Below are 56,974 nucleotides of genomic sequence, written 5' to 3' on the forward strand. Positions count from 1 at the left end.
GCCCGGCGCGCGGGCGCCTTCCGGCCGGCGGCCTTGGCAGCGGGCTTGCGCCGCCAGCCGCGCAGCTTCGGCAAGACCATCCGGCCGAGGCGGTAGAAGATGTAGAGCGGCAGCGCCAGCAGCGCGTAGGGCGCCAGCGTGACGGCGAAGGACAGCAGAGTGACGATGGCGGAGCCGATGGTGGAGAGCACCAGCTCCAGCGTGAGCATCAGTAGGACCATGACAGCCCCATGTCCTCGACCGCGGCGCGGGCGCCGCTCAGATCGCGTTGGATGCCGCCGACGGCGCCGGCCCACAGCAGGTGCGAGACCACGAGGAACAGCACGGCGGTCCCGCCGACCGCCCACCACCAGCGCCGCCCGGACGGCGCGAGGTAGCCGGGCACGGCGCCCTCCGGCGGGTCGCAGGCGCGCGGGCTGGGATGGCTGGCCGCGGCGCGCTCGCCGACGACGATGCGGTGCAGGGCGGGGCGGCGGGCGGTCGCCTGGGCGTCGTCGGGAAAGCCCAGCGCCAGCGCCGCGAGATAGACGGCGGCCAGCCCGCGGTCGGCCTTGGCGCCCTGGCGGATCAGGTCGTCGGCCTGCACGAACAGGGTCTGCAGGGTGGCGTTCGCGCCGAACAGGCGGCTGGAGACGACGGCGTCGGCGGGCCGCGTCTGAGCCAGCGCGCGGTCGGCCAGCATGGCCATGGCGAAGACCGCCTTGACCACCGAGCCGTGCGCGCCCGGCCCCTGCGAGACGGCGGCGCCGCTCATCCCATGGAGCGTGGCGGTCAGGCGGTCGGCCACCGTCCCCGCTGGAGCCTGTGCGTCGGCGCAGCCGGCGAGCAGATCCTCCTGGAAGGCGCGGAACAGAGCCAGCGTGCCGGCGGGCTTGGCCCCCACGGGGGGCGCCTTCGCTGGGTTGGATTGCACCGGGGCGAGTTGGGCGGTCACGGCGTTCCCTCCGTCAGCGGGGCCACGGTGAAAGTCTCCCGTCCCAGCCGCACGTCCAGGGCGTCGGCGCCGTCCAGCGTCTGCCGGTGGGCGCCGGGCGCGCCGTACCGCGCGTAGACGAGGGTTTGGGTCGGGGTGGCAGGAGATGGGGCGAAAGGGGGCAGGCTGTGCAGGAGCACGCTCTGGCCCGGCACCATCTCCCAGGAGGCGATGGCGATGCGGTTGCCGGCCTCGGCGCTCAGCGCCTCGCGGTCGCGGAACCAGCCCATGGCGTCGAGCCCGGCGAGCCGTCCGGCCAGCGCCGGGTCGGCCACCCGCACCACGTCGACGGCGACCGGGCGTCGCCCGTTGGCGTCGGGCTCGGCGACGATGCGCAGCACGGGCATGTTCGCGCGCCCCGTACCGGGGGCCGGGGCGCCCGCGGCGCAGCCGGCGAGCGTCAGAGCGAGGATGATCGCGAAGCGCTTCATGTCAGCCACCGCCGCCGGGCGCCGACTGGCCGACGCAGACGTAGCCCGCCGGGGTGTGGCGGTACCAGTTGCCGGTCGCCTCGGCGCAGGGGGCGAGGACACGGTCGTTGCGCTGCGGCTGCGCCACCACCGGGGCCGGGACGGTGTCCGCCTCGCGGGCACCGGCCGGACGGTTGGTCACGACGAAGCCGTCCTCGTCCTCCTCCACGATCATCACGTAGCGGGTGCGCTTGGCGGGGTAGCGGATGCCGACGTCGTAGTCGCCATCGGCCACCTTCTCCAGGATCGCGCCGGGGCGGTCGCTGCCGAGCGGCGCGCAGCCCGTCCCGGCGAGCAGGACCGGCAGCAGCGCCGTCGCGGCGATCAGGATTCGCATCATCGGGGTGTTCCTGCTCATGCCGGGCCTGCTCATGCCGGAATCGCGCGGCGCTGGGCGTTGGTGGCGACCGCCGCGGGGCCGGCGGCCTCCATCAGGTCGGGTGGGGTCGGCTCGATGCCGGCCTCGGCCAGCGTCCGGTAGACCGACCGCCAGACCAGCTCCGGCACGACGAAGCTGGCGTCGTAGTCCTCGACCCAGAAGAACAGGTTGTACTTGCACAGCCATTGTCCGTTGACGCCGCGGATGCCGTCGTAGCGGACGAAGGGCGGGCCGCCGGTGGCGCTGGGCATCACCTTGTCGGCGTTCTGCAGGGCGGTGGTCAGCAGGCCGCCCATCCGGCCGGGGTCGTGGCGGGCGTCGGCGTAATATTCCAGTTTCATCGACACCCGGTCGACCGCGCTGAAATTGATGACGGTCGCCTCCGACACCTTGGCGTTGGGCATGGCGACGATGAAGCCGGCGACGTTGCGTATCCGCACCGTGCGCCACGTCATGTCGACCACGACGCCGCGCACCAGATCGGTGATCTGGATGCTGTCGCCGATCTGGAACGGCCGCTCGATGTTCAGGACGATGCCGGAGAAGACGTTGGCGATGTTGGCCTGGATGGCGAGGCCGATGACCATGCCGACGAGGCCGGAGGCGGCGAGCAGACTGGTGATCGGCTGCTTCAGCACGAAGGCGATGATGCCGCAGCCGGCGAAGCCGAAGACGATCAGCGTGGAGAAGCGGCGGACGATGCCGGGGATCTTGCGCTGGGTGCGGATTTCCAGCGGGGTCCAGACGAAGCGCTCCAGCGTGCGGTCGACCAGGATGGCCGGCACGATCCACCACAGCACGTTGACGCCGTTCACCACCATGGCGATCCCGCTCGGCGGCAGCGTCGCCACCGCCTGGTCCAGCACGATGTTGCCGGCGGACATCAGCAGCAGCGGCCAGGACAGGATGCGCATGAACAGCGTCTGGATCTTCCAGAACTGGCCGCGGTCGCGGCGGTCCATGACGGCGGCGAAGACCGCCAGCACGGCGCTGAAGATGGCGATGTAGACGAAGAAGTCGCGGTGGATGAAGTCGCGCGCCGCCGGGGAATCCGGTGCCGCGACCACGCCGAAATCGACGCGCGAGAAGTCCGGTTGCGGGCGGCCGAAACCGACGTAGTTGGGATCGCCCTCGCTGCCGACCGAGGCGACGTCCTGCGAGATCCAGGCGCGGGCCAGCCGCCAGCCGGGCGACGGCGCCAGCACCCGCTTGGCGCGGAGCTGGTCGAGCAGGGTGGAGCTTTCGCTCTCGCCCTCCAGCGCGCGGCGGAAGCGGTCGGCGAGGCCGGGATCGGTGGCGGACGCGGTTTCCGCCGCGGCCATCGCCTTCAGCTTCTCCACGAAGTCGTTGGTGTCGACCAGCGACATGCCGAGCACGTCGGTGACGAACATCACCGTGTTGCGGTTCTGCGTCCGGTGGCGGAAGCTGACGCCGACCGTCTGGCTGCCGTAGGGCGGCCGCTGGTCGAAGACGTTCAGGGCGAAGCGCCCCTCGATCCGGTAGGCGACGTAGGTGGTGACCTCGCCGCGCTCCTCGCGGTAGGGCTTGCCCAGCTCGACCGGCTTGACCGCGTTGGTGAAGACGACGTCGGCCGGGTTGAAGGCGCCGCGGTAGCGGAACCAGATCGTCAGGTTCAGCGTCGCCTCGTTGGCGTCCGGATTGAGGTCGCGGATCTCGTGAAGCTGGACGCCGGTGTAGATGACGTCCGTCTTGTACATGAAGCGGTCGTTGACGTAGAGCGCCCGGCCCTTGGTGACCTCCTCCAGGAAGTTGGAGACCCCGGCCTCGCGGATCGGCTGGAGCTGGGTCAGCGCCGCCACCGGGTTCAGGCCGTTGTAGGAGGCCATCATCACCGGCAGGGTCGCTTGGCCCCGCGCGTCGAAGGTCCAGGTGCCGACCGTGCCCTGGAAGGCGGTCTCCGCGCGGTCGTGGTCGGCGATGGCGCGGCGCAGCGCTTCGCCGTCCGGCTTGCCGGTGGCGGTGTTCGTCTTGGCGATGGCGCCGGCGATCAGGTCCACGCCGTCGGCGCCCAGCGCCGCCGCCCAGTCGGGCACCGCGTTGAAGCGCTTCACATACTGCCCATAGAAGCGCTGCGCCCGCTCGTTCGCCGTGTCGAACAGCACGGGCGAGGACACCAGCAGGCCGTGGGCGTAGGCCTCCGGCGTCAGCGCCTTGGGGTTGGCCTGCGTCTGGGCGACGATCTCGGTGCGGAAGGCCGAGGTGGCCATCTCCGAGCTGCCGGCGATCAGGTTGCGCACACCGGCGTCGCGCAGCGCCACCACCACCCGCGCGCTGTCCACCGCCGACCCGATGACGACGACGGCGCCGGTCGGCATCTTCTCCTTCACCGCCTGGGCCAGCGCCGGTAGGGCAGAGGAGCCGCCACGGCCCGGCGCGAAGGTCCACTGTCCGACCAGCTTCGTGCCGAAGCGCTGGAGGATCGCGTCGAACTGTCCGGCCTGCCCAGCCGCCTGCTCGCTGTCCTCGCGGACGATGGCGACGGTCGGCTCGCCCACCACATTGCGCACGTAGTTGGCCAGGAAGCGCGTCTCGTGGGTGCGGTCCAGCGTGATGCTGAACAGCCAGGGGCTGGGCGCGGCGTCCGCCGGGCGAACCAGCGGGCGCGGGGCGATGAGCGGGATCTGCCGCTGGGCGTAGATCGCGGTCGCGCTGTCGGTGGCGTCCGGCGTGTGGCCGATCACCGCGAGGACCGAGGGGTCGTTGGAGACGCGCCGGGCGATCTCCAACGACTTGCCCTTGTCGCCCTCGTCGTCGAAGGGCTTGACCACCACCGGGCGTCCGGCGATGCCGCCCGCCGCGTTGATGGTGTCGGCGCGCAGCGCCGCCCCCTTGCGCAGGGCCAGCCCCAGCGCCGCGTCCGGCCCGCTGAGCGGCCCGACGACGGCGACGGTCAGCGGCTCGCGCGCGCTGTCGCCGAGGAAGCCGGCGCGGACGACCAGGGAGACCAGCACGGTGACGAGCATCGCCGCCGCCAGGATCAGCGCGAAGCGCGCCTTTTTGGTCAGGTGCGACCAGCGCAGCGGCGGCCGGGAGCGGGGCTGGAGCGAGCTCAGCATGGGGTGGGCCTCGGGCGGTCCGTGTCGGGGTGGAGCAGGGCGAGGGGGATATAACCCTCTCCCCTCTGGGAAGAGGGTGGCCCGGAGGGCCGGTGAGGGGGTTGCGCTTTTGCCGAACGGTTCGACACGCGCAACCCCCTCACCCTGACCCTCTCCCCAGGGGGGAGAGGGAAAGCGGCAATCGGTCTGGTCATCCTCATTGCTCCTGCATCGCGTGCTGGAGGCCGTTGAGGACCGGCGAGAACACATAGTCGAGGATGGTGCGCCGCCCGGTCAGGATGCTGCAGGTCACGCGCACGCCGGGAAACAGCTCGTAGGTCTTGCCGCCGTAGTCGAAACGGGTCACCGGCAGCTCGACGCGGACCTTGTAGTAGGACTGCTTGTTGGCGTCGAGCAGCGTGTCCGGGCTGATCGTCCGCACCCGCCCCTCGATGTGGCCGAAGCGCGAGGCGTCGCCGCCGGCCAGCGTCACCACCACCGGCTGGTCGGGGCGGACGTAGCCGATGTCCTGCACCGGTAGGCGGGCGTCCACCACCAGCTTGCCGTCGCGCGGCACCAGCTCCACCACCGTCTCGCCGGCCTTGACCACGGCGCCCTTGGTCGAGACGGCCAGCGTCTTGACGATGCCGTCCATCGGCGCCCGCAGGCTGCTGCGGTCCAGGCTGTCCTGGTAGCGGGTCAGGCGCTGCGACAGTTCGTCGTGGTTGCGGCGGGCCTCGTCGAGGGCGTTGCGGCTCTCTTCCTCGTATTTGCGGCCGATCCACACCAGCTTGCTGCGCGCCTCGGCCAGCGCCGCCTCGGCCTGGGCGAGCGTGGCGCGGTCCTCGGCGATGGCGCTGCTGACGCGGGCGTCGTCGCGCAGCAGCTCCAAGTGCTTCATGCGGTTGGTGATCTCGCGCTTCAGCAGGGTCTCGCTGATGGAGAGCTGCTCGCGGATCAGGCCCTGTGCCACCTGCGAGCCGCCGATGCGCGCCCGTACGGCGGCCGCCTGCTGCTCGCGCTGGGCGATGTCCTGGCGTTGGATGTCGAGGTCGGAGGCCAGCCGGTCGCGGCGGGCCCGGAACAGGTCGCGGGTCTGCGCCACCAGATCGGGCCGCTCGCGCAGCAGCCGCTCGGGGAAGTCGATGGCCTCGCGGCGTCCGACCTCCGCCTCCAGCCGCGCGGTGTCGGCGGACAGCGAGCCGAGGCGCAGCTTCAGCTCTTCCAGGTCGGCGCGGATCTTGGTCTGGTCCAGCTCGACCAGCGCTTGGCCGGCGGTGACCGAATCGCCTTCCTGCACCAGGATGTCGCGGACGATGCCGCCTTCGAAATGCTGGACCGACTGGTTGTAGGACAGCGGCACCACGTCGCCGGGCGCGCTGCTGGAGACGTTCAGCTCGGCGATGGCCGCCCAGCCGAGTGCCGCAAGGAAAGCGGCGATGCTGACGACGAACAGGCCGTCGCCGAAGCGGCTTTCGGTGTCGGCGGGCTGCGCCCCCGTCAGGGAGGCCGGCAGGGATGCGGGGATGCCGGTCGGGATGACCGGCGGCACGGCCGGGGCGGGGGCTGCGGCGGGCTTGCGGGTCAGCAGGGGAAGCGGCTTCATGGCGTCACCAGCCCGGCCGCTTCACGGGCGGCCACGGTGCCGTTCGGTTGGTCGAGATCGAGCACCAGCGAGGCGCCCTGGAGAATGCGCGGGTCGTGGGAGGCGATGATCACCGTATGGCCGCTGCGCGCCAGCTCGATCAGCGTGCGGTAGACGGTGGCGGTGCCTTCCGAGTCCAGCCCGTCGGTCGGCTCGTCGAGCAGGATCAGCCGCCCGCCGACCGCCAGGGCGCGGGCCAGCGCCAGCCGGCGGCGGTGGCCGGTCGGCAGCTCGTGGCCGAAGTTGCGCAGCGGCGTGTCGAGCCCCTGGGCGCAGTCGGCCACCGTGCGGTCGGCCCCGGCGCGGTGCAGGACGGCGTGCAGCTCCGTCTCCGACAGGCGCGGGTTGGCGAGCAGCAGGTTCTCGCGGATCGTCCGGTTGAGGAACACCGGCTCCTGCGGCAGCAGCCCGATCTGCTGGCGCCACCAGGAGGGGGCGAATTTGCGGATGTCCACCCCGTCGGCCAGCACCGCGCCCTCCTGCGGGTCGGCCAGCCCGGCGATCAGGCGGATCAGCGTCGATTTGCCCGAGCCGTTGCGGCCCTTCAGCACCAGGATGTTGCCGGCGGGCACCGACAGGCTGAGGCGGCGCAGCAGCGGCGTGACGCCGCCCGGCGGGGTGAAGGTCAGGTCGCGCAGCTCCAGCGTGCCGGCGTAGCGGGGCAGGCTGGTGCCGCCGGTCGGCTCGACCGCGGTGCGGGCGAACTGCTCCAGCCGGACCTGCGCCTGCCGGGCCATCGCCAGGGACTCGCCGATCTGGGCCAGCCGGGTGAAGGGGGCGAGCGCGCGGCCGACCAGCAGGTTGATGCCGATCAGCGATCCGACGTCCAGCTCGCCGCGCACCACCAGGACGGCGCCGGTCGCGATGACCGCCACGCCCTGGAGGGCCTGGAGGCTCTGCGCCGCCGACTGGGCGCGGCCCTGGCGCATCGACATGCGCTCGCGGACCACGCGCAGGGCCTTGGCGGCGCGCTGCCAGTCGCCGAGGAGCGGCTTGGCGCCGCCGAACAGGGCGACCGCGTCGCGCCCGACGATGGCGGTGGTGACCAGCCCCTGGGCGTCGGCGCCGGCCTGGGCGAGATCCCGCCCGACCGCCCGCATGTCCGCCTGGGCGAGCAGCCCGGCGGCGATGGCCAGCAGCGTGAAGACGAGGCAGATCGCCGCCAGCGGCCAGGAGATCAGCGCCACCACGAGGATGAAGCCCAGCGCGAAGGGCAGGTCGAACAGCGTGGCGAGGTTGGCGGAGCCGAGCGCGGAGTCGATCTGCTCCGGCGCCCGCAGCGCCTCGCGCCGCGCGGCGTCGCCCTCCGCCGAGCCGGCGCCGCTGCGCGCGGTCATCAGGATGCCGAAGGCCCCGGTGGTCAGCCGCTCGTGCTCGGCGCGGCCGATGCGCCCGGCGATGCCCAGCCGGACATGGCGGAACAGGTGCTCGAAGGCGATGGACAGCACGACGCCGACGGTCAGCGCCGCCAGCGTCGAATCGACTCCGTGCGTCACGTAGCGGTTCAGCACCAGCATCGTGTAGAAGGACGAGGCCAGCCCGAGCAGGTTCGCCGCCAGCGACGCCGCGAAGACGCGGGCGGTCAGCCGCAGGTTGGCGCGCAGCCGCAGCGCCAGCAGACCGATGGCGCCGCCGCTCATCGCTGGTCTCCTGTGCCGCGCCGGCCCAGGTCTCGGAAAGCGCCGCGGCCCGGCGCGGTCAGCTTCGGCATCGGCTTGGTCTGGATGTCGGTGGCGTTCAGCCGGCCCATGGCGGCGAGCAGGCGGTAGCCGGCCAGCACCAGCTCCGTCTCCGCCGCCGCGGCGTCGCTGCGCGCGTTGATCAGCGTCGTCTCGCCCGACAGGATGTCGATCAGCGACCGGGTGCCCAGCTCGCGCTCCGACCGCGCCACGTCGAGGAAGCCGGCGGCGAGGCTCGCCTGATCGTTCAGCAACTGGACTTGGGCGCGGGCGCTTTCCAGGCGGTTCCAGCTGTTGCGGACCGTCTCCAGCACCGTGCGCTCCTGGTCGGCCCAGGTGGCGTCGGCGGCCCGCAGGTCGGCCTCGGCCAGCCGGATGCTGTTGAGCGCGGTCAGGCCGGTGTTCAGCGAGAAGGTGACCTGGAGCTTGAACAGCAGTTCGTTCTGCCGCCCGGACTGGCCGGCGACGTCGCGCTTGATGTTGCGCTCCACGAAGCCGTCGATCCGCGGGTAGAGGGAGCGGCCACGCACCGCGGTCACCGCCTCCTGCGCCGCCGCGGCGGTCAGGGCCAGCTCCTGAAGGCGCGGGTTGTGGCGCCGCGCCTCCTCCACCGCCGCGTCCATCGAGACGGGCAGGCTGGCGCGGGTCATCGCCAGGACCTGGGCGTTGCTGACCTGGAAGGGGACATGGCCGAAGAAGGCCTGGAAGCGGCTCTGCGCGTTCTGCGTCGCCTCCTCCGCTGCGACGCGGCGCGCCTGGGCGCCGGCGAGCTGGCTCTTGGCCTGGAGAACGTCGGTGGAGAAGCCGAAGCCCTCCTGAAGGCGAACCTCTTCCAGCCCGGTCTGGCGGCGGATGTTGTCCTCGGACTGGCGCGCGAAGGCGAGCAACTGGTGGGCGCGGACCAGGCTGGCGTAGGCGGTGAGGCCCTCCACCAGCAGCTCCTGCCGGGTGCGCTCCACCGCGATGTCGGCGCGGACCAGCGTCACCTGGGCGCGCCGGATGTCGGCGTTGGTCGCGTCGAAGTCCCAGATCAGCTGCGTCGCCCGCGCCGAAAACTGCGAGGCGTTCATGTCGGTGTTGGGCAGGCCGGCCGGCTTGGTCGTGCTCTCGCGCCCGCCGTTGGCCGACAGGCTCAGCGTCGGGAACCAGCCGCCATGGCTGACCCGCAGGGCGTTGCGGGCCCCGTCTGCGGCGGCCTCCGCCCCGCGCAGGCGGTCGTGGGTCTCCGTCGCCTTGCCGATCAGCGCCACCACCTCGTCGCGCGGTGACGCAATCAGAGGTTGTGGCGCTCCGGTTAGGAGCGGAAGCGCAACCGTGGCGATAAGACAAAACTTGTGCATGAGGGTCCTGGAGATCGCCGCATGTTTAGGCCGTTCGGCCTACAGCGATGATGATCTTAGTCGAGAACTCTCATATTCATTTAGGACAAAACAGTATCCAAATACCTAAAAATGCGTCGAATTCTGTCAGTCGCTCATGAATTTTCTGCGACCGGCACAATCGTCGAGGCGTGGGTTGTGGTGTGGTGTGTATCCGTGGTGTGGACCGTCATTGCCCAATCGCCGGAGTGTGTGTCCAGACTGCTTTGTACAACCGGAATGTTGTCCGGCAAGCCTAGGCCGGAGGAGAGCAGCGCTGCGTAGTCGAAGCGCCCGTGACCGGCCTGCGGCAACGCGGCCAGCGGCTGGCTGTGCAGCTGTGTCGCGGCGGTGGCCTGTGCGTCGAAGGCGATGCCGGCCACCAGACGGCTGCTGCCGTCGGCCATGGTCATGCTGGTGGTGCCGAGGATCTGGTTGCCGGCCAGCGTCGTGTCCGTTGGGGTCGCCGTGGTGGCGATGGAGAGGATTCCGGCCTCGGCCAGCGTGCGCAGCTCGCCCGGCTGGCTCACCCCGTCGCCGTCGGCGTCCTGCCAGACCTGGAGTGTGGCGAAGCTGTCGTCCGCGGCGTCCAACCGCCCGTCGTGGTTGGTGTCGAGCGAGGCGAGCGCTTCCAGGCTGCTGTTGAAGCCGCCACCGTTCGAGCCGGCTCCGAAATGCTCCGAGACCAGTTCGCGCCCGTCGTCGATCTGCCCGTTTTGGTTGTCGTCGCGCACCAGCAGGGCGTTGCCCTTGCCGACCCAGCCGGTCCGGTCGGCGACGCCGTCGCCGCTGACGTCGAACAGAACGCCGTCGGTCAGCGCCCGCAGGGCCAGCCCGTCGCCGGCCATGTCCAGCACGATGGGGTCGCTGGCGACGGTGGTCAGCTTGATGTTGTCGACGCGCAGGATCGGGTTGACGCTGTTGTCGCTGGTGTCGGAGGTGCCGAAGCCCAGCGACAGGGTGCTGTTGGCCGCGATCACCACGCTGAACTTGCCGCTGGCGCTCGCGTCCTTGGCGAGCAGGGTCACCACGCCGTTGATGCTGACGAAGGCGAAATCGTGATAGCCGGGGTCGGAGAAGAGGAAGGTCCAGTCGAAGGTCAGGATCGTGTCCTTCGTCACCGTGACGGTGCTGGCCAGCTTCATCGCGTTGCCGAAAGAGGGAATGGTCCCGGTCGCCGTGGCGATGGAGCCGTGGGCGATGCCGAGGAAGTCCTCCAGCTGCGTCGGCGTCCGGCCGCCTGCGGAGGTCAGGGTGCCCTCATGCCCGTCACCGGTGGCACCCACCGTGGCGCCGCCGGTGTAGTTCCAGCCGGTCAGCCCCTTGTCGAAGGTGCCGTTGGGGATCAGCACGCCGGGATGCAGGGTGACGGTGTCGGTGGCGGCGGAGAAGGCGCTGCCGGCGCCGAGGGTGACGGCGACCTTGGACCCAGCGCTGCCGGTGGTCTGGTCCCAGGCGCGGATGGTCAGGGCGCCGTTGACGGTGGCCGGCACCGCGGCGTTGGGCTGGAAGTAGAGCCGGTCGGTGGCACGCAGCAGAAGGGCGGAATCGCTGTCGTTGACCGCGCCGACGAGGCTCCAGCTGGCGCCGTTGTCGGTGGAGAACCACCAGCGGCCATAGCTCTCGTTGGCGCCGGTCAGGGCGATGCCGGTGAGGGCGCCGGCGTCGGCGTCGGTGACGTTCGCCGGGCCGCTGCCGTTCAGCCCGACCAGCTTGGACACCGCGAAGCCGACCGTGCCCGCGGTGGGAGCGGCCAGGGCCTCCGCCGCCACGGTCACGTCGAGGTTGGTGTCGATCAGGATAGGGGAGGCGTTCGGCGGCGCCACGGTGACGCCGATGGTGGCGGTGGCGGTCAGCGGTCCGCCGGCCCCGCCGTTGCCGAGATCGTTCACGACGATCCGGATGGCATCGGCCCCGGTGAAGGAACTGGCCGTGTAGAGGAGCCCGTTGGCGGCGCCGAGCAGCCCGTTGATGGTGGCGAGCGTCGCGCGGATGGTGACGCTGTCCGTTCCGTTGCCGGTGATGACGGCGTCCCATCCGGCGCTGGCCAGAGTCAGCGTGCCGTGGCCGGCGGTCAGAGTGACCAGCATCGGCAGCGCGCCGGCGTCGACGTCGGACACCGACAGGCCGGTGACCGCCACCGCCACGCCCTTCACCGTCGCCAACGCCGCCGTGCCGGCGGTGATCTGCGGCGCGTCGTTGACCGGGGTGACGGTTCCGGTCAGGGCGATGGTGTCGGCGCTGTAGACGGTGCTGCCGCCGACGCCGGCCGTCAGGTCCACGCGGCTCCCGGTGACGACGGGCGCGCCGCCGTCCTCGACCAGCCGCACGGTCAGGGCCGGGGTGGTGCCGTTCCAGTCGGCGGCGGGAAGGAAGCGCAGCAGCGCGTTGGCGGCGACGACCAGCGCCGCCCCCTCCGCCACCGCGCCCACGGTGATCCAGGCGGAACCGGACCAGTACTGCCAGACGCCCTGCCCGGCGGACGCCGCGTTGCCGACGATGGCGACGCCGGCGAAGCCGTTGGCGGAGGAGCCGCCCGCCACGGCGTCCGCCGGGTCGGAGAACAGAGGACCGAACAGGGCGGTGACGCTGGTGCCCGTCGGAATGACGGTGTCCTCGGCGATGGTCGGCAGGGTCGCCGTCGTGCCCGTCGCCACCGGGGCGTCGTTGACCGGGATGACGGTTCCGGCCAGGGCGATGGTGTCGGCGCTGTAGGCGGTGCTGCCGCCGACGCTCGTCGCGTCGACCCGCGCGCCGCTGGCGATCGGGCCTTGCGACGTGTCGACCAGCCGGACGGTCAAAGCCGGGGTGGTGCCGTTCCAATTGGCGCCGGGAACGAAGCGCAACGCCGTGTTGGCGGCCAGCAGCAGGCCGTTGCCGCCGCTGACCGCACCGATTTCGGCCCAGGCCGTCCCGCTCCAGTACTGCCACGCCCCTTGCGCCGCGACGGCGGCGTTCCCGACCACCACCACGCCGGCCAGCGTGTCGGCCGCCGACCCGCCGCTCACCGCGTCGGCGGCGTCGGAGAAGAGATGGCCGAACAGGCTGGAGACGGTGGTGCCCGTGGGATTGGCGGTATCCTCGGCGATGGGCGGCAGCGTGGCCGCCGTGCCCGTCGCCACGGGGGCGTCGTTGACGGAGGTGACCGAGGTGGTCAGGGCGACGGTGCCGACGCTGTAGCGGCTGTCGCCGCCCACGCTCGCCAGGGCGACCCGTCCGCCGCTGGTCACCGCCCCCTGAGAGTCGTCGATCAGCCGGACGGTCAGGGCCGGCGTCGCGCCGTTCCAGTTGGCGGCGGGCAGGAAGCGCAGCTTGGCGTCCGCGGCCAGCAGCAGGGCGTTGCCGTCCGAGGCCGCCCCCACGGCAGTCCAGGCCGTGCCGGTCCAGTATTGCCAGACGCCCTGCGCGGTGGTCGCCGCGTTGCCGACGATGGCGATCCCGGCGAAGCCGTCCGCGGCGGAGCCGCCCGTCACCGCGTCCGTCGCGTCGGAGAACAGGTGCCCGAACAGCGACACCACGCTGGCGCCCGTCGGGTTGGCGGTGTCTTCCGCGATGGTCGGCAGGATGGTGGTCGCTCCAGTGACGACCGGCGCGTCGTTGACCGGAGTGACGGTTCCAGTCAGGGCGATGGTTCCGGCGCTGTAGACCGTGCTGCCGCCGACGCCACCGGTCAGGTCAACGCGGTTGCCGGTGATCAGCGGCGCGCCGCCATCCTCGACCAGCCGGACGGTCAGGGCCGGGGTGGTGCCGTTCCAGTTGGCGGCGGGAACGAAGCGCAGCGCCGTGTCGGCGGCCAACAGCAGCCCGTTGGCGTCGCTTGCCGCGCCGATGCCGGTCCAGCCCGTGCCGGTCCAATACTGCCACGTCCCCTGCGCCGTGGCGGCGTTCCCGACCACCACCACGCCGGCCAGAGCGTTGGCCGCCGACCCGTCGCCCACCGCTTCGGCGGCGTCGGAGAACAGGGGACCGAACAGGCTGGAGACGGTGGCCCCCGCCGGGTTGGCGGTGTCCTCCGCGATGGTCGGCAGGGTGGCCGTCGTGCCCGTCGCCATGGGGGCGTCGTTGACCGCTTTCACGGCGGTGTTCAGGGCGATGGTGCCGAGGCTGTAGCGGCTGTCGCCGCCCGCGCTCGTCGCGTCCGCCCGCCCGCCGCTGATGACCGGTCCTTGCGAGTCGTCGATCAGCCGCACCGTCAGGCTTGGCGGCACGCCGTTCCAGTCGGCGGCGGGCAGAAAGCGCAGCTTGGCGTCGGCGGACAGCAGCAGGGCGTTGCCGTCCGAGGCTGCCCCCACGGCAGTCCAGGCCGTGCCGGTCCAGTATTGCCAGACGCCTTGCGTGGTCGCCGCGTTGCCGACGATGGCGATCCCGGCGAAGCCGTTCGCTGCGGACCCGCCCGCCACGGCGTCCGCCGGGTCGGAGAACAGGTGGCCGAACAGGCTGGCGACCGTGGCGCCGGACGGATCGGCGGCGTCTTCCGCGATGGCCGGCAGGAGCGTCGTCGTTCCGGTGACGACCGGCGCGTCGTTGACCGGGGTGACGGTGCCGGTCAGCGCGATGATCCCGGCGCTGTAGACGGTGCTGCCGCCGACGCCGGTCGTCAGGTCCGCGCGACCGCCGGTGGCGACGGGCGCGCCGCCAACCTCGATCAGCCGGACGGTCAGGGCCGGGGTGGTGCCGTTCCACTCGGCGGCGGGCAGGAAACGCAGCTTGGCGTCGGCGGCGAGGATCAGCGCCGCTCCCTCCGCGACCGCGCCCACGGCGGTCCAGGCGGCGCCGGTCCAATATTGCCAGACGCCCTGCGCGGCGGTCGCCGCGTTGCCGACCACCGCCACACCGGCGAAGCCGTTGCCGACGGAGCCGAACACCGCGTCGGTGGGGTCGGAGAACAGCCCGCCGAACAGCGAGACCACGCTGGCGCCCGCCGGGTCGGCGCTGTCTTCCGCGATGGCGGCCAGGACCGCCTGTGCGCCGGTCGTCACCGGGGCGCCGTTCACCGGGGTTACCTCCAGCGTCAGGGGAGCGACGTCCCCCGACAGCGGGGTGGTGCCGCCGACGCCGGCCAGCGTGAACAGCCGGTGCTCGGCGCCGCTGAAGCCCTCGGCCCATTCGCCGTTCACCGCCCGCAGCCCGAGCGACGGCGCGACGCCGTTCCAGTTGGCGGCCGGCAGGAAGCGCAGCAGGGCGCTGTGCGGAAGCACGAGCGCCGCGCCGTCGCCGACCGCGCCCACCGCCAGCCACGCGCCGCCGTCCAGGCTGTACTGCCAGACGCCGAACGGGGAGTCCGGGTTCGCCACCACGGCGACGCCGACCACGCTGCTGCCGGCCTCGCCGGGCCGGAACATCGCCTCGATCAGGTGGAAGACGGCGAAGCCGGCCGGGGCCGCGGTGCCCTCCGCGATCGCCAGGGCCTTCGCGAAGGCCGCCGCGTCGAAGCCGGCCGAGAGGGTGGGGGCCGCCACCGGCGGCACGGTCGCGGGCAGGGTGGCGGCCGCCGCCTCGATGGCGCGGGCGACCTGCTGCTGGATCTGCGCGGCGACGGCGAAGGGGTCGCTGGTCAGCGCCTTGGTGACCGCTGGGGAGGCGGGCGGAGCGCTGGTGGTGGGCGCGGGGGCGGTGGCGCTCGGCGCCGCGGTGTCGGCGCTCTTGGCGGTTCCGGCCGCGTCGAAGCTGATCGGCTTCAGCGCGGGTTCGCTTCCCATGCTGGATTTGGCCGCGGCAGGAGACGCCTCGCCCTCCGCGGACGCCGCGTCGGAGGAGGCTTCGGCGTCGGCGGCCTTCTCGCCGGCTTCGCCCTTCGCGTCCTCTTTGGCGCCATCTTCCTTGGCACCGTCCTTCTCGCCGCCCTCCTCCTTGCCGTCCCCCTTGCCCTCGGCCGGGGCTTCGGCGACCTGCTCGGCGGGCTTGCCCTCGGCGCTGTCGGCATTCTGGTCGGCCTTCTCGCCACCGTCCTGGGCCGGTTCCCCCGCGGGCGGCGGGTTGGCGAGATCGGCCAGCGCCTTGTTCTCGGCGGAAACGGGAACTTCGCTGCCCTGGGCGTTCTGCTGCACCGTCTCCGCGGTTTGGCGGGCGGCGGCGATCGCCGATCCGGGGGCACGCCCGTCCGCCAGCGCCTGCCCGAGCGCGGCGTTGAAGGCGGCGCCGGACCCGCCGAGCGCCTGCACCGCCTGCTGGACGTTCTGCCCGCTGGCGAGCGCCGCGATCAACCCGTCGCTCTTCACGCCCTTCGTCGTTTCCGCCGACAGCGCCATCGCGGTGGACACGGTCTGCTGCGCCGAACCCAGCGCGCCGGACATCTCCTGCCCGCTGGACAGGGCCCGCCCCAGCGCCTCGCCGAAGCCGCCGGACGCCGCGCCGTCGAGTCCGGCGGCGGTGGCGAAGGTCTTGACGGTGGCCGCCACATTCTGGCCGGACGACAGCGAGGCGACCAGCGCGTCCGCCGGCTTCGCCGGTACGGCGGCGGCCTCCTGCCGGGCCGCCATGTCCGTCTGCGCCCGGGTCGAGGCGCCGAGCGCCGCGTCGGGTTGTGCGCCCTGCGCCAGCGCGTCGTTCAGGACGCTGGTGAAGGCGGGGTTGCCAGCCAGCGCGCCGCTTGCGCCATCCGTCTTTCCGGCGGCCAGGGCGCCGAGCAGGCGCGCGCCATCGGTCTGTTCGACGGCGACGGACTTGGTCTGGACCGCGCCGGCGGCGCTCAACGCGTGAGCCTCGGCAATGGCGCCGGCGGCGTCGGCGCCGCTGGACAGGGCGTGCTCCAGCGCTTGGGCGAAGTGACCGCCCGATCCGGGGCCGAGCGCCGTCACCGCGTCCTGCACCCCCACGCCGGAGGCGAGCGCCGCGGCGAGCTTGTCGGACGGAGAGACGGGAACGGCGTCCGGCATCGCCGGGGCGGTGGGGGGAGCGGTCAGAGCCTGCGACAGGGCGGCGATCGGATCGGCGGCGCCCGCCGGGCGGGCCGCCGGGTCCATCACCCCGCTGAACAGCGCCGCCGACAGGTCGGACGCCGTCTTGGAATCGCCGGCACTGTCCGGCCCCAATCCCTGCCCGATTCCCTGCCCCTGGGCCAGGGCGACGGCCAAGCGCTGCTCCCCAGTCAGTGTCGCGGTTTCCTGGGCGGCTTCCGCCATGCGCGCGGCGGTGCCGGCGGCGATCCGGCTCGCTTGTGCAATGGCGTCATCGGGCGTGGCGCTGGCGCCGACCCCCGCCGCGACGTTGCGCATCCATCCGTCCGCCACGCTGCCCGCGGCGCCTTCCGGCAAGCCTTGGCCGGTCAGCGCCGCCGCCAGCTTCTCCTGCACGGCCTTCAGCGCGCCGGGATCGCCGCCCAGCAGCACCGCCGCCGCTTCGGACGCCAGGGCATCGGGGATGGTCAGGAGCGGGGCGGTGGCGTCCAGGGTGTCCGGCATAGTGGCCCTCTCGCCATCGCGGCGGTCGCGTATCGGGAAAGCCAATAACAAAGGGATTTATTAAAGAAATTCTGAACGCTGCCGGTCTTTTGGCCGATCGGAAGTTAATTTATCTTGGATCGGCGGTCATACAACAACGAAATCCCCGCAGGGCGGGGATGGTTACTGCATGAATTTTGGCTCATGCGGAAGCAAATTGTCGATTATTGATACAATTGAAGCTTTGGTTGTAAAAGCGATGTGGGCTTCTTTCTTAAAAGTGGTGTCCGGGAGCGGCGCCGCACCTGCCAACCCGTCTTGGGATGAAGGCGTGGCGCCGTCCGCGCGGATGGTGTCAAGAGGCGGTGCGGATGGTCCCGACACGTCCCCCGGCCAGGAAATCCTCCGCGGCCCGGCCGCCGACGCGGAGGCCGCTGTCCTTCTCGAACAGGGAGAAGTCCTTCAGCAGGCAGTCGATGCCGACCGCCTCGCCGACGCGCAGCTCGCTGTAGCCGGGGACGGAGACCATCACCTCGTCGGTCAGGCCGCCGTCGTCGTGGGCGGTGTGGACGCCGGACAGCTTCACCGAGATCAGCGATTCCGCCCCCACATGCTCGACCAGGGTGACGGTGCCGGGCAGGCTCTTGCCCTGGCCCGGCGGCACGATGGCGAGCGCGCCGGGGCGCAGGCCCAGCCAGACCTTCATGCGGCTGCTGCCGCCGGGCCGCTCGGCCCCAGGGCGTTCGGCCTTGTCGGGCAGCGGCAGGACGCTGGCGCCGATGCGCACGGTCATGCCCTCGACCTCGGCGTCGATCAGGTTCATCGGCGGCGTGCCGATGAAGCGGGCGACGTAGGTGTTGGCCGGCTTCTCGTAGATCTCGCGCGGGGTGCCGTACTGCTGGAGGTGCCCGTCGCGCATCAGCGCGATGCGGGTGCCCATGGTCATCGCCTCGATCTGGTCGTGGGTGACGTAGACGAAGTTGCCGCCGACCCGCTGGTGGAGCTGGGTGATCTCCGCCCGCATGGCGGTGCGCAGCTTGGCGTCGAGGTTTGACAGCGGCTCGTCCATCAGGAAGGCCGACGGTTCGCGCACCATGGCGCGGCCGAGCGCCACGCGCTGGCGCTGGCCGCCCGACAGGGTGCGCGGGTGGCGGTCCAGCACCTTGGTCAGGGCCAGCGTGTCGGCGGTGCGCTCCACCAGTTCGCGCACCTCCGGCGAGTTCTCGATGCGGCGCTTGAAGTAGTCGCCGATGAAGGGGACGTGGAACCACCAGCGGAACTGCCGCATGATCAGCGGGAAGGCGATGTTCCGGCGCACCGTCATGTGCGGGTAGAGCGCGTAGGACTGGAAGACGAAGGCCATGTCGCGGTCGCTGGGCGGCAGCTCGTCCACCCGCTTGCCGCCGAGATGGATCTCGCCGCTGGTCACCGTCTCGAGCCCCGCGATCATGCGCAGGATGGTGGACTTGCCGCAGCCCGACGGGCCGAGCAGCACCAGGAATTCGTCGTCGCCGGCCTCCAGGCTCACGTTGTCGATCACGGTCAGGGAACCGAAGGACTTCGTGACGTTCTGCAGTTTGATAGCCATGGGCTTTTCCCTTTTATCTCTCGGGCGTGTCGGTGCAAGGGGGGCGGGATCGGCCCACGGTCAGCCCTTGACGCCGCCGGTCGTCATGCCGGCGACCACGTAGCGTTGGACGAACAGGTAGAAGACGACCGCCGGCAGCGTGTAGATGAAGCCGACCGCCATCACCGTGTGCACCGGCGTGCTCAGCTCGCCCACGAAGCTGGCCAGGCCGACCGAGGCGGTGCGCAGGGCGTCGTCGCTGATGAAGGTCTGGGCGAAGACATACTCGTTCCAACCGTGGAAGAAGGCGATCACCGCCGCCGCCGCCAGCGTCGGCGCGATCAGCGGAACCACCACCGCCAGCACGATGCCGAGGCGGGAGCAGCCGTCGACCCTTGCGGCCTCCTCGATCTCCGACGGCACGCCGTCGATGGCGCCCTTCAAGATCCAGGTCACCACCGGCACCGTGAAGGCCGTGTTGGCCAGGATCAGGCCGAGCAGCGTGTTGAGCAGCGACAGCTTGGTGAAGATGTCGTAGAGCGGCACCACCAGCATCGCTTCCGGCAGCATCTGCGTCATGAACAGCGCGAAGCCGAGCAGCAGCTTGCCGTTGAAGGTCAGGCGCGACAGCGCGTAGGCCGGCAGCACCGACAGCAGGATGCTCAGCACCGTCGTGCCGACCGCGACGATCAGGCTGTTGACCAGCCACTGGCGCAGCGAGGTCTCGGTGAAGGCGTCGGCGTAGGTGCCGATCTGCGACAGCGTCGGCAGCAGGTTCGGCGTGTCGTCGAACAGCCGCTCCGATGGGGTGAGCGAGGTCACCAGCATCCAGTAGAGCGGGAAGGCCGCCACCCCGAGGAGGACCAGGACGGCGAGCGTGCGGGCCGTGGAATTGTGTTTCATGGACGTCATGGGGATCACCGTTTCCCGGCGGCCTTTTCCGCCCGCGTCGACAGCCAGAAATAGACCAGCGTCACCAGGATCGCGACGACCAGCCCGATGATACCGACCGCCGCCGCCCGGCCGAGGTCGAGATAGACGAAGGCGCGGCGGTAGAGGTCGATGACCAGCGTGTTGGTTTCGCCCAGCGGGCCGCCCTGGGTCATCAGCCAGATCACGTCGAAGCGGCGCAGCGACCACACCGTGATGAGCAGGGTCAGCAGGGCCACCGACGGGCGGATGGTCGGCCAGGTGACGGCGCGGAAGATGCTCAGCCGGTCGGCCCCGTCGATCACCGCTGCCTCGCGCAGCTCCGACGGCACGCCCTGGAGGGCGGCCAGGATGACCACGGAGGAGAAGGGGAAGATCTGCCAGATCGTGGTGATGAGGATGGCCGGCAGGGCGTAGGACGGCTCGTCCAGCCAGTTCACCCCGCCGTCGGCGAAGCCCAGGAACTGGGCGAGGTGGCTGAACAGGCCGTACTGCGCGTTGAACATCCACACGAAGATCAGCGCCGCGGCGACCGGCGGGGCGGCCCACGGAATGGTGACCAGCGCGCGGGCGATGCCGCGCCCCCGGAAGGTGCCGTCGAGCAGCAGCGCCGCCAGCAGGCCGAGCCCGATGGAGGCGACCACACAGACCAGCGTGTAGACCGCGGTGACGCGCAGGACCTGATGGAACTCCGGGTCGAAGACGAGTTCGCGGTAATTGTCCAGCCCGACGTAGGTCTGCTGGCCCGGCGAGAGCAGCGAGGTGGAGGTGACGCTGAGCAGGAATTCCTGCACCAGCGGGTAGCCCTGGAAGACCAGGAGGTAGAGCGCCACCGGGGCGACGAAGAGTGCGGGAACCCAGCGGCCATGGTCGATCGGCGCGCGCCGCGCGGCGGCCCTGGGCTGGCTCACGGTCCTGCTCATCATGATGCGGTATCCGGAGTTGGGACCACGGCGATCGCATTCGTTATCCCCTCTCCCCTCCGCTCACGCGCAAACGAAGTTTGCGCTGACGCGACAGGCGGGCCGTCGGTCCGCCGGAAGCGGGGAGCGGGTTAGGGTGGGGGGGTTGGGGGTGTGGCGGATGTACGGGCGGGCGTTACTTCTGGGCGAGCACGCGGACGGTGATCAGGCGCTGCGCCTCGTCCATGGCGGTCTGCGGGGCGACGCCGCCCTGGAGCACCTTGAGGAGTTGCTGGACGATGATCTGCTGGATCTCCGGCGCCTTGGTCTCAAGCCCCTGCGGCAGGGCCGGCACGCTGTTCGGGGTCTGCGCGTCGTAGACCTTCAGCCAGGGCATGGCCTGAAGCTCTTCCGGCGTGCGCTCCACCGTCGTCGCGACGTTGGCGGCCCCGAGCAGGGTCTGGAGTTCCTGCTGCTGCTGGGGCTGGAGCGCCCATTGCAGGAACTTGCCGGCGGCGTCCTTCACCTTGGTGTTGGCGTTGATGGTCACCGGAGCCAGGATCATCCCCTGCTCCTTGTGCGGGAAGGGCGACGGGGCGGCGGCGATGGGGTGCGCCTTGCCCTGCGAGGTCAGGATGGTGGCGACGCCGCCGTTGTCGATCTCCATGGCGACCTTGCCTTCCCAGAACATCCGCCGGTAGGTGGCGGCGTCGGTGCCCTTGGGGATCATGCCGGCGTCGTAGACGGTCTTGTAGGCGGCGACACCCGCCACGACCTCCGGGCTGTTGAAGGTCGGCGTGCCGTCCGGCTTGGACCAGCGCCCGCCGAAGCCGTAGACGAAGTTGGTCAGGTCGTACCAGACGCCACCGCGCTCGGCCATCGTGGCGCGGAAGGCGAAGCCGTAGTTGCCGTCCTTCGTCGCCTCCTTGCCGAGCTTCACGAACTCCTCGAAGGTCTTGGGCGGCGTGCCGTTGGGCAACAGCGCGGCGTTGTAGACCATCGCGTAGTTGGCGGTGTCGAAGGCGAAGCCGTAGCGCTTGCCGTCGATCTTCATGTACTGGTCGGCGGCGGTGAATTTGTGGGCGCCGTCCTTCACGATGTCGTCGATCGGCAGGACCGACTTGGCGGCGACCGCCGCGTAGAACTCCGGCAGGTCGAAGCGGATCACGTCGGGGCCGCCGTTGCCGCCCATCTGCGTGAAGATGGTGGTGGCGAAGGAGGAGAAGGGGATGGTGACCGGCTTCACCTCGATGTCGGGCTGCGACTGGTTGAACTTCTCCACCCAGGCCTTCAGCCGGTCGCCGCGGCCGACCTCGGCGAAGTGGGACGCAGCGAAGGTCACCACCGTCTTGCCCGACGATTGGGCCAGGGCGACCGAGGCGGTGCCCAGCGCCAAAGCGGCGGCCAGCCCGCCGGCCAGAATGGGGGTGATGCCCGTGATTGCGCTCAGAAACGGCTTCATGCTGCGTCCTCCTCCTGAATTTGTTCGTTTGCTGTCATTTTTTTTTGGTTGGTTTAGCCCGCAATCCCGGAACCATACCAGAGTATGCGGGCCGGTGATCGGGGTTCAGTGCCGGCCCAACGCTCCGTCGATCCGGCGCCACAGCCCCAGCGGGTTGCTGTCGCGCAGGGCTTGCGGCAGCAGGTCGGCCGGGATGTCCTGGTAGCAGACGGGCCGCAGGAACCGCTCGATGGCCGCCGTGCCGACCGAGGTGGTGCGGCCGTCCGACGTGGCCGGGAAGGGGCCGCCATGCACCATGGCGTGGCAGACCTCGACGCCGGTCGGCCAGCCGTTGGCCAGGATGCGGCCCGCCTTGCGCTCCAGCGTCGGCAGCAGGTCCGCTGCCGCTCCGGTGTCCGCCGCGTCCATGTGCAGGGTCGCGGTGAGCTGGCCGTCCAGCCGTTCCGCCACGGCGCGCAAAGACTCCAGATCCGGGCAGCGGATGAGCAGGGAGGCGGCGCCGAACACCTCTTCCCGCATGGCCGGGTCGTCGAGAAAGGCCTCGGCGGTCGTCGCAAACAGCGCCGCCCGGCACCGGTTGGGGCCGTCGCCGTCCAGCCCGCGGGCCAGCGTCGCCACGCGGGCGTTGCCGGCCAGGGCCGCCACCCCGGCGTCGAAGGCGGCGTGGATGCCCGGCGTCAGCATGGTCGGCGCCGCGCTGCCGCCCAGCGCCTCCACGGCGGATGCCACGAAGCGGTCGAGGTCCGGACCGTCCACCGCCAGCAGGATGCCGGGGTTGGTGCAGAACTGCCCGGCGCCCAGGGTCAGCGAGGCGACGAAGCCCCGGCCCAGCGCCTCCGCCCGCGCGGCGAGCGCCGCGGGCAACAGGAAGACCGGATTGATGCTGCTCATCTCCGCGTAGACGGGGATCGGCTCCGGGCGCTTGGCCGCCACCTCCATCAGCGCCACGCCGCCGCGGCGCGACCCGGTGAAGCCCACCGCCTTGATGCGCGGGTCGGCGACCAGCGCCGTGCCCACCGACGAGCCGGCGCCGAAGATCAGCGAGAAGACGCCCTCCGGCAACCCGCATTCCGCGACGGCGGCCTGGACCGCGCGCCCGACCAGCTCCGACGTGCCGGGATGGGCGGAGTGGGCCTTGACCACCACCGGACAGCCGGCGGCGAAGGCCGAGGCGGTGTCGCCCCCGGCCACCGAGAAGGCCAGCGGGAAGTTGCTGGCGCCGAACACCGCCACGGGGCCGAGCGGGATGCGGCGCTGGCGCAGGTCGGGACGGGGCAGGGGCGCCCGTTCCGGCAGGGCCGGGTCGATGCGGACGCCGAGCCAGCTTCCTTCCCGCACCACGTCGGCGAAGAGACGGAGCTGGCCGGCGGTGCGCCCGCGCTCTCCCTCCAGCCGGGCGCGCGGCAGGCCGCTTTCGGCCATGGCGCGGACGATGAGAGAGTCACCGAGGTCGAGGATGTTGCGGGCGACCGCCTCCAGGAAGACGGCGCGGTCCTCCGGCGCGGCTTCACGGAAGCGGTCGAAGGCGTCCCAGGCGAGCTGGCAGGCGCGCTCCACCTCCGCGGCACCACCGCCGCCGAAGGCGGGGTCCAGCGCCGTCCCGGTGGACGGGTCGATGGCGCGGATCTCGCCGTTGCGGCCATGGTGGCTCTCGGCGCCGATCAGCATCATGCCGGTGAGGGTCACGGGCGGGTCCTTTCTTGTTCTCGCTGCTCTTGGTCTCGCTGCGGCATCAGCCGAGCAGGCCGCGGCCCGCGAGGTTCCGCATCAGGGCGGCGGCGCCGAAGTCCCAGGGCGCGCAGTCGGCGCAATGGCGGACCCGGTTGGTCAGGCTGCCGAGCGCCGGGGCGGTGATGGTCACCACGTCGTCCAGCTTGTGGGTGAAGCCCTCGCCCGGACGGTCGCGGTCCTCGACCGGCGCGAACATGGTGCCGAGCAGCAGGACGAAGCCGTCCGGATACTGGTGGTTCTCGCCGATGGTGGCCTCCACCAGCTCCACCGGGTCGCGGCTGATCTGCGACATGGAGCTGGAGCCCTCCAGCCGGAAACCGTCGCTGCCCTCGACCACCAGCCCAAGCTCGGCGCTGCGCACGCCGTCGAGCGTGAAGCGGTCGTCGAACAGGCGGATGAAGGGGCCGATGGAGCCGCTGGCGTTGTTGTCCTTGGCCTTGCCGAGCAGCAGGGCGGAGCGCCCCTCGACGTCGCGCAGGTTCATGTCGTTGCCGAGCGTGGCGCCGACGATCGCGCCGCGGCTGGAGGCGAGGACGGCGATTTCCGGTTCCGGGTTGTTCCACACGGAATAGGGCGGGATGCCGACATGGGCGCCGGTGCCGACCGCCGACATCGGCTGGCCCTTGGTGAAGATCTCGGCGTCGGGGCCGATGCCGACCTCCAGATACTGGGACCACACCCCGCGGGCGATCAGCGCCTTCTTGACCTCCATGGCCTCCGGCGAGCCGGGCTTCAGGCTGGACAGGTCGCGCCCGATCAGCGCGTCGATGTCGGCGCGGATGGCCAGCGCCTTTTCCGGGGCGCCGCGCGCCTGCTCCTCGATGACGCGCTCCAGCAGGCTGACCACGAAGGTCACGCCGGACGCCTTCACCGCCTGGAGGTCGATGGGCGCCAGCAGCCAGGGCCGTTCCGGGTCGCGCCGGTCCTCGTCGGAGTTGGCAAGGAGTGCGGCGGCGGTGCCGATCCACTCACCGGGCAGGTCGCGGGCGATGGCCGCGGCGGCGCCGGTCTCCACCAGATCGCGCATGGTGGGCGCGTCGCGGCTGGTGATGTCGAACACGTCCTGGCCGCGCACGGCGATGACCGAGGGGCCGACCCCGGGACGCCAGGCGCGCCCGACCAGAAGCGCGCCCTCGTCCGCGGGCAGGGCGGCGGCGGGGTCGAGGGGAAGGGGTCGCTTGCTCATGGTTTCCTCTCCTCGTCTTACTTGCGCCGGAAGACCGGGCTGCGCTTCTCCTTGAAGGCGGCGCGCCCTTCGGCGGCGTCCGCCGTGGCGAAGCAGATGGTTTGCAGGTCGCGCTCGTACTCGATGGCCTTTTCCACCGGCATGGTGTGGGCGGCCTTCAGGTTCAGCTTCGCCGTTTCCGCGGCGATGGGGGCGCGGCTGGCGACGATGGCGGCGATCTCCTGCGCGCGGGCCAGCAGCCGGCCGGCGGGCACCACCTCGCTGACGAGGCCCCAGGCCAGCGCCTTGTCCGCCGGGATCGGGTCGCCGGTCAGGATCATCATCGCGGCGTTGGAGGTGCCGATGGAGTGCGAGAGGAAGGCCGCGACGCCGCCGCCGCCGATCCAGCCGAGCTTGATCTCCGGCGCGCCGAACTGGGCGTTCTCCGACGCGATGCGGATGTCGCAGCTCATCGCCGTCTCCAGCCCGCCGCCGAAGGCGTAGCCGTTGACCGCGGCGATGCTCGGCTTGCGCAAGGCCCGGATGGCGTCGCAATAGTCCTCGCGGTTGCGGAAGTTCCAGGCGGTGTCGTAGCGGTCCAGCTCGCGGATGTCGGAGCCGCAGCAGAAGGCGCGCGGACCGGCGCCGGTCAGCACGACGCAGCGGATGCCGTCGTCGGCGTTGCAGCGCGCCACGGCGGCGACCAGCTCCGCCGCCATCTCCGGGGTCACCGCGTTCAGCTTCTGCGGGCGGTCGAGCGTGATGGTGGCGACGAAGCCGTCCACCGTGACGGTGACCGCGCCAAGCGCCGGATCGGGGGTGTTCAGCGAGTCCATGGGATGGGCCTTATCGTTCGGCGCCAGCAGCCGGACGGCTGGCGGCGTAGCGGTGTTGCAGGCGGTCGAGCAAGGCGGCGTGCGGCGTGCCCTCGGCCAGCGCGTCGCGGATCATCGCGGCGGCTTCGGCCTGGAAGGCGATGTAGCCGGCGTGGCGCGGGCGGACGTAGGCGGCCTCCAGCGTCGCGGCGGTGTTGCGGTAGAAGCCGCCCCAGCGGGCGTTCACCGCCGCGTCCGCCCAGGCGTCGCGGCGGCTCGGCTGGCCATCGTGGGCCGGGATGAAGGTCCGCTGCGCCTCGGCGCCGAGCAGCCAGCGCAGATGGCCGAGCAGGGCCGGCGTCACCTCGCAGCGCACGGAGACGCCGATGCCGGTGCCGCCCAGCGTCGAGCCGGGACGCCCGTCCGCCGTGGCGCGCGGCGCGTCGGCGAACGTGACCGGCTTGTCTTCCATCCTGGCCGGGGCCGCGTAGTTGACGTAGCCGTAGACCAGCGGGCAGAGCGCCACCGCGTCGGTGCGGGCCATGTGGCCGAGCAGCCCGATGGGGTTCAGCCCGCGCACCGCCGCCGGCATCCGCCCGGCCAGGGTCGCCATGAGGTCGAGCACTTGCGTCCCCACCTCCGCCGAGACCAGCCGGTCGGGGTCGGCCACGGCGGGCGGGTCCCCGAAGGCCGCCGCCATGGACAGGAAGGTCAGGCAGGCGTGCGGCCCGGCCAGTGACAGGGCAACCGGCGCCCGTCCGGACAGGCTGGCCACCTCCGCCCAGGTGACCGGAACCGGCCCGTCCATCCGATCGGCGCGGCAGGCCATGACCTGCGTCGCCGCGTCGAGCGGCAGCGCCCAGTGACGGTCCGCGAAGCGGTAGCTGGCGAGGCTCGGCCCGATGCTGTCCCGCTGCCAGCCGGCGATGTCCTCCGCCGTGAACAGGTCCTCCAGCGGGATCAGGCCGCGCTCCGCGACCGCCTCCCCGACATGGGGGTGGTCCAGCACGATCAGGTCGTAGCGGGCGCAGAGGTCGGCGATGGGATGGGCCTCGAAGCCCTCCAAAGGCTGCTTGTCCCAGGCGATGGATAGCCCGTCGCGCGCCTCGTCCAGCCCGGCGGCCGCCGCGGCCAAGGCGTTGTAGCCGCGCGGGTGGTCCCAGGTCAGCGCGCGGTAGCGCATGCCCGAACCTCCTCTTCCTCCGCCTCCGGCTCGGTGGCGGCGACGACCCCCGCGGCCAGCAGGCGGTCGACGGCCTCGGCGGTGAAGCCGGCGGCCTCCAGAACCTCGCGGGTGTGCTCGCCGGTCAGGGGCGCGCCGCGCTCGACCTCCGACGGGGTCTTGGAGAACCGGATCGGGAAGCCCGGCGTCTTGACGCGGCCCTCGGTCGGGTGGTCGTACTCGACGAAGGTGCCGTTGTGCTTGATCTGCGGGTCGTTCACGAGGTCGGCGTAGCCGTAGACCGGCCCGGCCCAGACCCCGGCGGCGTTGAACAGCTCCAGCCACTCCGCGGAGGTCCGGGCGGTCAGCCGGGCGCGGGTCTTGGCGAAGATCTCGTCTCGGCGCGACCAACTGTCGGTCTCGTCCTCCATGTCGAGGAAGGACGGCTCGCCGATCAGCTCGCCCAGCAGCTTCAGCGGCGGGAAAGCCACGATGATGAAGCCGTCGCTGGTCGCGAAGGCGCCGTAGGGGGCGCGGATGTAGACGTGGGCGTGCGGCTCCGCAGAGCGGGTCTGCGGCTTGCCGCCGACCGTGAAGACCGACAGCTCCTGCATCTGGATCGTCGTGATGGCGTCCAGCATGTTGACCTGGACGAGCTGGCCCTCGCCGGTGCGCTCGCGGTGGAGCAGGGCGGCCAGCACGCCTTCGAAGGCGGTGTAGCCGGTGATCGCGTCCACCAGATACTGGCCGGCGGGGGTCGGGGCCTCGCCCTCGCGGCCCGCCGACAGCATGGCGCCGGACATGCCCTGCAACAGCAGGTCCTGGCCCGGACGCTGGACGTAGGGGCCGGTCTCGCCATAGCCGGAAATCGACAGGTAGATCAGGCGCGGGTTGATCGCCGACAGCGATTCATAATCCACGCCCAGCCGCTTGGCGACGCCCGGCCGGTAGTTCTGGAGGAAGACGTCGGCGGTCTTGACCAGTTCCATCAGCAGGGCCTTGCCCTCGGCGTTCTTCAGGTCGACGGCGAGCGAGCGCTTGTTCCGGTTCAGCGACAGGAAGGAGACGTTCACCTTGTTGCCGGTGATGCCGCCCGCCGCGGTGTGGCGCTGCCACTCGCCGGTCACCGGCTCCACCTTCACCACGTCGGCGCCGAGGTCGCCTAGGCGCTGCGCCGCCAGCGGGCCGGCCATGGCGATGGAGCAGTCGAGCACACGGTAACCGCTGAGGATGTTGCGTTTCTTGTCCATGATGTCCGGGTCTTGTTGCCGTGGGTCCGCCGGCCATGGCGGAAGGATGGGGCGGAAGGAAGGGTTCGCTCAGCCGTTGGTCGCCGGGGCTTCGGTGAAGAAAGCGCGGTTCCAGACGGGGCTGATGAGGATTTCGTTGACGCAGACGTGGGGCGGCATCTCGGCCACGAAGCGGATGGTGCGGCCCAGGTCTTCAGGTTGGAGCAGGCGCGCCATCTCCTCCGCCGGGGGCGGGGAGGGGCGCTGGCCCAGCAGGTCGGTCGCCACTTCGCCCGGCATGACCACGCAGGAGCGCAGGCCGTTGCGCCATTCCTCCATGTTCAGGCTGTGGCTCAGCGTCACCAGCGCCTGCTTCGTCGCGTTGTAGCCGGGTCCGCCGAGGACGAGCGCGTGCCGCCCGACCCAGGAGGACACGATGATGACGGTGCCGGACCGGCGCTCCCGCATGGCGGGCAGCACCGCCTGGATGGTGTGCATGGTGCCGTTGAGGTTGACGTCGACCAGCCGCCGCCAGCCCTCCGCCCCGAGGTCGCGGAAGCTGCGGTTGGGCAGGTTCATCCCGGCGCTGGCGACCAGCGTGTCGATTCGCCCGTGGCGGTCGAGGATCGCCGCCGCCACGCGCCGCACCGCCGCCGCGTCGGTCACGTCGAGGACCGCGGTTTCGGCCCTGCCGCCGGCGGCGCGGATGGACGCCGCCACGCGGTCGAGCGCGTCGTCGCGCCGTCCGGACAGGACGACGGTGGCGCCGCCCTGCGCCAGCGCCCGTGCGCCGGCCTCGCCGATTCCGCTGCCGCCGCCGGTGATCCAGGCGACGCTGTCCGCAAGAACGCTCATGTCTTGCCTGCTTCGTTGCTTGTCTTTGTTGCTTGCCCGCCGTCCGGCCCTCGGGCCGCCGCGGTGTTCCTCCCCGCGGCCCCCGGATCGTCCGCCTTCGCGTTCGTTCAGAGTGACCGCTAACGTGACCGGTAACATGATTGGTTGGGGCAATCAAGCATCTTTGGCGAGCGATAATGTTAGCGTTCGCGTGACCGCTAACATGAAATGCGCTATGGATTGTGGAAACGGCGCCGCGCCCGGCTTGCAACGGCGGGCGCGGCCATGCACAAGAAGGCGGCCGGTTCGTGCCCGAAGGCGGGCCGGCGGAGGCAGGAAAGAGGTCATCCCAGGTGTCGGACGAAGGACAGCTTTCGCTCAGGAAGGCGGAGTCACGGCGGCGCTCCGCGACCCGCGCGGTGACGATGGCCGATGTGGCGCAGGCCGCCGGGGTCTCCACGCAGACGGTCTCGCGCGCGCTCCGCGATCCGCGCAGCGTCGGCCCGGACACGCTCGCCCGCATCGAGGAGGCGGTTCGCGAAACCCGCTACGTGCAGAACCTGGCGGCGAGCCACCTCGCCTCCAACCGCAGCATGACGGTGGCGGCGATCATCCCGACCATCTCCGCCTCGATCTTCGCGGAAACCATCCAGGGGCTGACCGACGTCCTGCTGCCGGAGGGCTATCAGGTCTTCCTCGGCCACACCGACTACATGGCGGGGCGCGAGGAGTCGCTGGTCCGCAGCTTCAGCGGGCGGCGCCCCGACGGATTCTTCATCATCGGCACCCGCCACACCCAGGAGACCACCGCCCTCCTGAAGCGCACCGGGGTTCCGGTGGTGGAGAGCTGGAGCTGGACGAACCGCCCCGTCGACATGCTAGTCGGCTTCTCCAACCACGCCGCCCTGATGAGCGTGGTCGACCATCTGGTGGGGCGCGGCTATCGCCGGTTGGCCTTCACGGGCGTCATGAAGCCGGGCGACCACCGCGCCAAGGAGCGTCTGAAGGGTTTCCAGGACGCCCATGAGCGTCATTTTCCGGGCGTGACGCCGCGCGTCGTCACGGTCACCAGCGGGCCGATGGTGATGGCGACCGGCGTGGAGTTGCTGAAGCTGGTTCGGGAGCAGCATCCCGACACCGACGCCGTGGTGTTCGTCAGCGACGTGCTGGCCTCCGGTGCCCTGCTGGCCTGCAGCGGCATGGGGATTTCGGTGCCGAAGGATCTGGCGATCACCGGGTTCGGCAACTACGACATCGCCGGGCAGTTGACGCCGGGCCTGACCACCATCGCCATCGCCAGCCGCAGGATCGGCATGGAATCCGCCAACCTCCTGCTGCGGCGGATGCAGGGCGGCGAGGTGGAGAACCGCACCCAGGACGTGGGCTTCGAATTGCTGGTGCGGGGCAGCGCCTGAGCCTTTCGGCTTGGCGAGGAATCCCTCCCGCCTCCCACGCCCGCATGCGGGCGCTGACGTCGCCAGTGGAATTACCCTAAAGAATTCACGGACATAAAGACGCAAACGATCGCCGAAACGGTGACGTTGCCCCCTTGCGCAATCCGCCGCCTGATGCTTAGAATGAAAATCATTCGCATTCAGCTGATCAGCGCAGATGTTCGACTTTCTTGAAACGGACAGGGTGCCGGTCGCTAACGCTGCGCCACATGCACACCCTTTGGTAGAGGAACTGGCTCAATGTCTCAATCTTGCGGCAAGGACGCTCTGCGCCTGACCGTCCGCCGCCGCGGCGCCGCGCACGATATCCTTGCACCGGGACTGCGCCCGGTCGCCATGGCGGTTTGTTTTGCCAGCGCCGTCCTCGCGGGCGGCCTTCCCTTCGCCCCGGCCGCGCAGGCCCAGACGGCGGCGGCGCGCACGGTCGACGCCAACGTGCCGCCGGGGCCGCTGGACGCCGCGCTGCGCGGCTTCGCCGCCCAGGCCGGGGTGAGCGTCGCCGTAGACCCGGCCCAGGTGCGGGGCAAGACCTCCCAGGGGCTGCGCGGAACGACGACGGTCGAGGACGGCTTCCGCCGCCTGCTGGACGGCAGCGGTTATCAGATCGCGGGCACGTCCTCGGGGTACGGCCTCGTCGCGCAAGGGTCCGTGCCGGTCGCGAACGCCCCGGCCGGGGCGACGGTGCTGCCCACCGTCCAGGTTTCGGCCAACGCCGGCACGCTGCCGGGCGAGCCGCCGCCGCCCTACGCCGGCGGTCAGGTGGCGCGCGGCGGCTCGCTGGGCCTGCTGGGCACCAGGAACACGCTGGACACGCCGTTCAGCACGACGAACTACACCTCCGAGCTGATCGAGAACCAGCAGGCGCGCACGGCGGCGGACACGCTGATCAACGATTCGTCGGTGCGCACGACCACCGGCGGCAACGGTTTCGACGACACCTTCCAAATCCGCGGCTTCGCGGTTCCGTCCGGCGACGTCGGCTTCAACGGCATGTACGGGCTGGTGTCCTCCAACCGCGTGCCCTCGCAGATCATCGAGCGGATCGAGTTGCTGAAGGGGCCGGGCGCGCTGATGAACGGCATCGCCCCCGGCGGCAGCATCGGCGGCGGCATCAACATCCTCAGCAAGCGCGCCAGCGACCAGCCGCTGACCCGCGTGACCGGGCTCTACCAGAGCGACGCCAATTTCGGCGTCCATGTCGACACCGGGCGCCGCTTCGGCGAGAACAACGCATGGGGCGTGCGCTTCAACGGCCTGCTGCGCGGCGGCGAGGCCTCGATCGAGGACGGCGACGTCAAGACCGGCCTCGGCTCGCTGGCGGTGGATTACCGGGGCGAGCGGCTGCGCTGGTCGCTCGACGGCATCATCCAGCGCGACGACACCGACAATTTCCGCCCGCAGATCAGCATCCTCCCCACGACGACGGCCATCCCGTCGCCGCCCGACGCGCGCAGCAACTGGTACCCGAACACCAAGCTGGTCCAGAAGGACAAGACCATCGCCTCGAACATCGAGTTCGACGTGACGGAGTGGCTGACCGCCTACGCCGGCATCGGCTACCGCGACGGCACCAACGATCAGGTGTTCCCGCAGTCCAACCCCGCCGTGAACGCGCTCGGCAACTTCACGGTCCGCAACTCCTACTACGACTCCTACAGCGAGACGGTCAGCGGCACCGCCGGCGCGCGCCTGCGCTTCGAGACGGGTCCCGTCCGCCATCAGGTCAACATCGGCTACACCGGCTTCCAGCGGGAGGAGGGCAACGCCTACATCCAGGCCGCCGGCGCGGCCCCGTCGAACATTTACAACCCGGCTCCGCTGCCGGTCATCACCGCGCCGCGCACCGACCCGCGCAAGTCGGCGGAGACGACGCTCAGCAGCATCGCCATCGCCGACACGCTGTCCTTCGTCAACGACCGCGTCCTGCTGACGCTCGGCGTGCGCGACCAGACGGTGAAGGTGAAGGGCTTCAGCACGACGACTGGCGCGCAGACCAGCAACTACAACGCCAGCGCCACGACGCCGCTCGCCGGCCTGGTCGTCAAGCCGCTGGAGAACGTCGCGGTCTACGGCAACTACGCCGAGGGCCTGTCGCGCGGCACCATCGTCGGCGCCGGCTACGCCAACACCGGCGCGGTGCTCGAACCCTACAAGTCGAAGCAGCTCGAGGGCGGCGTCAAGGTCGATTGGGGGACCATCACGACCACCGCCGCGGTGTTCCAGATCACCCGCCCCAGCTCGATCCGCACCGCGTCCAACGAGCTGGCCTATGACGGCGAGCAGCGCAACCGCGGCCTGGAGCTGTCCGCCTACGGCGAGATCCTGCCCGGTCTGCGCGCCATGGCCAGCGCGACCTTCCTGAAGCCGGAGCTGACGAAGACCGCCGTTGCCTCGGAAGAGGGCAACGACGCCGCCGGCGTGCCGGACAAGAGCTTCTCCGCCAGCCTGGATTGGGACACGCCGTGGGTCGAGGGCCTCGCCCTCAACGGGCGCGTGATCCACACCTCCGGCTCCTACCTGACCAACGCCAACACGCTGCGTTTCGACGGCTGGACCCGCTTCGACATCGGTGCCCGCTACACCACCGACGTGTCGGGCAAGCCGGTCGTGCTGCGCGCCAGCGTCGAGAACCTCTTCGACAAGGAGTACTGGCTGACCACCGGCACCTACGTGACCGTCGGTTCGCCGCGCACCGTGCTGCTGTCCGCCACCGTCGACTTCTGATCCCTCACGCCCCGTTTGGATTTCGTCATGAACAAACTGTCGCTTGCCCTTTTCGCCGCGCTGGGCTTCGCCATGCCCGCCGCCATGCCCGCCCAAGCCCACCAGATCTGGATCGAGCAGCCCGACCAGGGCAACGCCACGATCCGCTTCGGGGAGTTCGGCGAGAACCTGCGCGAGGTCTCGCCCGGCCTGCTCGACAAGTTCGGCAAGCCGGCCGGCACCCTCCTCTCCGCCAAGGGGGAGCGGAAGGTCGAGGCCGCCAAGACCGCGGACGGCTTCGCGCTGCCCTTCAAGGCCGCCAACGGCGAGAGCATCGTCGCCGAGGACACGCTCTACCCGCTCTACACATGGAAGCAGGGCGACAAGGAGACCACCAACTGGTTCCACCCCGCCGCGCGCCTGATCACCGGCTTCGCCGAGCAGGCGCCGAAGCTGACGCTGGATCTGGTGCCCACCGGCAAGCCCGGCCAGTTCAAGCTGGTCTTCCAGGGCCAGCCCAAGGCCAAGACCAAGGTGATGCTGGTCACCCAGTCCGGCTGGGCCAAGGAGGAGCACAGCGACGAGCAGGGGCTGGTCACCTTCGACCTGCCGTGGAAGGGCACCTACGTGGCCGAGGTCAGCCTGAACGAGCGCACCCCCGGCGAACGCCAGGGCGCCAACGGCGCCGAGAAGTATGACGGCGTCAGCTACGTCACCACGGTGACCTACGTCCACCCCGACGGTCTGGCGCCGGTCCCCGCCGGCCCGGCGGCGACGCCCAACAAATGACCTCCGTGGCCGGACGGGTCCGCGCAGCCTTTGATGCTTGGGGCGGCCCGCTCGTCTCGCGCATAGCCGCCGCCCTGTTCGGCGGCTATGCGCTGGCGGCACTCGCCAGCGTGGCGGTGCTGGCGCTTCCCATGAGCGCGCCGCAGGCGGTGCTCACCGGCCAGTTGGCGAGCTTCGTCATCTACGCCGCCGCCGTGATCTGGGTCTTCGCGGTCCGCAGCGCGCTGCGCGCCTGGACGGGCCTTCTTGTCGTGGCCGCGCCGCTGTTGCTGGCGGCGTGGTCGGTCTGGTGATGGGGAACCGAGCGTGAAGACGGATCAGGAAGCGCGTCCCGACGGCCGCGGCCTCCGCCAGAGCATGTCCGACCTGCACACGTGGGTCGGGCTGCTTCTCGGCTGGGTGCTCTACGCGATGTTCCTCACCGGGACGGTGTCCTACTTCAAGGACGAGCTGTCGCAATGGATGCGTCCCGAACTGCCGGCGCAGAGCGGGGTGCCGGATCAGGCCGAGGTCGCCCAGCGGGTGGCCGACGAGCTGGTCGCCCTGGTGCCGGGCAGCCCGCAATGGAGCCTGCGCCTGCCGGACGCCCGCAACAACAGCGTCTACGCCTTCTGGCGCACCGCCGGGGCGGCTCCCGGCCAGCGCGGCTTCGGCGAGGGCAACTTCGACCCGGTGACCGGGCAGACGGTGTCGTCGCGCGCGACGCTGGGCGGCGACTTCTTCTACCGCTTCCATTTCCAGTTCCACTACATGCCGGTGGTGTGGGGGCGCTGGCTCGCCGGCATCGCGGCCATGTTCATGCTGGTGGCCATCGTCAGCGGGGTCATCACCCACAAGAAGATCTTCGTCGATTTCTTCACCTTTCGCTGGGGCAAGGGGCAGCGCTCCTGGCTCGACGCGCACAACGCGCTGTCGGTGTTCGGGCTGCCCTTCCACGCCATGATCACCTACACCGGGCTGGTGACGCTGATGGCGCTCTACATGCCCTGGGGCCAGCAGGCGGGGATCAAGACCGCGGCGGAGCGCCAGCAGCTCAACGCCGAACTCAGCGCCTTCATCCAGCCGGGCAAACCCAGCGGCGAGGCGGCGCCGCTCGCCTCGATCGAGGACATGGTGCGCCACGCCCAGGAGCGCTGGGGCCGCGACGGCGTCGGGCGGGTCACCGCCACCCATCCGGGCGACGCGGCGGCGCGGGTGGCGGTGGCGCGCGGCGACGGCGGGCGCGTCTCGATGAGTCCGCAATATCTGGAGTTCGAAGGGACCACCGGCAAGCTGCTGGCCGTCCACGAAGGGGTGGGGCCGGCGGCGGAGACCCGCGGCGTGCTCTACGCCCTGCATCTGGGGCGCTTCAGCGACTCGGTGACGCGCTGGCTCTATTTCCTCGTCAGCCTTGCCGGCACCGCCATGGTGGGCACCGGTCTGGTGATGTGGACGGTGAAGCGCCGGCAGAAGCTGCCCGACCCGGCCCGGCCCCATGCCGGCTTCCACGTCGTGGAGCGGCTGAACATCGCCAGCATCGCCGGCCTGTCGGTCGCCATGGCGGCCTTCCTGTGGGCGAACCGCCTGCTGCCGGAGACCCTGGCGGACCGCGCCAACTGGGAGATCCACAGCTTCTTCATCGTCTGGGCGTTGACGCTGCTGCACGGCGTGCTGCGTCCGGCGAAGAAGGCCTGGGTCGAGCAGCTTTGGCTGGCAGCGGCGCTGCTGGCGCTGCTGCCCGTGCTCAACGCCGCGACCACGCACCGGCCACTGTGGCGCAGCTTGGCCGAAGGCGATTGGGTGTTCATCGGCATGGACCTGATGTGCTGGGCGCTGGCGGCGCTTCACGCCGTCCTGGCGGTCCGCACGCTCCGCCACCAGCCCAAGACGCGGGCCGCCCGCAAACCCGTCCACCAACCCGTCCACCAACCCGCCGGCGGCGCCGTGCTGCGCGAGGGATGAGCATGATCCACCTGTCGTCCTTCATCCTGTGCCTGACGGGCTTCGCCGCGCTGGCCTTCGCGATGGGCCGTCCGCAGCACGATCTGTTCGGACGGTCCCTGCCGGCCCCCGCGACGGCCGCCCTGCGCGTCGGCGGGGCGGTTTCCCTGCTGGGGGCACTGGGCCTCCTCGTGACGTGGCAGGGCTGGGGACTCGGCCTCGTCATGTTCAGCGGCCACACCAGCCTGGGCGCCGGAATCGTCCATGGCGCCCTGATCGTCCAAGGGCGGCGGGCTGCCCGCCCAAATTGAGGCTACGCCTTATTTTTGACCCATTTTGTCGCGACCGGCCAGTTTGCTCTTTCCGTGCGGGCGTGATGGGAGGATGGTTCTCCATCACTTTCATCAGGTTCATCGTGCTTTTCGACGATTGCGCATCGTTTGGGAGGAGTACGCATGCCCCGCATCCTCAATCATGCACCGTGGTTGGTTCTCGCCGTGTTGGGAGCGTTCGCGCTCGGCACCGTCGCCCTGGCGCGCGGCGAGACCATCAACGCCCTCTGGCTGGTCGTGGCCGCCGTCTGCACCTACTTGGTGTCCTACCGCTACTACAGCCTGTTCATCGCCACCCGCGTCATGCGGCTGGACCCGGCGCGCCCGACGCCGGCGATGCGCCACAACGACGGGTTGGACTATGTTCCGACCAACCAGTACGTCCTGTTCGGCCACCATTTCGCGGCCATCGCCGGCGCCGGCCCGCTGGTCGGCCCGGTGCTGGCGGCCCAGATGGGCTATCTGCCGGGCATGCTGTGGATTCTCGCCGGCGTGGTGGTCGCCGGGGCGGTCCAGGACTTCATGATCCTGTTCGTCTCGATGCGCCGCGACGGGCGGTCGCTCGGTGAGCTGATCAAGGCCGAGCTGGGGGACATCCCCGGTGTCATCGCGCTGTTCGGCACCTTCATGATCATGGTCATCATCCTGGCGGTGCTGGCCCTGGTCGTGGTCAAGGCGCTGACCAACAGCCCGTGGGGCTTCTTCACGGTCGCCGCCACCGTGCCGATCGCCCTGTTCATGGGCGTCTACATGCGCTTCCTGCGCCCCGGCCGGATCGGCGAGATCTCCATCATCGGCTTCTTCCTGCTGATCGCGGCGATCCTGCTCGGCGGGCAGGTCGCGCAGAGCGAGACGTGGGCGCCGGTCTTCACGCTGACCGGCGTGCAGATCACCTGGATCCTGATTGGCTACGGCTTCGTGGCGTCGGTGCTGCCGGTGTGGCTGCTGCTGGCGCCGCGCGACTATCTGTCGACCTTCCTCAAGGTCGGCACCATCGTGATGCTGGCGCTGTGCATCCTGCTCGTGGCGCCGCCGATGAAGATGCCCAGCGTCACCCGCTTCGTCGACGGCACCGGCCCGGTGTGGTCGGGCAGCCTGTTCCCGTTCCTGTTCATCACCATCGCCTGCGGCGCGGTGTCGGGCTTCCACGCCCTGATCTCCTCCGGCACCACGCCGAAGATGGTGGAGAACGAACTCCACACCCGCTTCATCGGCTACGGCGGCATGCTGACGGAGTCCTTCGTCGCCATCATGGCGCTGGTCGCCGCCTCCTGCATCGAGCCGGGTATCTACTTCGCCATGAACAGCCCGCCCGCGCTGCTCGGCACCACGGCGGAGTCGGCGGCCCAGGTCATTAACAACTGGGGCTTCGTCATCACGCCGGAGATGATCACCCAGACGGCGCAGGACGTCGGCGAGGTGAGCATCCTGTCACGGGCCGGCGGCGCGCCGACTCTCGCGGTCGGCATGGCGCAGATCTTCTCCGAGCTGTTCGGCGGCAAGGGGATGATGGCGTTCTGGTACCATTTCGCCATCCTGTTCGAAGCCCTGTTCATCCTGACCGCCGTCGACGCCGGCACCCGCGCCGGGCGGTTCATGCTGCAGGACCTGCTGGGCGTCTTCTTCAAGCCGCTGCAGCGCACGGCGTCCTGGGCCGGCAACCTGATCGCCACCGGTCTGTGCGTCGCCGCCTGGGGCTACATCCTCTATCAGGGCGTGATCGATCCGCTGGGCGGCATCAACACCTTCTGGCCGCTGTTCGGCATCTCCAACCAGATGCTGGCGGGCATCGCCCTGATCCTGGCGACGGTGGTGCTGTTCCGGATGAAGCGGGAGCGCTACGCCTGGGTGACCATGGTGCCGGCGGCGTGGCTGCTGATCTGCACCCTGACCGCGGGCGTGCAGAAGGTCTTCCACAGCAACCCGGCGATCGGCTTCCTCGCCCACGCCGAGCGTTTCAGCACGGCCGCCAACGAGGGCCGTCTGCTCGCCCCGGCGACCTCGATGGAGCAGATGCGGCAGGTGATCTTCAACGACTACCTGGACGCGGCGCTGGCCTCGCTGTTCGTGCTGGTGGTGCTGGCGGTGCTGGTCTTCGGCGTCCTGTCCTGCCTGAAGGCGCTGCGCAGCGACCGTCCGACCACCCGGGAAATCCCGACCGGCGGCGCCACCGCGCGGGCCGGGGATTGATCGCCGGAGAGTGATTGCAGCACACCGCTCCCTCACGCCTCGCGGGGTGAGGGAGCGGCCTATTGGAAAAGGACGACCGATGAGCGGCTTGAAAAGCAACCTCAGCCGGTTCCGCGGTTACTTCGAGCAGACGGCCAAGCTCATGATCGGGGTGCCGGATTACGACACCTATCTGGAGCACATGCGGACCCGGCATCCCGACCAGCCGGCGATGACCTACACCGAGTTCCTCGACAATCGTCTGCAGGCCCGTTACGGCGCCGGCAAGGCCGGCTGTTGTTGAGCCTAGGGGTACGCGTTGTCCCCTCTCCCCTCTGGGAAGAGGGTTACTGATACTGATGCTGATGCGCCTCTGCGGGTTCGAAGCGCAGTATGGCCGGAGTCCGCATGTCGGCGGGGATCGGGGCGTCCTTGGCGGCGCCGCGCATGGCGGCGGGCGGGCGCGGCAGGCCGCTGCGGTCGCTGTAGTCGGGGTGCGGCGTCCAGGCCGTCGCTTCCTCCCGGTGCAGCATCGCCGTGCACAGCACGTCGAGCGCCGTCACCGCCGCGACCGCGCCCAGCGCCGTGGCGACGTTCTCCCGGCGCGGGTTGCCGTCGTGATGCGCCGTCGCCAGCGTGGCGAGGTCCAGCGCGTCCCCGGCGATCCGTCCCCACATCCAAGGCCGGGCGTCGCCCATCGCCAGCAGCCCGACACCGGTCGCCACCTCGCGCGCGCCATAGGCCCGGATCAGCCCGGCCTGCTCCTCCATCCCCATCCAGCGGGCGAGGCGGCGGGCGGCCACCAGTTCGGCGACACCCAACCCGATGCTGAACCAGCCCAGGCTGCGGGCCATCCGGTCGGCTGACGAATTCCTGCGGTAATACGCCATGTTGCGCCTCCCTGTTACGGCTTGAGCACGACCTTGATGCAGCCGTCCTGCTTGTCGCGGAAGGTCTGGTACATGCCCGGCCCGTCAGCCAGACCCACGGTGTGGGTGATGACGAAGGACGGGTCGATCTGCCCCTCCTGGATGCGGCGCAGCAGGTCGTCGGTCCAGCGGTTGACGTGGGTCTGGCCCATGCGCCAAGTCAGGCCCTTGTTCATCGACATGCCGAAGGGGACCTTGTCGATCAGCCCGCCATAGACGCCGGGGATCGACAGCGTGCCGGCGGGGCGGCAGACATACATCATCTCGCGCAGCACATGGGCGCGGTCGGATTCCAGCGCCAGCGCCTGCTTGGCGCGGTCGTACATGGAATCGAGCGTGGCGGTGGCGTGCGCCTCCATGCCGACGGCGTCAATGCACTTCTCCGGACCCTTGCCGCCGGTCAGCTCGTTCAGCCGCTCGACGACGCTTTCCTCCTCGAAGTTGATGGTGATGGCGCCGCCGGCCTTGGCCATGGACAGGCGCTCCGGCACGCGGTCGATGGCGATGACCTGCTTGGCGCCGAGCAGGATGGCGCTGCGGATCGTCATCTGCCCGACCGGGCCGCAGCCCCAGATCGCCACCGTGTCGGTCGGCTGGATGTCGCACTGCGCCGCGGCCTGCCAGCCGGTGGGGAAGATGTCGCCGAGGAACAGCACCTGCTCGTCGGTCAGCCCGTCCGGGATTTTCACATGGGTGCGGTCGGCGAAGGGGACGCGCACATACTCCGCCTGCCCGCCGGGATAGCCGCCGGTCAGGTGGGTGTAGCCGAACAGCCCGGCCGTGGTGTGGCCGAACAGCTTGTCGGCCATCGCCTTGTTGCGGTTGGAGCGCTCGCAGACCGAATAGTTGCCGCGGCGGCATTGGTCGCACTCGCCGCACCAGATGGTGAAGGGCACGACGACGCGGTCGCCGACCTTCAGGGCGCTCTTGGCCTCGGCCCCGACATCGACGACCTCGCCCATGAACTCGTGACCCAGGATGTCGCCCTTCTCCATGCCGGGCATGACGTGGTCGTAGAGGTGCAGATCCGAACCGCAGATGGCGCAGGACGTGACCTTGACGATGGCGTCTCGGGGCTGCTCGATCTCCGGGTCGGGGACGGTGTCGTAACGGACGTCAGCGGTGCCGTGCCAGACCAGGGCCTTCATGGGAAGCTCCTCCGGAGGGGGTGGGAAAGGGGGCGGGCGGGGGGCGGTCAGTGATGGCCGGAACCGGGCTCGGCCTGCTTGCGGTGCTGCTCGGCCAGCACGCCGGACGGCGTCACGGCGGCCATGGCCGTCTGCAGCTTGTTCTTCCAGCCGGCCACCACGTCGCCGTCGCCGCGCATCATCGCGTCGAAGCCGATCTTGGCGACCATCGCCGGGTCGTCCTTCTTGCCCTGACCGATCTTGGTGTCCTCCATGCCGGCGCGCTCGAAGAACTCGGTGTCGGTGGCGCCGGGCATCAGACAGGTGACCGTCACCCCGGAGTCCTTGATCTCGTGGCGCAGCGCGAAGGAGAAGGAGTCGATGAAGGCCTTGGTGCCGTTGTAGACCGCCTGGTAGGTGCCGGGCATGAAGCCGGCGATCGAGCCGGTGATCAGGATGCGGCCCTGTTTGCGGTCGCGCATGCCGCGCCCGACCTTCTGGATCAGGTACAGCGTGCCGGTGATGTTGGTGTCGATGACGTGGCGGGCCTCCTGGAAGTCCTGATCGAGGAAGCCGTGGCCCAGCCCGTGGCCGGCGTTGGCGAGCAGGGCGTCGACCGGGCGGCCCTTCACCGCCGCGCAGAGCGTGTCCACCCCGTCGAGGGTGGCGAGGTCCGCCTGCACCGTCTCGACCAGCACGCCGAGCGTGCGCAGTTCCTTGGCGGCCTCCTCGATGGCCGGATCGTCGGCGGCGATCAGGAGGTCGAAGCCATTCCGGGCGCACTGCTTGGCGAGTTCGAGGCCGATGCCGGTGGACGCACCGGTGACGATGGCAAGGGAACGGGTGGCTGCGCGAGCCATGGACATTGTCCTCTTTGAAAAAGCGGGATTCCCCAAGCCCAACTGGACGCGGCGGCCGATGGTTCCGCCGTCGCGGCTTCAAGGCGCAACTCCGATGGCGCCGGTGCCGCAAATCCGTGCATAAGGCTTAATCAGGTCGGGGCCGTGCCTGGTTCTTAATCAAAAGAGACGCCGGTACCCAGCGTTTCCGCGCCGTTCCGGTTGGCACGCCGCTTGCTCAACAGTCTTGTATACAAGATTGGTGCGGCAGCCTGATGACCCAGCTTCCCGACAGCATCGAAGACAGCGTGATCTCCGCCATCCTGGGCGGCCGGCTGCGGCCCGGCACCCGGCTGGGCGAGGCGAAGCTGGCCGAGGTCTACGGCGTGTCCCGTACCCGCGTGCGCGAGGCGATGATGCGGCTGGAGACGCGCGGCATCGTCCATGTCAGCGCCCGGCGCGGCTGGTTCGTCGTGGAACCCTCGGCGACGGAGGCGCGGGCCGCCTTCCAGGCGCGGCGGGTCATCGAGACCGGCATGCTGCGCGATCTGCACACGCTGCCCGGCGACGCCGTCGCCCACCTGCGCGCCCATGTCGAGGAGGAGCGCGAGGCGCTGCACACCGGCCATGTCGGGTCACGCACCTGCCTGCTCGGCGACTTCCACATCCACCTCGCCCACGCCTTCGGCAACGCCTTCCTGACCGACATCCTGCGCGACCTGACCGCGCGCACGACGCTGGTCTCGATGCTCTACCAGTCCGACCAGGACGCCGCGGCGTCCAGCGACGACCACGCCGGCATCGTGACGCTGCTGGCCGACGGCGATTTCGCCGGCGCGGCGCGGCTGATGGACGAGCACATCCGGCGCGTCGAGGACGGCCTCGACCTTGCCGCCGCCCCCGATCCCCTGGCCGGCCTGCGCGAGATCCTCTCGCCCGGCGCCCCGGCCTGACCCTTTCCCAAAACCATTCCATCCAGCAAAACCGGAGGAGTTAGAGACATGAAGCGCAGGACCCTGCTCGCCCTGGCCGTCGCCGCCGTCGCCGGTCTGTCCATCGCCCAGGCCCCCGCCGCGCGGGCCGACGCCCTTCAGGACATCACCAAGCGCGGTACGCTGCGCGTCGCCGTTCCGCAGGACTTCCCACCCTTCGGCTCGGTCGGCCCGGACATGGCCCCGCTTGGCTACGACATCGACGTGGCGAAGCTGATCGGCGCCAAGATGGGCGTGAAGGTGGAGCTGGTGCCGGTGACCAGCGCCAACCGCATCCCCTTCCTGCAGACCAACAAGGTCGATCTGGTCATTTCCAGCCTCGGCAAGAACGCCGAGCGCGAGAAGGTCATCGACTTCACCGACGCCTACGCGCCCTTCTTCAACGGCGTCTTCGCCCCGGCCGGCGTCACCGCCGCGAAGCCGGAGGATCTGGCCGGCAAGACCGTCGGCGTGACCCGCGGCGCCATCGAGGATCTGGAGCTGACCAAGATCGCCCCGGCCGATGCGGTCATCAAGCGCTACGAGGACAACAACGGCACCATCTCCGCCTTCCTGTCCGGTCAGGTCGAGGTGGTGGCGACCGGCAACGTCGTGGCGGCGGCGATCCTCGCCCGCAACCCGCCGAAGCGGCCGGAGCTGAAGTTCCTCATCAAGAACTCCCCCTGCTTCATCGGCCTGAGCAAGGAGCAGCCGGCCCTGCTGGAAAAGCTGAACGGCATCCTGGCGGCGGCCAAGACCGACGGCTCGCTGAACGCCATCGCGCAGAAGTGGCTGTCCGCCGACCTGCCGAAGGACCTCTGACCCAAGGACCTCTGACAATGACAGGGCCGGGACGCCGCGGGTGGCTTTGGCCCCCACGGCGGCCCGGCGTACGGGGGGCTGACCGGAGGGCCGCATGACCTACCGCTTCGATTATTCGTGGATCGCCGAATACTGGCCCGTCATCCTGAAGGGGCTGGTGACGACGGTCGAACTGACCCTGATCGGCACGCTGTTCGGGGTGGCGCTGGGCATCGCCTGCGCCTGGACGCGGTCGCTCGGTCCGCGCTGGTTGCGCCCGCCGGTCGTCGCCTATGTGGAGCTGATCCGCAACACGCCCTTCCTGATCCAGCTGTTCTTCATCTTCTTCGGCCTGCCGTCGCTCGGCGTGCAGATGACCGAGTTCCAGGCGGCGGTTCTGGCGATGGTCGTCAACCTCGGCGCCTACAGCGGCGAGATCATCCGCGCCGGCATCGAGGCCACCCCGCGCGGCCAGTTCGAGGCCGGGGCCAGCCTCGCCATGACGCGGTTCGAGACCTTCCGCCACGTCGTCCTGATCCCGTCCCTGCAACGGATCTGGCCGGCGCTGTCGTCGCAGATCGTCATCGTCATGCTCGGCTCGGCGGTGGTGTCGCAGATCGCGGCGGAGGACATCACCTTCGCCGCCAACTTCATCCAGTCGCGGACCTTCCGCGCCTTCGAGAGCTATTTCCTGACCACCGGCCTCTATCTGCTGCTGGCGCTGGCGCTGCGGCAGGCGCTGCGCGGTGTCGGGAACATGCTGTTCCCGCGGAGGGCCGCGCGATGATGACCTTCACCCTGTGGGACATCCTGCGCAACCTGCTGCTGGCGGCGCGCTGGACGGTGGTCCTCTCGCTCGTCTCCTTCATCGGCGGCGGGCTGCTGGGGATGGCTCTGCTCTATCTGCGCATCGGCAAGGCGCGGGCCGGACGGATGTTCGTCCTGGGCTATGTCGAGCTGTTCCAAGGCACGCCGCTGCTGATGCAGCTCTTCCTCGCCTTCTTCGGGCTCGGCCTGTTCGGCATCGACGTTCCGGCCTGGCTGGCCGCCGGGCTGGCGCTGATCCTGTGGACGGCGGCTTTCCTGGTGGAGATCTGGCGCGGCTGCGTGGAATCGGTCGCCCGCGGCCAGTGGGAGGCGTCGGCCAGCCTCGGCATGGGCTACGTCCAGCAGATGCGCTACGTGATCCTGCCCCAGGCGGTGCGCGTCGCCGTCCCGCCCACCGTCGGCTTCTCCGTGCAGGTGGTGAAGGGCACGGCGCTGACCTCGATCATCGGCTTCGTGGAGCTGTCCAAGGCCGGCACGGTCGTCACCAACGCGACCTTCGATCCCTTCACCGTCTACGGGCTGGTCGCCCTGATCTATTTCGCGCTGTGCTGGCCCCTGTCCAAGAGCAGCCAGATTCTGGAAAGGAAGCTCAATGTCGCTCATCGCGATCACTGAGGTGAAGAAGCGCTTCGGCGACGTCGAGGTGTTGAAGGGGATCAATCTGGACGTCGAGCGCGGCGAGGTCGTCGCCATCATCGGCAAGAGCGGTTCGGGCAAGAGCACGCTCCTGCGCTGCGTCAACGGGCTGGAGATGATCGACGACGGCTCGATCATGGTGGCCGGCGCCCAGCTCATCAATGACGACCTCCACCTGAAGGCGCTGCGGCTGAAGGTCGGCATGATCTTCCAGCAGTTCAATCTGTTCCCGCACCTGTCGGCGGGGCGCAACGTCATGCTGTCGCAGATGGTCGTCAAGAAGACGCCGGCGCGCGAGGCGGAGGCGATGGCCCGCCGCATGCTGGAGCGGGTGGGCTTGGGCCACAAGTTCGACGCCTACCCCGACCAACTCTCCGGGGGGCAGCAGCAGCGTGTCGCCATCGCGCGGGCGCTGTCGATGCAGCCGATGGCCCTGCTGTGCGACGAGATCACCTCGGCCCTCGACCCGGAGCTGGTGAACGAGGTGCTGGCCGTGGTGAAGGAGCTGGCCGCCGACGGCATGACCCTGATGATGGTGACCCACGAGATGCGCTTCGCCCGTGAGGTTTGCGACCGGGTGGTCTTCATGCACCAGGGCCGCGTCCACGAGATCGGCCCGCCCGAGGAGGTCTTCGGCAACCCCCGCACCCCGGAACTCCGGCAGTTCCTGGGCGCGCAACTGGTCGTGTGAGGGGGGAACGATATCCCCTCTCCCGCCCCGGGAGAGGGATTATCGGATAGGCTCAGCGCGCCGCGGTCTTCTCGCTCACCACCCGCGGGGTGTCGATCATGTCGGCGACGAACTCCGCCAGGCAGCGGTAGCTGAGGTCCTTCAGGTGAAGGCCGTCGCTGCTCAGCACCTGATCGGCGGCGAAGTGGCGGCTTTCCAGCCACCAAGCCATGATGCGGTAGCGGTCGAGCACCGGAACGTCGAGTTCGCGGCCCAACGCGACCACGGTGGCCGCGTAGGCGGGGTAGGAGTCGACCTTGACCTCGCCGGGGAAGGACTGCGGGTTCATCAGGATGACGTCCGCGCCGGTCTTGCGGATGCGGGCGATGCCGTCGCGCAGGGTGGCGGCGAAGGCGTCGAGCGGCACCTTCTGGAAGCTGTCGTTGGTCCCGACCTGCCAGACCACGAGATCCGGCTTGGCGGCCAGCACGTCCTTGTCGAAGCGGACGAGGTTGGCCCCCGCCGTCTCGCCGCCGATGCCCTTGTTCAGGACCTGGATGGCCGAGGTGGCGTGACGCTGCTCCAGAATGGCGTCGAGCTGGGCGGGATAGGTGGCGGCGACGCCGGTGGCCCCGACGCCCTCCGTGCTGGACGACCCCATCGCGACGACGGTCAGCGGCTGCCCGCCGGCCAGGGCGGACCGGCTGCGCGTCAGTCCGGCGGCGGCTGAATCCGCGCCGGGCGGGACCGGGCACAGCGCTGAGGCGGCGGCGGCACCGCTGCACAAGACCCAAGCGGCCAACACTCCGCCAAGCACCCGCCCCGTCATGAGCCACGCTCCCCTGGTTTGCGCCGTCAAGGCGCTCTGTCTGGGAGCCATGGTCCGGCGATCATGGTTAATGCATCGCTAAGCGAAGGGGCGGCTAATCCCACTTCGCTCCTCGTCAAAAGGAATGCGTTGCCGGGCTCGTCTGTTTTCGGGATACGGACGAATGGGTGGGGCGCTGGCCTTTCTGGTCATGTGGCTGCTGTCCGCCGGCGTCGGGGCGTGGGGAGGTCCGGCGCGCGATCACCTGACAACGCAACCGCGAAACCAAGCCGCCGTTGTGCTGTTCAACAGGACGCATGCGGGTGCTTCAGGTGATCCAGCCCTCTCCCCGGAGGGGAGACGGGATGCCGATCGCGCCCGCTCGTCCATCCCGTCGCTTCGCGTGGTTGAAGGCATGCATCTGGCTGATCTGTTCGTCGCGCTGCGGCACCAACTGGATCGAGATCCGCAAGAGACCGAACGCGCGGCGCAGCGCCTGGAATTCGCACCGGACGATGCGGGTGGTGTGCTGCGCCGGCTGATGGCGCTGTTGGAGGCTGACGACGGCGCCGATGCGCTCAAGTCTTGGGTCGACACGTCCGACGAGTGGACGCCGCTGGACCGGCGCGTGCTCGCGGCCCAGGCCATCGACCAGTGGTTCGCGCCGCTGGCTTCGCGCTTCCTGCCGCGAAGCGCGGTGTCTGACGGTCATCTGCGGGCACGGCAATGGTACAAGCGGCACGGGCGCCTCAACGGCCACGCCGCCGACGGCCAGCTCATCCTGCGGCCCGGCCTGTTCGACCGCTCGGTGAACATCCGGGAGGTCACGCCCCTGCGCGAGTCCTTCGACGTGGCCGATCTGTTCCACACCCTGCTTCTGCTGCCGCCGACCCTCGCGGCGGAGTGCCCCCATGGTGAGGACGGCGAACGGCCCGTCTCGCTGGCCTTCCAGCGCGTCGCCGAGGTCGCCGACCAATGCCCCAGCGATCCCAAATGGACGCCCATCGTCGGCGTCGTTCCGCTCGCCCTGGCCGAGGACGACCTCGCCCTTCGGATGTTCTCCAAGGAGGGCGCGGACTGGTATGCCGCGGTTCCTGGCGATCTCGGCGCCCGCGCGTCGGCGGCCATCGAGGCCTTGGCCGCCGAAGGCGCGACCATCGTCGTCTTTCCCGAGGTGACCGCCGATCCTGCCACGCTCGACGCCATCAAGGCGGCGGTGCGGCGTCACGCCGTGGACGGGCCGATCCGCTACGTCCTCGTCGGAGTCCGTCAGGAGGGGGAGGCGGGCGGTAAGCCGTGCAGCACGGCGGTCCTGCTCGACCGGACGGGAGCCGAGATTTTTTGCCAGACCAAGCTGCACTGTTGGGACCTCGACGCCGACCAGTGCCGCTCCTACGACGTGCGCGGCCCGGACGGGCGGTTGCTCGATGCGGCGAAGGAGTTCATTGCACCGGGGGACCGCGTCACCATCGTCGAGCTGCCCAACATGGGCCGGTTGGCGGTGATGATCTGCGAGGATCTCGGGCGCGAACAGCCGGCGGCGTGGCTGTGCCGCGCCAAGTTGCTGGACTGGATCGTCACGCCGGTGATGGACGCCGGCCTGACGGAGGAGCGGTGGCAGGCCCATGCCGGCGACGAGTCCTCCCGCGCCGGGTCGTGCCGGGTGGTGGTGGCGAACAGCATGTCCTTCTCGCACCGCTTCAACCGCGTCTGCGACGCCGATGGGCAGGAGGACAAGCGCATCACCGATTGCGGGGTCGCGCTGTTCTTCCAGCCGCGCGCCGATCCGGCGCAATCCTCGCGCATCCGCCGGCTGTCGCTTCCCATCGACGCGCTGGAGCCCCGCTGTGTCGCGGCGCGCTGGGAACCGCAACGCTGGCCGGAGCTGAAGACGGAGGGCTGTCCATGAGCGGGGAGGCGTATCGGTCACTGGCCGACGATATTCGAAAGGCCGTTGAGGCCGGCCGCTGGGGCGAGGCCGACGCGGATCTCGACACACTTGCGGAAGAGGTGGCGCTGTGCCTCGTGCAGGACCGTGCCGCCAACCTCGCCGCCCTGGCGCGGGAGGTTGCCCGCTGCCACACGGCATTGGTGCTGCGCGAGGATCGCAGCCCCGAGGCGATGCACCGGCTGGGGCAACTCCGCGCCATCGCTGCGATGGTCGCCGCCGGCCGGGCGAACCGGCCCGCCCGCAGCGAGGCGGCGCTCGCCCAGGCCGGAACGCCGACCGCGGCGGTGCTGAACGCCCTGACGGACGGGGCGAAATCGGGGCCGGCGCTAGTCGAGGCGACGGGCCTGTCGCACGACGCGGTGGCCCGCGCCCTGCCGGAACTGCGCGCCGCCGGGCTGGTCCGCTCCTGGCCGGCCGGGCGGCTGGTGATGAACGAACGGACCGGCGCGGCGGGGTAGGGCGGCTACTCCTTGGGCACCTCGCGCTCCAACTCCTCCAGCCAGATGCGCGCGTTGCCGTCGGACGGGGCGCGCCAGTCGCCGCGCGGCGACAGGGAGCCCCCTGCCGTCACCTTCGGCCCGTTGGGCATGGCCGAGCGCTTGAACTGGCTGAAGCCGAAGAAGCGCTGGATGAAGACGCGCAGCCAGGAATGGATTTCGGCCAGCGTGTAGGCGCTGCGCTTCTCCACCGGATAGCCCGCCGGCCAGTCGCCGCGCTCCGCATCGGACCAGGCGTGCAGCGCGAGGAAGGCGATCTTCGAAGGACGCAGGCCGTAGCGCAGCGTGAAGAACAGGTGGAAATCCTGAAGCTCGTAGGGGCCGACGACGGCTTCCGAACTCTGCAGGGCGCGGTCGCTGCCGGCGGGGACCAGTTCGGGAGAAATTTCCGTCGCCAGGATGTCGCCCAGCGTGTGCAGCACCTCGTCCGGAAACTGGCGGGAGCCGATGACCCAGCGGATCAGATGCTGGATCAGCGACTTCGGGACGCCCGAATTGACGTTGTAATGGGCCATCTGGTCGCCGACGCCGTAGGTGCACCAGCCCAGCGCCAGCTCCGACAGGTCGCCGGTGCCCAGAACGATGCCGCCCCGCTGGTTGGCGAGGCGGAACAGATAGTCGGTGCGCAGACCCGCCTGGACGTTCTCGAAGGTCACGTCGTACACCGCCTCGCCGCGGGCGAAGGGGTGGTCCATGTCCTTGAGCATCTGGTTGGCGGCCGGGCGGATGTCGAGTTCGTGGTGCGACACGCCGAGCGCGCTCATCAGGCGGAGCGCGTTGCCCTTGGTCTTGTCGCTGGTGCCGAAGCCCGGCATCGTGAAGGCGAGGATGTCGGTGCGCGGCCGGTCGAGCAGGTCCATGGCGCGGGCGGCGACGATCAGGGCGTGGGTGGAATCCAGCCCGCCCGACACGCCGATCACGATGCGCGGCATGCCCGTCGCCCGCAGCCGCTGGACCAGCCCGGCGACCTGGATGTTGTAAGCCTCGTAGCAGTCGAGCTCCAGGCGCTCCTGCGCCGCCGGAACGAAGGGGAAGCGGGGGACGTTGCGGCGCAGCCCCAGGTCCCCGCCGGGCGGATCGACGCGGAAGGCGACGCGCCGGAAGGCCGTCCCGTGCAGGCGGCGGTTGTCGTCGAAGGTGCCCATGCGGAGCCGTTCCTGGCGCAGCACGTCGAGGTCGACGTCGGCGACGGCCATCTGGGCGCCCTTGGGGAAGCGCTCGGTCTCGATCAGCGTCTCGCCGTTCTCGAAGATCGACGCCTGCCCGTCCCAGGCCAGATCGGTGGTCGATTCCCCGGCCCCGGCGGAGGAGTAGAGATAAGCGGCGATGCAGCGCGCCGATTGCGACTGGCAGAGCAGGCGGCGGGTCTCCGCCTTGCCGATGGTGATGTTGCTGGCCGACAGGTTCGCCAGCACCGTCGCCCCGGCCAGCGCCGCCTCGGAGCTGGGCGGGACGGCGACCCAGAGATCCTCGCAGACCTCGGCATGGACCACCAGCCCGTCCAGATCCTCCGCCTGGAACAGCAGGTCGGGGCCGAAGGGGGCGTCGTGGGCGCCGATGCGGATCGTGCCGCCCTCGGTGCCTGCGCCGGACGCGAAATGGCGGCGCTCGTAGAATTCCCGGTAATTGGGCAGATGGACCTTCGGCACCACGCCCAGCAGCCGGCCGCGATGCACGGCGACCGCCGTGTTGTAGACGCGGCCGGCGTGGCGCAGCGGCGCGCCGACGAGGATCAGCGGCATCAGGTCGCGCGACTGCTCCACGAGGTGGGCGACGGCCTTCTCCACGGCGTCGAGCAGGCAGTCCTGAAGGAACAGGTCGTCGATGGCGTAGCCGGACAGCGCCAGCTCGGGAAACAGAGCGACGGCGACCGCCTGTTCGTCGCACTCCCGCACGCTGTCGAGCACCGCCACGGCGTTCGCCATGGGGTCGGCGATCGTGCAGGGCGTCGTGCAGGCGGCGACCCGGGCCATCCCATGGCGATAGAGTGATCCAAAGCTCATGGTCCGAGCCGCGCCGTCAACCGTCATCGTGATCCTCTCCCAACCGGGCCTGCGACAAAGCACACGAGAGGGAAACCGGCGAAGGCCGCCGGTCGTCTCGCGCCGCACCGCCGCATTCTGGCCGTTGCCGGCGCGCCGCTCAACCCATTGATCTGGCCGATCGGTTATGGACGATGGATTGGGGGAGGGATCAGGCGGTCTTCACCTCGGCGATGAAGGCGTCGACGCTGCCCTTGAGGGCCACGGCGCGTCCCGCCACCTCGCGGGCGGATTGCAGGACCTGCGCCGATCCGGCGGCCGTCGATTCGGAGGCGACGCGCAAGGTGCCGATGGTCCCCGTCACCTCCGCCGTGCCCTGCGCCGCCTGGACGGCGTTGCGGCCGATCTCGGCGGTGGCCGCACCCTGCTGCTCGACGGCGGCGGCGACGGCGGTCGCCATCTCGTTCAGGCGGAAGATCACCGTGGCGATCGTCTGGATGGCCGACACCGCGCCGCCGATGGTCTCCTGCATGGAGCCGACCTGGCTGCGGATCTCGTCGGTCGCCTGCGCCGTCTGGTTGGCGAGCTGCTTGACCTCGCTCGCCACCACGGCGAAGCCCTTGCCGGCCTCGCCGGCGCGGGCGGCCTCGATGGTCGCGTTCAGAGCCAGCAGGTTGGTCTGGCTGGCGATGCCCTGGATGAGGTCGATCACCTCGTTGATGCGCTGGCCGGATTCGGTCAGGGCGCCGACCCGCTCCTGGGCCTGCTGGGCCTGCCGCGTCGCCTCGTCGGCGAAGCCGCGCGCCTCGTTCATCTGGCGCGACACCTCCTGAACGGTGGCGGTCATCTCCTCCGTCGCGGCGGCGACCGTCTGGACGTTGGCGGCGGTCTGCTCCGCGGCGGCGCCGACGACGGTCATCCGTTCCGACGCCTGCTCGGCTCCGGCGGACAGGGAGTTGGCGGTGGCCTCCAGCGCGGTGGCGGCGTCCTTCATCACGTGCAGGGCCTCGCCGACCTCGCGGTCGAAGCGCAGGATCGTCGCGCCGACCGCCTCGGCGCGGTCGAGCTTGTGCCGGGCCTCGGCCTCCTGCTCCGACTGGATGCGCTGGCGGTCGAGCGCGTTGTCCTTGAAGACGGCAAGCGCCCGCGCGATGTCGCCGACCTCGTCGCGGCGGTCGGCGCCGCTGATGACCACCGTCAGGTCGCCGCCGGCCAGACGGCGCAGGCAGGACACGACTTCCACGATGGGGCCGACGATGCCGCGCGCCGACAGCCAGCGCCCGATCAGCCCGCTGGCGAGGATGCCGAGCAGAGCGACCGCGGCGATCAGCCACGTGATCCGGTCGGACAGCGCTTCCGCCTCCTCGGAGATCCGCGCCGTCTTGGTGACGATGAGGTTGTTGTAGTCCTGGACGGAGCGGATCAGCGCCTCGACCTGCTCCTGGCTGCCGGACACGTTGTTCAGCACCTCGCGCCGGGCGTAGGTGATGCCCATGTCGGCGTGCTTCTTCGCCGCCGCCACCGTGGCGTCCAGGCTGCCGACGTAGGCGGCATATTGGTTCTCGATGCGGTCCAGAAGCGGACGCTGCCGCTCATCGGAGGCGGCGCGGGCGTGCTCCAGGTTGGCGCGGATCTCCGCCTTGCGGTCGGCGACGACGGCCTCGATGGTGGCGACGCTGGCCGGGTTGGCGCCCATCTGGTACTCGGCGCGGCTCAGTTCGACCAGATAGCGGTTCAGCCGGGCGCCCTGCGTCGTCTCGCGGCCCGCCTCCTCGACCCGGTTCAACTCCCCGCCGAGCGTGGCGAGGCCGTAGCCGCTGACCAGGGCGGTGGACACCGAAACGGTGCCCAACACCACGACGATGCCGAGAATCTTCCCGGCGATGCGCACATTCTTCAACTGCATGTCGGCCTCGGGCGGCGCCCTGTTTGGGTGTTAACGCGCTAAATCGATGCGGTGGATGGTGGAGCCGGCCTGGGTTCCGGCGTCGCTATCGGCGGCGCGGACGGCCCAGGCGGCGATCGCCAGATCCTGGATGCCCATGCCGGTGGAATCGAAGACGGTGATCTCGTCCGCGCTGGCGCGGCGGGGCGCCTTGCCCTCCAGCACGTCGCAAAGCGTGCCGCGGATGGACTCGCGGGTCAGGCCGTGCGCTAGAGCGTGCTGGCATTCGCCGAGGGCCGAGGCCTGCGCCCAGTCGTCCACCCAGACGGCGGCGCCGAGCAGGATCGCCGGGTCCAGCTCCTGCTTGCCGGCGGTGTCGGCACCCATGGCGCAGATGTGCGTGCCGGGGCGGACCCAGCCGGCCTGGACCACCGGCTCGCGCGCCGTGGTCAGGGTGATGAGCGCGTCGGCGTTGCGCGCCGCGGTTTCGGCGTCCACGACCTCGACGGGCAGCCGCCCGGCGAAGGAGGCGGCCAGTTCCTCGGCCCGCGTGCGGTCGCGGTTGGCCACCAGGATGCGGTCGAAGGCGCGCACCAGAAGCGCCGCCTCCAGATGGTGCGCGGCCTGCCCGCCGGTGCCGATCAGGGCGAGGACCCGCGCGTCGGGCCGGGCCAGTTCGCGGATGCCGATGGCGCAGGCGGCGGCGGTGCGCAGCCCGGTCAGGTGGTTGGAGCTGACCAGCGCGGTCGGGCAACCGGTCTCCGGGTCGGTCAGCACGGTGGTGGACTGGTGGTTGGTCAGGCCGCGGGCGCGGTTGCCCGTCCAGTAGCCGCCGATCTTCAGCCCGAGCAGCCCGATGGCGAGGTCGCCGCCGGCCTTGATGCCGTAGACGTCCGGCCCCGGCAGCAGCCGTTCGCGCACCACCGGGAAATTGCGGGCCTGCCCGCGGGAGACTTCGCGGAAGGCCATGTCCATGGCCTCGATCGCGTCGGCGGGGGACACCAGACGGCGGGCGGCGGTTTCATCGATGACGATCATGCTTGCACTCCAGCCGCATCCAGCACCAGACGCGTCAGCGCGTCGTCCGGCGTTTCCATCCGTGCCATGATCGAGAAGTGATCCTCCCCGGCCAGCGTGTGATAGGTGCAGCGTGAGCCGCGGCACTGGCACAGCGTGGCGAAGTCGCGCGACTGGGCGATCCAGGCGGGAGTCTCCGCCGAACCGACGACGACCGTCAGGGCCGTGGCGGTGGAGGGCGGGTGGCGCATCGGGCTGACCCCATCGACCATCTCCGGGCGCAGCCCGATGGTCTCGTTGACGGTGATGCCCAGCACCGGCGCCAGCTCGTAGATGCCGCTGATCAGGACGGCGGCCTTGATGGTGCCATCCTCCAGCCGGTCCGCCCCGGCGTCGTCGGCCAGCGCCATGGCGATCAGATGCGCCCCGGCGGAATGGCCCGACACGGTGAGGCGGTCGGGATCGCCGCCCAGCGAGGCCGCGTTGCGGTGAATCCAGCGCAGCCCCTCACGGGATCGCCGCGCGATCTCCGGCAGGGTCGCCGCCGGGCACAGGTCGTAGTTCATGACCACGGTCGTGACGCCGCGCGGCACCAGCGCGTCGGCGACGTAGCTGTAGTCGGCCTTGTCCCGTCCGCGCCAATAGCCGCCGTGCAGGAAGACGTGCAGCGGGGCGCCGGGTGCGGCCGCCGGGAACACGTCGAGCGTGGACAGCGGGCTGTCGCCGTAGGCGATGTCGTACCGTCCGGCGTTCCGTTCCCGCGCGGCGCGGCTCAGCGCGGCGGCGCGCTCGGCGTGGCGCGCGAAGTCGGGAACGGAATGGCGGGGGTTGTACTGCCACTCGTGATCGTCACGGACGACTGACACGATGGGACCTCCTGGGTTCCGGAGAAGGGGGGCGCTCAGACCAGATCCATCAGCTGGGTCCACAGCTGGTGCCGCTTGGCGACGTACTCCGGCGTGTCGCGCAGCGCCTCGCCCAGGCTGGCGCGCGGGCGCGGGATGTCGATGGGCACGATCTCGCGGATGCGGCCGGGGCGGGGCGACATGACCACCACCCGGTCGGCGAGGCAGACGGCCTCGTCCACGCTGTGGGTGACGAAGAGGATCGTCTTGCCCATGCGCTCGGTCAGGCCGAGCATCTCGTTCTGCAAAATCTCGCGGGTCAGCGCGTCGAGCGCGCCGAACGGCTCGTCCAGCAGCATGATCTCCGGCTCGATCGCCAGGGCGCGGGCGATGCCGACGCGCTGCTGCATGCCGCCGGACAGCTGGTGCGGGAAACGGTCGCCGAAGCCCTTCAGCCCGACGGTGGCGAGCACGCGCTCGGTCGTCTCGCCCTGGCGGGCGGCGGGGATGCCCTTGGCCTCCAGCGCGAAGCCGATGTTCTGGGCGGCGGTCAGCCAGGGCAGCAGGCCGTACTGCTGGAAGACGAAACCGCGGTCGTGGCCGGGGCCGGTGACCGGCTTGCCGTCGATGCGGATCTCGCCGCTGGTCGCCGTCTCCAATCCCTGGATGATGCGCAGCAGCGTGGTCTTGCCGCAGCCGCTGGGCCCGACGAAGGCGATGAACTCACCCTCCTCCACGTCCAGGTCGACGCCGTCGAGCGCCGTCATCGACGGCCCTCCGGACACCGGGAAACGCTTGGTCAGGTTGCGGACGGACAGCTTGGGCATGGGGCGGCACCGGGTCTTGAAGCGGGACGGCAGGCGGGGCGGGGGCGGAGCGGGGGAGGGGGCCGGCGGTGCGCCGCCGGCCCCGGCGGGATTACGGCTGCTTGTAGGTGCCGATTTCCGTCAGAACCTCCTGGACGATGCTGGTGTCGAGCACCTTCTCGGCCGGGTGGACGGCCTTCTGCAGGCCGCCTTCGACGTTCAGCTCCTGCATGTACTTGGCCTGTTCAGCGGTGACGGTGCCGTTCGGGTTCCAGATGCCGCCGACCTTGTAGAACTCGTAGAACTCGGCGAGTTGCTCGTCGTTGTAGTCGAAGTGCTTCTTCGCGACGTCCAGCGCGCCCTTCTCGTTGTCGAAGATCCAGCGGGTCGCCTCCAGCTCCGCCTTGACGAAGCGCTTCAGCACGTCGCGCTTCTTGGCGATGGTCTGGTCGTTCACGTCCCAGGGGGTCATCACGTAGTTGGGCAGCTTCTTGGAGACGACGAACAGCACCTTGGCGTTCTTGTCGTGCGCGGCCTTCGGGTCGTAGTTGGAGACGGTCGCGTCGATGGTGCCGGTCAGGATGCCGTTGATGCGCGCCGAGGAGCCCTTCAGCGAGACCCACTGGACCGACTTGATCTGGTCCTCGCTCATCCCGGCCTGGCGCATCAGGGCGGTGATGACGACGTGGGGCAGCGAGCCGGGGGAGGAGATGCCGACCTTCTTGCCCGGCAGGTCGGTGACGTCCTTCACGCCCGACGCGGCGTTGGCGTAGAAAGCGTAATGCAGGCCGGTGTGGACGCCGCCGATGGTCTTCAGCGTGCCGCCCTTGTCGGCCGCCGCCAGCGTCTCCGACATGCCGGCCTGGCTGATGTCCAGTTCCCCGGCGATCAGGGAGCGCACGGGGATGGAGCTGTCGGCGATGTGCACCAGCTCCACCGTCAGGCCGTTCCTCTCGTAGAAGCCCTGGTCCTGCGCGACGAACTCGACGAGGTTCAGGAACATCTTGGCCGGCATGCCGATCTTCAGCGCGTCGGCGGCGAGCGCGGCGGTGCTCATCGCCACGGAGAAGGCACCCGCCAGCAGGGCGGCCTTCAGCGAACGGGACATCATGCTCATGATCCCTCTTCCTTCCTCAATCCGGTGTGATATGGGGCGCGTGTGGTGCGGGGGAGGCGGGCCGGTCAGCGGCGGCGCCAGCGGCCGAAACGCTCTTCGACCTTTTGAACGAGAACCGTCAGCGCGTTGGCGAGCAGGGCCACCACCAGGACCGGGGCGAAGGCCTTGGCCGTCTCGAACGCGTTGGTGTAGTTGATGATCAGGCCGCCGAGGCCGGAGATGGAGGTCAGGAATTCCGCCACGATCATCGCGATGATGCCCCGGCCCAGCGCGATGCGCAGGCCGCTCGCCACGTAGGGCAGGGCGTAGGGCGCGATGATCTGGCGGTAGACCATGAACCGCGAGGCCATGAAGGCCTTGCCGATGTCCAGATAGTGCCGGTCCACGTTCTTCACGCCGGTGACGGTGTTGATGATCACCGGGAAGACCGCGAACAGGATGATGATCGTGATCTTGGCGAGGAAGCCGATGCCCACCCACAGCATCAGGATGGGGATCAGCGCCACCAACGGCATGGCGTAGAGCGCGTTGATGTAGGGATCGAGGATCACCTCCACCGTGCGGTTCGTGCCCATCGCGAAGCCGATCACGATGCCGATGACCGAGGCGATGACGAAGCCCAGGACGAAGGTCGACATGCTGTCGATGGTCGCCGAGAACAGCTCGCCGTTCAGCAGCAGCTCCCAGGTCGCCATGGCGATGTCGCTGGGCACCGCGACCAGAAGCTTGTTCGCGTCGCGTGCCGCGAATTCCCAGACGGCGAGCAGCAGGACCAGCGTGCCGAATTGAAGCAGCCGTTCGCGGCGCCTCTGCCGGTTGGGGTCGGACGCCGCCGCAGGCTCGTCGGCGCTTTTTGAAACGGCGCTCGCTTGTGCACTCCGCTGCACGCCTGCCTCCTGTGTACGAGGTGATGGTATGGTGTGGTGGGTGTGGCGTTCGCCCCTATGGGCCGCCGTTGATACGTATGCTAATCGAACGTGGTAGTGTGGCGCAAGCAGATCGTCATACTGTCTGACAAGAAGAGAAATTTTATGTCAAATTTGCCGATAAATATCATCCGCGTCGCCGCTCCCCTGCGCCAGCAGGTGATCGACCTGTTGCGCGCGGCCATCGCCGACGGGCGCTATTCCCCCGGCGACCGGCTGGTCGAGCGTGAGCTGTG

The 56,974-nt window shown here is 70.2% G+C and carries 46 protein-coding genes (1 of these 46 cut by a window edge); 16 read left to right on the forward strand and 30 right to left on the reverse strand.

Going from position 1 to position 56,974, the window contains the following annotated elements:
• From AC1DVI_RS23135 to AC1DVI_RS23225, 19 genes are all read right to left on the reverse strand, one after another.
• On the reverse strand, positions 1-221 hold a 221-nt coding region (locus AC1DVI_RS23135), incomplete at its 3' end, for a hypothetical protein (protein WP_476959960.1).
• The gene (locus AC1DVI_RS23140) at positions 209-934 is read right to left on the reverse strand and encodes a hypothetical protein (RefSeq protein ID WP_476959961.1); all 726 of its coding nucleotides are present in this window, start codon (positions 932-934) and stop codon (positions 209-211) included. The genes AC1DVI_RS23140 and AC1DVI_RS23135, both read right to left, overlap by 13 nt.
• Positions 931-1,404 carry a hypothetical protein gene (locus AC1DVI_RS23145; RefSeq protein WP_476959962.1) on the reverse strand — a complete coding sequence of 158 codons (474 nt, stop codon included), beginning with the start codon at positions 1,402-1,404 and terminating at the stop codon, positions 931-933. The genes AC1DVI_RS23140 and AC1DVI_RS23145 overlap by 4 nt, the downstream gene beginning before the upstream one ends.
• A 1-nt stretch (position 1,405) precedes the next feature.
• A complete protein-coding gene (locus AC1DVI_RS23150) occupies positions 1,406-1,801 on the reverse strand; it encodes a hypothetical protein (protein ID WP_476959963.1) in 396 nt (131 codons plus the stop codon).
• A gap of 11 nt (positions 1,802-1,812) precedes the next feature.
• On the reverse strand, positions 1,813-4,899 hold the full coding sequence (locus tag AC1DVI_RS23155) for an ABC transporter substrate-binding protein (protein ID WP_476959964.1): 3,087 nt from the start codon (positions 4,897-4,899) through the stop codon (positions 1,813-1,815).
• 196 nt (positions 4,900-5,095) lie between these two features.
• Positions 5,096-6,484: an HlyD family type I secretion periplasmic adaptor subunit gene (locus AC1DVI_RS23160; protein WP_476959965.1), complete on the reverse strand. Its 1,389-nt coding sequence runs from the start codon at positions 6,482-6,484 to the stop codon at positions 5,096-5,098.
• A complete protein-coding gene (locus AC1DVI_RS23165) occupies positions 6,481-8,163 on the reverse strand; it encodes an ATP-binding cassette domain-containing protein (protein WP_476959966.1) in 1,683 nt (560 codons plus the stop codon). Before AC1DVI_RS23165 ends, AC1DVI_RS23160 begins: the two co-directional genes overlap by 4 nt.
• Positions 8,160-9,452 carry a TolC family protein gene (locus tag AC1DVI_RS23170; RefSeq protein WP_476959967.1) on the reverse strand — a complete coding sequence of 431 codons (1,293 nt, stop codon included), beginning with the start codon at positions 9,450-9,452 and terminating at the stop codon, positions 8,160-8,162. Before AC1DVI_RS23170 ends, AC1DVI_RS23165 begins: the two co-directional genes overlap by 4 nt.
• 224 nt (positions 9,453-9,676) lie before the next feature.
• Complete coding sequence (locus AC1DVI_RS23175; protein ID WP_476959968.1) at positions 9,677-16,960, reverse strand: hypothetical protein; 7,284 nt, start codon at positions 16,958-16,960, stop codon at positions 9,677-9,679.
• Positions 16,961-17,294: 334 nt separating this feature from the next.
• Positions 17,295-18,527 carry an ABC transporter ATP-binding protein gene (locus tag AC1DVI_RS23180; RefSeq protein WP_476959969.1) on the reverse strand — a complete coding sequence of 411 codons (1,233 nt, stop codon included), beginning with the start codon at positions 18,525-18,527 and terminating at the stop codon, positions 17,295-17,297.
• Between the two features lie 60 nt (positions 18,528-18,587).
• Complete coding sequence (locus AC1DVI_RS23185) at positions 18,588-19,418, reverse strand: carbohydrate ABC transporter permease (protein WP_476959970.1); 831 nt, start codon at positions 19,416-19,418, stop codon at positions 18,588-18,590.
• Positions 19,419-19,423: 5 nt separating this feature from the next.
• Entirely contained in the window at positions 19,424-20,362 is a 939-nt protein-coding gene (locus AC1DVI_RS23190; RefSeq protein WP_476959971.1) for a carbohydrate ABC transporter permease, read from the reverse strand.
• 172 nt (positions 20,363-20,534) lie between these two features.
• Complete coding sequence (locus AC1DVI_RS23195) at positions 20,535-21,800, reverse strand: ABC transporter substrate-binding protein (RefSeq protein WP_476959972.1); 1,266 nt, start codon at positions 21,798-21,800, stop codon at positions 20,535-20,537.
• Positions 21,801-21,905: 105 nt separating this feature from the next.
• Positions 21,906-23,486 (reverse strand): aldehyde dehydrogenase (NADP(+)), encoded by a 1,581-nt coding sequence (locus AC1DVI_RS23200; protein ID WP_476959973.1) that lies wholly within the window; start codon positions 23,484-23,486, stop codon positions 21,906-21,908.
• A 46-nt stretch (positions 23,487-23,532) separates the two neighbouring features.
• Complete coding sequence (locus AC1DVI_RS23205) at positions 23,533-24,717, reverse strand: fumarylacetoacetate hydrolase family protein (protein WP_476959974.1); 1,185 nt, start codon at positions 24,715-24,717, stop codon at positions 23,533-23,535.
• 17 nt (positions 24,718-24,734) lie between these two features.
• Positions 24,735-25,532, reverse strand: a complete 798-nt coding sequence (locus tag AC1DVI_RS23210) for an enoyl-CoA hydratase/isomerase family protein (protein ID WP_476959975.1) — start codon at positions 25,530-25,532, stop codon at positions 24,735-24,737.
• Between the two features lie 10 nt (positions 25,533-25,542).
• Entirely contained in the window at positions 25,543-26,694 is a 1,152-nt protein-coding gene (locus AC1DVI_RS23215) for a carbohydrate ABC transporter substrate-binding protein (RefSeq protein ID WP_476959976.1), read from the reverse strand.
• Positions 26,676-27,923 (reverse strand): CaiB/BaiF CoA transferase family protein, encoded by a 1,248-nt coding sequence (locus tag AC1DVI_RS23220; protein ID WP_476959977.1) that lies wholly within the window; start codon positions 27,921-27,923, stop codon positions 26,676-26,678. The genes AC1DVI_RS23215 and AC1DVI_RS23220 overlap by 19 nt, the downstream gene beginning before the upstream one ends.
• A 69-nt stretch (positions 27,924-27,992) precedes the next feature.
• Positions 27,993-28,757 carry an SDR family oxidoreductase gene (locus tag AC1DVI_RS23225; RefSeq protein ID WP_476959978.1) on the reverse strand — a complete coding sequence of 255 codons (765 nt, stop codon included), beginning with the start codon at positions 28,755-28,757 and terminating at the stop codon, positions 27,993-27,995.
• 332 nt (positions 28,758-29,089) lie between these two features.
• Between AC1DVI_RS23225 and AC1DVI_RS23230 the strand changes: the two genes are divergently transcribed.
• From AC1DVI_RS23230 to AC1DVI_RS23265, 8 genes are all read left to right on the forward strand, one after another.
• Positions 29,090-30,151, forward strand: a complete 1,062-nt coding sequence (locus AC1DVI_RS23230) for a LacI family DNA-binding transcriptional regulator (protein WP_476959979.1) — start codon at positions 29,090-29,092, stop codon at positions 30,149-30,151.
• A gap of 279 nt (positions 30,152-30,430) precedes the next feature.
• On the forward strand, positions 30,431-32,914 hold the full coding sequence (locus AC1DVI_RS23235) for a TonB-dependent siderophore receptor (RefSeq protein WP_476959980.1): 2,484 nt from the start codon (positions 30,431-30,433) through the stop codon (positions 32,912-32,914).
• A 27-nt stretch (positions 32,915-32,941) separates the two neighbouring features.
• Positions 32,942-33,682, forward strand: a complete 741-nt coding sequence (locus AC1DVI_RS23240) for a cobalt ABC transporter substrate-binding protein (protein WP_476959981.1) — start codon at positions 32,942-32,944, stop codon at positions 33,680-33,682.
• Positions 33,679-33,975 (forward strand): DUF3649 domain-containing protein, encoded by a 297-nt coding sequence (locus tag AC1DVI_RS23245; protein WP_476959982.1) that lies wholly within the window; start codon positions 33,679-33,681, stop codon positions 33,973-33,975. Before AC1DVI_RS23240 ends, AC1DVI_RS23245 begins: the two co-directional genes overlap by 4 nt.
• 13 nt (positions 33,976-33,988) lie before the next feature.
• Positions 33,989-35,623 (forward strand): PepSY-associated TM helix domain-containing protein, encoded by a 1,635-nt coding sequence (locus AC1DVI_RS23250; protein WP_476959983.1) that lies wholly within the window; start codon positions 33,989-33,991, stop codon positions 35,621-35,623.
• Positions 35,624-35,625: 2 nt separating this feature from the next.
• Entirely contained in the window at positions 35,626-35,913 is a 288-nt protein-coding gene (locus AC1DVI_RS23255) for a DUF3325 domain-containing protein (RefSeq protein WP_476959984.1), read from the forward strand.
• A 144-nt stretch (positions 35,914-36,057) separates the two neighbouring features.
• Positions 36,058-38,124, forward strand: coding sequence for a carbon starvation CstA family protein (locus AC1DVI_RS23260; RefSeq protein WP_476959985.1), 2,067 nt, complete (start codon positions 36,058-36,060; stop codon positions 38,122-38,124).
• A gap of 79 nt (positions 38,125-38,203) precedes the next feature.
• Positions 38,204-38,407: a YbdD/YjiX family protein gene (locus AC1DVI_RS23265; protein ID WP_014197888.1), complete on the forward strand. Its 204-nt coding sequence runs from the start codon at positions 38,204-38,206 to the stop codon at positions 38,405-38,407.
• Positions 38,408-38,450: 43 nt separating this feature from the next.
• On the opposite strand, the gene AC1DVI_RS23270 is transcribed toward AC1DVI_RS23265, so the two are convergent.
• Genes AC1DVI_RS23270 through AC1DVI_RS23280 form a run of 3 tightly spaced genes read right to left on the reverse strand, consistent with a single transcriptional unit; the run spans position 38,451 to position 41,019 of the window.
• Positions 38,451-38,993 (reverse strand): cyclase dehydrase, encoded by a 543-nt coding sequence (locus AC1DVI_RS23270; protein ID WP_476959986.1) that lies wholly within the window; start codon positions 38,991-38,993, stop codon positions 38,451-38,453.
• 14 nt (positions 38,994-39,007) lie between these two features.
• A complete protein-coding gene (locus AC1DVI_RS23275) occupies positions 39,008-40,180 on the reverse strand; it encodes a zinc-dependent alcohol dehydrogenase (protein ID WP_476959987.1) in 1,173 nt (390 codons plus the stop codon).
• A 47-nt stretch (positions 40,181-40,227) separates the two neighbouring features.
• Positions 40,228-41,019: an SDR family NAD(P)-dependent oxidoreductase gene (locus AC1DVI_RS23280; protein ID WP_476959988.1), complete on the reverse strand. Its 792-nt coding sequence runs from the start codon at positions 41,017-41,019 to the stop codon at positions 40,228-40,230.
• A gap of 254 nt (positions 41,020-41,273) precedes the next feature.
• Between AC1DVI_RS23280 and AC1DVI_RS23285 the strand changes: the two genes are divergently transcribed.
• The 5 genes from AC1DVI_RS23285 to AC1DVI_RS23305 all read left to right on the forward strand — a co-directional run bounded on the left by AC1DVI_RS23285 (position 41,274) and on the right by AC1DVI_RS23305 (position 44,925).
• Complete coding sequence (locus tag AC1DVI_RS23285; RefSeq protein WP_145627020.1) at positions 41,274-41,951, forward strand: GntR family transcriptional regulator; 678 nt, start codon at positions 41,274-41,276, stop codon at positions 41,949-41,951.
• A gap of 48 nt (positions 41,952-41,999) precedes the next feature.
• Positions 42,000-42,791, forward strand: coding sequence for a transporter substrate-binding domain-containing protein (locus AC1DVI_RS23290; protein ID WP_476959989.1), 792 nt, complete (start codon positions 42,000-42,002; stop codon positions 42,789-42,791).
• 94 nt (positions 42,792-42,885) lie between these two features.
• Positions 42,886-43,557 carry an amino acid ABC transporter permease gene (locus tag AC1DVI_RS23295; RefSeq protein ID WP_476959990.1) on the forward strand — a complete coding sequence of 224 codons (672 nt, stop codon included), beginning with the start codon at positions 42,886-42,888 and terminating at the stop codon, positions 43,555-43,557.
• Positions 43,554-44,213 carry an amino acid ABC transporter permease gene (locus AC1DVI_RS23300; protein ID WP_476959991.1) on the forward strand — a complete coding sequence of 220 codons (660 nt, stop codon included), beginning with the start codon at positions 43,554-43,556 and terminating at the stop codon, positions 44,211-44,213. The genes AC1DVI_RS23295 and AC1DVI_RS23300 overlap by 4 nt, the downstream gene beginning before the upstream one ends.
• Positions 44,191-44,925, forward strand: a complete 735-nt coding sequence (locus AC1DVI_RS23305) for an amino acid ABC transporter ATP-binding protein (RefSeq protein ID WP_014197879.1) — start codon at positions 44,191-44,193, stop codon at positions 44,923-44,925. Before AC1DVI_RS23300 ends, AC1DVI_RS23305 begins: the two co-directional genes overlap by 23 nt.
• 52 nt (positions 44,926-44,977) lie before the next feature.
• Here AC1DVI_RS23305 and AC1DVI_RS23310 read toward each other — a convergent pair whose 3' ends face one another.
• Entirely contained in the window at positions 44,978-45,733 is a 756-nt protein-coding gene (locus tag AC1DVI_RS23310; RefSeq protein WP_476959992.1) for an SGNH/GDSL hydrolase family protein, read from the reverse strand.
• Between the two features lie 394 nt (positions 45,734-46,127).
• Here AC1DVI_RS23310 and AC1DVI_RS23315 point away from each other — a divergent pair, with 394 nt between their 5' ends.
• A complete protein-coding gene (locus AC1DVI_RS23315; RefSeq protein WP_476959993.1) occupies positions 46,128-47,621 on the forward strand; it encodes a nitrilase-related carbon-nitrogen hydrolase in 1,494 nt (497 codons plus the stop codon).
• Positions 47,618-48,121, forward strand: coding sequence for a hypothetical protein (locus tag AC1DVI_RS23320; RefSeq protein ID WP_476959994.1), 504 nt, complete (start codon positions 47,618-47,620; stop codon positions 48,119-48,121). The genes AC1DVI_RS23315 and AC1DVI_RS23320 overlap by 4 nt, the downstream gene beginning before the upstream one ends.
• Positions 48,122-48,126: 5 nt before the next feature.
• Here the strand turns inward: AC1DVI_RS23320 and AC1DVI_RS23325 are convergent, their stop codons facing one another.
• The 7 genes from AC1DVI_RS23325 to AC1DVI_RS23355 form a co-directional block, all read right to left on the reverse strand.
• Positions 48,127-50,190 carry an NAD(+) synthase gene (locus AC1DVI_RS23325; RefSeq protein WP_476959995.1) on the reverse strand — a complete coding sequence of 688 codons (2,064 nt, stop codon included), beginning with the start codon at positions 50,188-50,190 and terminating at the stop codon, positions 48,127-48,129.
• A gap of 163 nt (positions 50,191-50,353) precedes the next feature.
• Positions 50,354-52,048 carry a methyl-accepting chemotaxis protein gene (locus AC1DVI_RS23330; protein ID WP_476959996.1) on the reverse strand — a complete coding sequence of 565 codons (1,695 nt, stop codon included), beginning with the start codon at positions 52,046-52,048 and terminating at the stop codon, positions 50,354-50,356.
• A gap of 30 nt (positions 52,049-52,078) precedes the next feature.
• Positions 52,079-53,065 (reverse strand): ornithine cyclodeaminase family protein, encoded by a 987-nt coding sequence (locus tag AC1DVI_RS23335; RefSeq protein WP_476959997.1) that lies wholly within the window; start codon positions 53,063-53,065, stop codon positions 52,079-52,081.
• Entirely contained in the window at positions 53,062-53,910 is an 849-nt protein-coding gene (locus AC1DVI_RS23340) for an alpha/beta hydrolase (RefSeq protein ID WP_476959998.1), read from the reverse strand. Before AC1DVI_RS23340 ends, AC1DVI_RS23335 begins: the two co-directional genes overlap by 4 nt.
• Positions 53,911-53,945: 35 nt before the next feature.
• A complete protein-coding gene (locus AC1DVI_RS23345; RefSeq protein ID WP_145678882.1) occupies positions 53,946-54,716 on the reverse strand; it encodes an ABC transporter ATP-binding protein in 771 nt (256 codons plus the stop codon).
• A 91-nt stretch (positions 54,717-54,807) separates the two neighbouring features.
• Positions 54,808-55,812, reverse strand: coding sequence for an ABC transporter substrate-binding protein (locus AC1DVI_RS23350; protein ID WP_476959999.1), 1,005 nt, complete (start codon positions 55,810-55,812; stop codon positions 54,808-54,810).
• Positions 55,813-55,877: 65 nt separating this feature from the next.
• Positions 55,878-56,699, reverse strand: coding sequence for an ABC transporter permease (locus AC1DVI_RS23355; RefSeq protein WP_476960000.1), 822 nt, complete (start codon positions 56,697-56,699; stop codon positions 55,878-55,880).
• Between the two features lie 144 nt (positions 56,700-56,843).
• Between AC1DVI_RS23355 and AC1DVI_RS23360 the strand changes: the two genes are divergently transcribed.
• Positions 56,844-56,974, forward strand: the start of a protein-coding gene (locus tag AC1DVI_RS23360; RefSeq protein WP_476960001.1) for a GntR family transcriptional regulator. It continues 544 nt past the right edge of the window; the window shows 131 of its 675 coding nt (coding positions 1-131); the start codon lies at positions 56,844-56,846; its stop codon lies off the right edge, out of view.

The sequence above is a fragment of the Azospirillum sp. P4_B5 genome (assembly GCF_056402275.1).

What these genes read in the sequence shown, in the direction of transcription:
- AC1DVI_RS23195 (WP_476959972.1), bottom strand. Translation starts at nt 21,800, where the DNA reads ATGAAGCCGTTTCTGAGCGCAATCACGGGCATCACCCCCATTCTGGCC.
- AC1DVI_RS23270 (WP_476959986.1), bottom strand. Translation starts at nt 38,993, where the DNA reads ATGGCGTATTACCGCAGGAATTCGTCAGCCGACCGGATGGCCCGCAGC.
- AC1DVI_RS23145 (WP_476959962.1), bottom strand. Translation starts at nt 1,404, where the DNA reads ATGAAGCGCTTCGCGATCATCCTCGCTCTGACGCTCGCCGGCTGCGCC.
- AC1DVI_RS23260 (WP_476959985.1), top strand. Translation starts at nt 36,058, where the DNA reads ATGCCCCGCATCCTCAATCATGCACCGTGGTTGGTTCTCGCCGTGTTG.
- AC1DVI_RS23305 (WP_014197879.1), top strand. Translation starts at nt 44,191, where the DNA reads ATGTCGCTCATCGCGATCACTGAGGTGAAGAAGCGCTTCGGCGACGTC.
- AC1DVI_RS23180 (WP_476959969.1), bottom strand. Translation starts at nt 18,527, where the DNA reads ATGGCTATCAAACTGCAGAACGTCACGAAGTCCTTCGGTTCCCTGACC.
- AC1DVI_RS23255 (WP_476959984.1), top strand. Translation starts at nt 35,626, where the DNA reads ATGATCCACCTGTCGTCCTTCATCCTGTGCCTGACGGGCTTCGCCGCG.
- AC1DVI_RS23175 (WP_476959968.1), bottom strand. Translation starts at nt 16,960, where the DNA reads ATGCCGGACACCCTGGACGCCACCGCCCCGCTCCTGACCATCCCCGAT.
- AC1DVI_RS23190 (WP_476959971.1), bottom strand. Translation starts at nt 20,362, where the DNA reads ATGATGAGCAGGACCGTGAGCCAGCCCAGGGCCGCCGCGCGGCGCGCG.
- AC1DVI_RS23185 (WP_476959970.1), bottom strand. Translation starts at nt 19,418, where the DNA reads ATGACGTCCATGAAACACAATTCCACGGCCCGCACGCTCGCCGTCCTG.
- AC1DVI_RS23265 (WP_014197888.1), top strand. Translation starts at nt 38,204, where the DNA reads ATGAGCGGCTTGAAAAGCAACCTCAGCCGGTTCCGCGGTTACTTCGAG.
- AC1DVI_RS23330 (WP_476959996.1), bottom strand. Translation starts at nt 52,048, where the DNA reads ATGCAGTTGAAGAATGTGCGCATCGCCGGGAAGATTCTCGGCATCGTC.
- AC1DVI_RS23235 (WP_476959980.1), top strand. Translation starts at nt 30,431, where the DNA reads ATGTCTCAATCTTGCGGCAAGGACGCTCTGCGCCTGACCGTCCGCCGC.
- AC1DVI_RS23310 (WP_476959992.1), bottom strand. Translation starts at nt 45,733, where the DNA reads ATGACGGGGCGGGTGCTTGGCGGAGTGTTGGCCGCTTGGGTCTTGTGC.
- AC1DVI_RS23280 (WP_476959988.1), bottom strand. Translation starts at nt 41,019, where the DNA reads ATGGCTCGCGCAGCCACCCGTTCCCTTGCCATCGTCACCGGTGCGTCC.
- AC1DVI_RS23300 (WP_476959991.1), top strand. Translation starts at nt 43,554, where the DNA reads ATGATGACCTTCACCCTGTGGGACATCCTGCGCAACCTGCTGCTGGCG.
- AC1DVI_RS23205 (WP_476959974.1), bottom strand. Translation starts at nt 24,717, where the DNA reads ATGAGCAAGCGACCCCTTCCCCTCGACCCCGCCGCCGCCCTGCCCGCG.
- AC1DVI_RS23320 (WP_476959994.1), top strand. Translation starts at nt 47,618, where the DNA reads ATGAGCGGGGAGGCGTATCGGTCACTGGCCGACGATATTCGAAAGGCC.
- AC1DVI_RS23150 (WP_476959963.1), bottom strand. Translation starts at nt 1,801, where the DNA reads ATGAGCAGGAACACCCCGATGATGCGAATCCTGATCGCCGCGACGGCG.
- AC1DVI_RS23210 (WP_476959975.1), bottom strand. Translation starts at nt 25,532, where the DNA reads ATGGACTCGCTGAACACCCCCGATCCGGCGCTTGGCGCGGTCACCGTC.
- AC1DVI_RS23345 (WP_145678882.1), bottom strand. Translation starts at nt 54,716, where the DNA reads ATGCCCAAGCTGTCCGTCCGCAACCTGACCAAGCGTTTCCCGGTGTCC.
- AC1DVI_RS23160 (WP_476959965.1), bottom strand. Translation starts at nt 6,484, where the DNA reads ATGAAGCCGCTTCCCCTGCTGACCCGCAAGCCCGCCGCAGCCCCCGCC.
- AC1DVI_RS23295 (WP_476959990.1), top strand. Translation starts at nt 42,886, where the DNA reads ATGACCTACCGCTTCGATTATTCGTGGATCGCCGAATACTGGCCCGTC.
- AC1DVI_RS23315 (WP_476959993.1), top strand. Translation starts at nt 46,128, where the DNA reads ATGCATCTGGCTGATCTGTTCGTCGCGCTGCGGCACCAACTGGATCGA.
- AC1DVI_RS23325 (WP_476959995.1), bottom strand. Translation starts at nt 50,190, where the DNA reads ATGACGGTTGACGGCGCGGCTCGGACCATGAGCTTTGGATCACTCTAT.
- AC1DVI_RS23350 (WP_476959999.1), bottom strand. Translation starts at nt 55,812, where the DNA reads ATGAGCATGATGTCCCGTTCGCTGAAGGCCGCCCTGCTGGCGGGTGCC.
- AC1DVI_RS23155 (WP_476959964.1), bottom strand. Translation starts at nt 4,899, where the DNA reads ATGCTGAGCTCGCTCCAGCCCCGCTCCCGGCCGCCGCTGCGCTGGTCG.
- AC1DVI_RS23165 (WP_476959966.1), bottom strand. Translation starts at nt 8,163, where the DNA reads ATGAGCGGCGGCGCCATCGGTCTGCTGGCGCTGCGGCTGCGCGCCAAC.
- AC1DVI_RS23220 (WP_476959977.1), bottom strand. Translation starts at nt 27,923, where the DNA reads ATGGACAAGAAACGCAACATCCTCAGCGGTTACCGTGTGCTCGACTGC.
- AC1DVI_RS23245 (WP_476959982.1), top strand. Translation starts at nt 33,679, where the DNA reads ATGACCTCCGTGGCCGGACGGGTCCGCGCAGCCTTTGATGCTTGGGGC.
- AC1DVI_RS23335 (WP_476959997.1), bottom strand. Translation starts at nt 53,065, where the DNA reads ATGATCGTCATCGATGAAACCGCCGCCCGCCGTCTGGTGTCCCCCGCC.
- AC1DVI_RS23285 (WP_145627020.1), top strand. Translation starts at nt 41,274, where the DNA reads ATGACCCAGCTTCCCGACAGCATCGAAGACAGCGTGATCTCCGCCATC.
- AC1DVI_RS23225 (WP_476959978.1), bottom strand. Translation starts at nt 28,757, where the DNA reads ATGAGCGTTCTTGCGGACAGCGTCGCCTGGATCACCGGCGGCGGCAGC.
- AC1DVI_RS23215 (WP_476959976.1), bottom strand. Translation starts at nt 26,694, where the DNA reads ATGCGCTACCGCGCGCTGACCTGGGACCACCCGCGCGGCTACAACGCC.
- AC1DVI_RS23290 (WP_476959989.1), top strand. Translation starts at nt 42,000, where the DNA reads ATGAAGCGCAGGACCCTGCTCGCCCTGGCCGTCGCCGCCGTCGCCGGT.
- AC1DVI_RS23240 (WP_476959981.1), top strand. Translation starts at nt 32,942, where the DNA reads ATGAACAAACTGTCGCTTGCCCTTTTCGCCGCGCTGGGCTTCGCCATG.
- AC1DVI_RS23275 (WP_476959987.1), bottom strand. Translation starts at nt 40,180, where the DNA reads ATGAAGGCCCTGGTCTGGCACGGCACCGCTGACGTCCGTTACGACACC.